Origin of the sequence: Shewanella sp. Isolate7 (assembly GCF_022398425.1) — a bacterium.
Classification (GTDB): Bacteria; Pseudomonadota; Gammaproteobacteria; order Enterobacterales; family Shewanellaceae; genus Shewanella.
This window is the reverse complement of sequence record NZ_JAKEVJ010000043.1, coordinates 1-57,671: the sequence shown is the minus strand read 5'-3', so window position 1 is coordinate 57,671 and position 57,671 is coordinate 1. Positions and strand designations below refer to the sequence as shown.

Sequence of the window (57,671 nt, the reverse complement as noted above, 5' to 3'; positions counted from 1 at the left end):
GCCGCTCAGCCAAAGCTGGACTCATCCACAAACAGAGGCCCATGGCGAGACACCATAGGCCCTGTTTCAGCATGAGATTTGTCATGAGGCTAGTTGCTTGGCCAGCGATAGGCACCGCTTAAGATATCGGCACGCTCGGACTGCCCCTGAGTGAACTCGACCATGCAGCTATCATCGGTATAATCCATGAAGTTGTAGATAGGATCGTCACCAACATCGCGCCTGCAGGTATCGCGTCCCGTTGGGCAGCCATAGGCCGCCGAACGCTCGGCCGCAGTATCGGCCACCTGATCTCCACCATTACAGCCCCCCTGGAAGGTATGATACAGGCCCAGCCAGTGACCGACCTCATGGGTGGCCGTATCGCCTTCGTTGTAGGGTGAGGCGGTACCACCAGGCAGAGACTGATTGAGGATCACCACGCCATCATCGCTAGGATTGCTGGCATAGTCTGTGGGAAAGGTCGCCCAGCCGAGCAGGCCACCACCAGGGTTAGAGATATAGATATTAAGCGTGTCGGCGCCACCCTGACGCAGGCTTTGCTTCATAGCACGCTCGGCACTGGTGCCCGGCCCAGCACTGTACCAGGCATCGTTTGTTGTTTTTGTCGTTCCCATTAAGGTAAAGCTGAACTTGGTGTCGAATCCACTGCCACCACCTGCTCCGGAGAAGGCGTTATTAAGCACGCTCATCTGATCATCTATCAGGTCAAATACATCACCGTCACCATTACTGCTCAGGATCAGGTGTACATAAACGGGAATATTGTGGCCAATTGCAGTGTACGGGTCTGTGGAACCACCACCATTACCGCCACCGCCGTTACCGTTGCCATTGCCGTTACCGACACCTTCAGGCTTCTTCAAAGCTTTCAGGTGTTCGTTTAACATGCGCACCTCGAGATCCGAGGGAGTACGGGTGCCGCAGCGCAAGAAGGCTGCATTGCTGTTGGCATGGTCGAAGGCCGGGGTCGAACTCGTCTTAGCCTGCTCCTGGCCCGCCAACGCCTGATCGACCAGGGCACTTGCCGACATCAGTAGCAAACCAGTTATTCTTATTACGCTTCTTCTCATGGGAGCCTCATCTTAAAATCTGATCCAAGTCACATCACTGAGTATAGAAAAAGCCGACGAACTTGCTAACGCAAAGGGCAATGCAGCCACCAGGCTTAAAAATTGACGCTTTCCTTTACATTCGACACAAAAGTAAATGATAACCATTCCCATTTAAAATCCTGCTTAGTTTGTATATCCTTTGTTGCGTTAATTTGGTTGGCGTGCCAAGTCCCCAGCGGCCTTGCACCGCTCCTCACTATTCCTCTTTTGCTAAGATGACGACAGATCATGAAACTTAAGCCTATTTCGCTCGCTATCTTCTGCGCCCTAAGCATGGCGACCATGCCAGGCCACGCAGAAGATCAAAATGCTCAAGCAGACAAAGACAACCAACAGAGTGATCAACAGATCGAGAAGCTCTAGGTTCGCGGCCGCTATGTGCAGGGCTACAATGCCCACTCGGTCGGCGGCGCCTCACGCCTAGACCTGGCCATTATCGATATTCCCCAGTCGGTATCTGTGATCACTGATGCCCAGCTGGACGACTTTCAGCTCAACGACATCAACAGCGCCCTGGACAGTGCCACCGGCATCAATGTCGAACGTATCGAGACAGACCGCACCTATTACACGGCTCGCGGCTTCGACATCACCAACTTCCAGATCGATGGCGTCGGCCTGCCGCTGACCTCTGGCAACAACCATACCGACGAAGATACCGCCATCTATGATCGCATCGAGGTGATCCGCGGTGCTAACGGCCTGATGACGGGCGTGGGCAACCCCTCGGCCACGGTCAACTTTATCCGCAAGCGTCCCACGGCCGACCATCAGCTCAAGCTCCAGGCGAGCTACGGCAGCTTCAACAACGCCAGAATCGAGGCCGACGCCAGCGGCCGCCTCAACGACACCTTTGCCGCCCGAGTGGTAGCGGTGAAACAGCAGAAAGACTCCTACCTCGACCGTTACGAGACAGACAAGAGCGTGCTCTATGCCTTTATCGAGGCTAACCTGAGCGACGACACCAGCCTGTCGGTCAGTCACAGCTACATCAACAACGATGCCACCGGCAATAACTGGGGCGCCCTGCCGCTCTACTACACAGACGGCAGCCCGACCCACTACGACAGATCCACCAACACCTCGGCCAACTGGTCTAACTGGCAAGTGATCAAGCACAATACCGTCGTGGAACTGAGCCATTACTTCGGTGATGACTGGCGCCTGCGTGCCACCTACTCCCACAAGAGCACAGACGAAGACACTGAGCTCTTCTACGTCTACGGTACCCCAGACAGAGAAACCGGCCTGGGCCTCACGGGTTACCGCAGCGAATATGATCTGGATGAGAGCCATGATCTGGTCGATATCTATGTCGACGGTGAAGTCAGCCTGTTTGGCCGCGATCACCAACTGGTGGCCGGGGTAAACTATGCCAAGGTGGACTATATCGACAGCTCGCTGTACGACTACACCACGGGTAATGGCTTCCCGGCCATGCCGGATCTCAACACCTGGGACGGCAACACGCCCAAACCCGTGTTTGCCGATAAGCCTCGTGGCAGCGATGTCGGTGCCAAGCAGCAGGCCGCCTATTTTACCGGTCGATTCAACCTGTTTGACGGCTTCCATTTCATCGCCGGTGGCCGCTTTAACAAGTGGCAGGCCGAAGGGATCTCCTATGCCAAGGTGCAAGATGTAGAAGACAGCCAATTCATTCCCTACCTGGGCGCCGTCTATCGCATCCCCCCAGAACTCGTGGCCTACGCCAGCTATACCGAGACCTTCAAGTCGCAAATCGAGAAAGATATCGACGACAACCTGCTGGCCCCAGTAACGGGTGAAAGCAAGGAGATAGGCCTTAAGAGCGAGCTGTTTGACGGCCGCCTGATCGCCAGCCTGGCCTACTTCGACGTTCAGCAGGTCAACCTGGCGGTGCCGGATCCCCGCACCGCCGCTCTGCCGCCAAGCGATCAACGCTACATAGGGGCCGATGGCATCAACAGCAAGGGCTATGAGTTAGAAGTAGCCGGTGAGGTGTTCGATGGCCTCAACCTGAGCCTGGGCTTCACCGACTTCGACATAGATGGCGATGACGAGAACGCCGCGAAGGTGGCTGCCTATACGCCGAGTCGCCTGCTCAAGTTTGCCGCCACCTATGATGTAGCCGCCATTGAGGGCCTCTCGGTGGGCACGAACATGCGTTGGCAGGATGATATCTACCGCAATCAGGGGGTGGTCGGCGAGGGATTCGACAATGCGGGCGAGGCGATCGTCACCCGCCAGGATGCCTACGCCATCGTCGATCTTATGGCCCGCTATCGGTTTAACGACAACCTTCAGTTGAGCCTCAACGCCAACAACGTGACCGACGAGAAATACCTCAACAGTCTCTATTGGGCCCAGGCCTTCTATGGCGCGCCGGCGAACTACAGCGCCACCCTGAGCTGGAAGATCTGATCTAAGTCCATCAACAAAAGGGCTTAAGAAAAGCGCACTAAAAAGGGCATGTCGCCTAAGCGATATGCCCTTTTTGTTGTTTAACTGATATACCCGCCGACTTAAACCAACTCGGCCAACATCTCATCGGAGTAAGTCACCAGCGGCTGTCTGTCGCGTACCCTAACCACATAGTCTGGGTTGGCGATAAAGGGACGACCTATCGCCAGCAGATCGAATCGGCCATCGGCAATGGCCTGTGCCCCTGTCTCGGCGCTGTAACTGCCTACCCCCACCAGGGTCTGGCTGTAATGGGCGCGCACATAGTCCGACACTCGCCCGTCGAGATAGTCGAATGTCAGAGCATCGTCGAAGATCCCCACGTGCAGGTAGGCTAACTGGCGCGACTCCAGCTGTTTTAAGAAGTAGTCGAACACGGCGCGATCTCGGCTATCACCCTGCATATTGACATAAGCACCCGGCGACACCCGCAGCGCGGTGCGATCCTGGCCGATACGCTCAATGATGGCATCCACCACGGCCAGCGGGAAGCGCGCCATATTCTCCGGCGTGCCGCCAAATTCATCATCGCGACGGTTACTGTCATGATGCAGGAACTGATCGATAAGGTAGGCATTGGCGCCATGGATCTCGACGCCGTCGAAACCGGCATCGATTGCATTGGCCGCCGCCTGGGAATAGTCGGCCACCAGCTGTGCTATCTCCTCACAGGTCAAGGCCTTAGGAATCTCATAGGCCAGCTCGCGCTGACGCGGTACCGTGCCTTCAATCTTTACCGCCGACGGCGCCACGATCTGTCCACCGAAGAAGTGAGAATGCGCCACCCGGCCCGTATGCCACAGCTGGGCGAAGATCTTGCCGCCCTTGGCATGTACCGCGCTGGTTACCTTCTGCCAGCCCTGGATCTGCTCTGGGGTAAACAGGCCCGGAGTATTGGGGTAGCCCTGACCGTCGGGGCGAATGATCACCGCCTCCGAGATGATAAGCCCGGCATCGGCACGGCGAGCATAGTAGTCAGCCATCGCTTGGGTTGGCACCAGATCATCGTCGGCCTGACAACGAGTAAGTGGCGCCATCAAAATCTTGTTGTTAAGGGTAATACTGGCGTTAAGCGCATAAGGCTGAAACAGATCGGCTGTCATAATCGGCTCTCTATCTTGAATGAGCATTCAAGATACTCCCAGGCGAAAAATGATTCAAGATCTTTTTTGAACGTACATTCAAAATTAAGTACAATCTCATTTACCACCCAAGCAAACAGCGACAAGAGCAAGATGCGCAACGCCGAATTTGATCGCCAACAGGTACTGAGACAGGCCATGAATGCCTTTATCGACAAGGGCTACGCCAAGACCAGTATGCAAGATCTCACCAAGGCCACAGGGTTACACCCTGGCTCCATCTACTGCGCCTTCGACAACAAGCGTGGCCTGTTGCTGGCGGTAATTGAACAGTATGGGCAAGACAGACGAGCCGAACTGGCCGCCTGCTTCGGCTCGCCCCTCCCCTTCCCTGAACAGCTCAAACAGTATCTGGCCGGCGTAGTCGATGAATGTCAGTGCCAAGGCACACCTAAGGCCTGCCTGCTGACTAAGGCGCTCAATGAGGTGGCACAACAGGATGAGGTGATTGAGAGTGCCATCAAGCAGCAGCTAGAAGACTGGCAGCAGCTGCTTGCGGCGCAATTTAGCTCGGCAGTCGATAAGGGAGAACTCCAGGGGGACCCTGAACACCTGGCTCGCTATTTCATCATGGGCGTCTATGGGCTGAGAACCTTTGCCCATACCAAGCCGGCGCCAGAGGTATTGCACGCCCTGGCGGCTCAGCTTCATCAGGATACCTGCCGACGCTAAGGCCTTAGCCAATTTGTGTAGAATCACTAGCCTGCACTGGCTCTGACCTATATTAAGCACCCTCAAACTGCTATAAAACAAACAGAGAAGGTCAACAGGCACTAGGCTATTTCACGACCATCACGGGGCACTTGGCCTTGTTGGCCAGCTCCTCGGCCACGCTCGGGTTCAGCAGGTGAGACAGCCCAGTATGACCATGACTGGCGACCACTATCATACCCACATCGTACTCTTCCGCATCGAGCAGTATCTGGCCCAACACGCCACCGGTCCGTACCTCGCTGTGCACCTTGAGATGGGGTGGCATCTTAATCTGCGCATCCCTGACAATCTCACCCAACTTACCGTTGGCATAGGCATGCAGATGCTGCTCCAGCTCATCCTGACTCTCAACCACTATCCCATAGTTATGGGCGCCGTAGGGTTCACTCACCACATGAACGATACGCAGATCCACGCCATATAGCGTCGCCATCTCGATGGCATAACTCAAGGCATGTGATGCCGTCTCGGAAAAATCCGTTGGGCATAATATTTGACGGGTACGCATATTCACCTCCTCAAATCAGGCGCTCGTCTCCCTCTGTCACAGACACGACAACCAGGCTGCACCCTCAGCCATCGGCCGAAGGCCAGCTTAGAAACCAGCACTATTTGACGACAAGCACTGGGCACTTGGCGCGGTTCGTCACCGCCTCTGCCACATTGGTATGCAGAAAATGAGACAAACCTTTACGGCCATGGCTGGCGATCACTACCATGCCGACATTACTCTCTTCGGCCTCGGCTAAGATCTCTGTGGTGGGATCGCCACGACGTATCATGGTCTCGATAGGTAACTTGCTATCGAGCTTGGCCAGCAAGGACTTCATCTTCTCGGCGGCGGCATCTTCCATCGACTGGGCAAGCTCTTCCGGCGTGATGGCGAGGATCTGAAAGTTCTCATCCCCCATCGGCTGCTCGGCCACATGGAGTAAGCGAAATCCCACCTGATACAGATTGGCCATCTCGATGGCGTAAGACAGGGCATGGGAAGCCGTTTCAGAAAAATCTGTCGGGCACAAAATTTGACCACTTCTCATCTGTTACTCCTTAAGGACCTATTACGCTTTCAGGTTTATTTTCTGTTCTCTCTAGACACATTTCGCCGACCACGCGAGCCATTTAGAGGCCCCTTCTAAGCAGCCCTTGTAGGACATTTCTCCTGCGTTATCACAGATTGGCGTAGCAAAATAACCTCACTGACTCCGCCTTTAATTAAACGCCTACAAACTACCTCAAAAACAAACAGGAAAGGCCAACAGGCCCCAACGCTATCGGCATTCTCTTTTTACTTAAGCATAGCGGATAAAATTGACACAGGCTTGACAGAAATCGCTTATATTGCAGGCCCTTCTCGTCATCTATTCCCGTTGGTAACAGGGCTTGGCAAGATGCTGTAAGCAGCCTCAGCTTCCACTGCATATGCCCCCCGCGATAAGCCATCAACACAGCCACTCGAGCGCGTCGCGTTTATCCTCGAAAAACCTGAACTCGCCCGGAGTGAACCAGTTAGCGACCCGGGTCGCCCACTGCTGCAGATCGCCAGCGCCTATGATGGCCACCCGCTTAAACTCCTTACCATGTTTCAATCCCAGCTTAAGGTCATCCCAGACGGCGTGCAGCGACAGGCCATCGAGCTCTGTGATATCGATGAGGGCCACGATTTCGGGCGCCTCTATACCCGCCAGGGCCGACTCCAGCAGGGGCGTCATCTGCTGATAATCTTCGTGGGTTAACTTGCCAACGGCCTTGAAGGCCAGGTAAAAATTCTCCTGACTGCGCTCTATGCCTATGGCGATACCATGCAGGTTTATGCTCATATCAAGCTCCTCTAATCCAGCCTAAAAGTGCCTTCTTCATTTTAGATTTCCAGCCCTTTCACCCGCTTGATCAAGATCACACTTTTCGCCGTCATCGAACAATATTTGACCCGAGCGATTTAACCCTCTAACATTGGACCGACTAATCAGTCGGTTTTTTTTGTAATTTCCCATCCTTCACCACCTCAGGAGGCTTGAAGGCAGATAAAGCAGAGGCGCCTAGCGCCCTAACGAGTAATAGCAATCACGGTCAGTATGTGATCAGAAACAGCGCAGCAAAAAACCTTGAGAACCAAGCAGGATTTTTAGGTAAGTAGTTATTCTGCAATCAAAAATACTCATACAGTTATCGAGTGTTTTAGCAAGCTAGCATGATCAATTATTTATTACGATTGGTATAAGGATAAGCACCATGAATATGCCCGCCAACCTCGATATCGGCCAAGGCCTCAACCAACTGCTGGCGAAACAGAAGGCCAGCTTCAGAGCCCAGGGCGCCCCCTCGCGGCAGGCGCGTGAGGCACAGCTTATCGCCCTCAAACAGGCGCTGCTAAGTCATCAAGAGGCAATAGTCTCGGCACTCAATGCCGACTATGGCCACAGATCAACTGATGACAGCCGTATCTCAGACATCATGCCCTGTGTCAACAACATCAACTACACGTTGAAGAAGCTTAAAGGCTGGATGAAGCCGAGCCGACGTCACGCCGGCATACTGCTGGCGCCCGCCAAGGTACAGGTGCAGTATCAGCCCCTGGGTGTGGTCGGCATCATAGTGCCGTGGAACTTTCCCGTGATGCTCTCCATCGGCCCCCTCATCACAGCGCTGGCCGCCGGTAACCGCACCATGCTCAAGCTGTCTGAATTCACCCCAGAGACCAACAAGGCACTCAAGCAGATGTTGGCCGAGATTTTCGACGAGACCCAGGTGGCCGTAGTCGAGGGTGAGGCCGAGGTCGCCGCCGCCTTCTCGGCGCAGCCCTTCGATCACCTGCTGTTTACCGGCTCCACTACGGTTGGCCGCCATGTGATGCGCGCCGCCGCCGACAACCTCACCCCGGTCACCCTGGAGCTCGGTGGCAAGTCACCGGTGATCATCGCCCCGGATATGCCGCTGGATACCGCCGTGGAGCGTATGATCTACGGCAAGTGCCTCAACGCCGGACAGATCTGTGTCGCCCCCGACTATGTGCTGCTCCCCAAGGGGCAGAGCGAGGCCTTCGTGCAGGCCTTCATCAGACGCTTCAAGCAGATGTATGGTGAGATAGGTCAGAACCCGGACTACGGCGCCATCATCAACCTACGCCAGTTCGACCGCCTGCAGGCGGTACTGCAAGATGCCATCGAACTCGGCGCCAGGGTCACCCCCACCAGCGGCGAAACCATGGCGCCCGGCAGCCGCAAACTGCCGGTGCAGCTGATAACCGGGGTAAACGAACAGATGCGGGTGATGCAGGAGGAGATCTTCGGCCCACTGCTGCCCATCATAGAATATGACAGCCTGGAGTCGGCTATAGAGTATGTAAACGATCGCCCTCGTCCGCTTGCGCTCTACATCATGAGCTTCGATACAGATACCCAAGAGCGACTACTCAACCAGACCCACTCGGGCGGTGTCTGCATCAACGATACCGTATTTCATGTGGCAGCGGACGATGCGCCATTTGGCGGCATAGGCCCTTCGGGCATGGGTCACTACCATGGCAGAGAGGGCTTCCTCACCTTTAGCCACGCCAAGACCATACTAAGCCGCGGCAAGCTGAACACGGGCAAGCTGGTGCACCCACCCTATGGCACAGCCATACAGCGTATGCTGATGAAGCTATTTTTACGCTAAGGGTCGCCGCAGATGACAGCCGGTAGCAAACGCACCAAGAAACAGGCCATCCTGGATACCGCCCTACAACTCTTCGTCAGTCAGGGCTTTCATGGCACCAGCACCGCCACCATAGCACGGGAGGCGGGGGTAGCAACTGGCACCCTGTTTCACCACTTCCCCTCAAAGGAGCAGCTGCTTGAGCAGCTGTTTCTCAGCGTCAAGCAGGAGTTTGCCGACGCGATACAATCTGCGGTAAATAAACGTGGCGATCTCAAGCAAGATGCCGAGCAACTCTGGATTGCCGCGCTCAGTTGGGCCATAGACAACCCGATGAAACAGGCCTTTTTTCAGCTCTATTCTATGTCGCCAACAGTCGAGCAGTCGGTACGCGATCAGGCGATGCACAGCATCTTAGGTTTCATCGGCGCGCTCATCCGCCAGGGCCAGGCGCAAGGCTTGCTGGCCGATTTCCCCCAGGATCTGATGCTGGACAACTGTCACGGCCAGTACCTGGCCGCCACCCGCTACTTCGCCGATCATCCCGAGCGCTGGCAGCAAGAGCATGAACGCAGCGCCAGCTTCGCCCTGTTTTGGAATGCGATGGCGGTGCGGTGAATCACTCCTGCCAATCGGCAAAGTGTGCTAACAGATGGTCAATAGCCATCCGCGCCCGCATCGGCAAGAAACGACGATTTTGATAGACAATCCAGCTGGTGATCCCCCGATTCCAGTATGAGGACAATACAGGTACCAGACTGCCCTTGGCTAGCGGCACAATAAAGCTACTCTTGGGCAGGTAGGCGATACCCAGGTGTTGCTCTGCCGCCGCAATCACGGCAGGCACATTATTACTGCGCCAACGTCCCTCGACCTTGATGCTCAGCTCGCCATCCCCTTGCTGGAACAGCCAGTGATCATTGTTCGAGATGATGCAGCTATGCAGTCTAAGATCCTGCGGCGTCTTGGGAATACCAAACTCAGCCAGATACTGAGGACTGGCCACGGCCATCATGTCTCGATTCGCCAGCTTACGCGCCACCAGCCCCGAATCTTTAAGCGCCCCAAAACGAATGGCGAAATCGATACCGTCTTCGACAAAATTGACCATACGACTATTGAAGTCCATCTCTATCGTCAACGCTGGATGCTGCCTTGCAAAGTCAATCAATACCGGCGCAATATACTGCTCAGCAAAGGCACCTGCGGCACTGACTCTCAGCGTACCGCTTAGCTGCAACTGCTGCTGGGTCACCTCCTCATTCGCTTGCCTAAGTCCCACCAACAGATTCTGACACTGACGATAATAGCCCTGCCCGGCCTGAGTCAGACTGACACTGCGCGTAGTACGCGCAAACAGGGCGCAGCCCAAACGCGCCTCGAGTCTTGCCACCTGACGACTGACATGACTGGTAGAAAGTCCCAGTTGACGAGCCGCCGCAGAGAAACCGTTAGACTCGGCAACCGCTATAAATTCGACAATACCCTCAAAGCTGTCCATGAATCACCATTATTGCTATATAACAATATTAATTTGCCATTAAGCAGGATTATCGCCACACAAGGGAAGGATTACAATGAGTCCACTTTCAGTAACAGAGACATTGCATCATGAAAAAAGTACTTATCTATTTGACAAACCACGCGACCCTAGGCGGTACCGATGAGGCCAACGGCACCTTTGCCCCTGAACTCACCCACGCCCTGCATGAGCTGTTAGCCGCAGGGTTGGATTATGACCTGGTTTCAATTAACGGCGGCAAGGCACCACTGTATGGCACAGATATCGAAGGCGATGAGATTAACGCCTCTATGCTGCAAGACGCCGCTTTCATCAGCCGGGTCAACAACACCATTCCAGCCTCACAGATCGACATCCAAGAATACGGCGCCATCTACTACCCCGGCGGATTTGGTCTATTGTCAGATTTAGCCCATAACCAAGAGGTTGCTCGTCTCAGTGCGGCGCACTACGAAAATGGCGGCGTCATAGGCGCGGTCTGTCATGGGCCTGCTGGCCTGCTCCCCATCACCTTGAGCACAGGCCAAAAGCTCATTGCCAATAAGTCTGTCACCGGCTTTACCCGCGAAGAAGAAGTCGACTACGGTACTATCGATAAAATCCCCTTCCTGCTCGAAGAAGCCCTCACCCGCAGTGCCAAGCGCTATAACAAGGTGCAACCCTGGAACGCTTTTGTCATCGAGGATGACAGGCTTATCACGGGACAAAACCCCGCCAGTGCAGGCGCAGTCGGTAAGGCCATTGCCGCGCACTTAGCCTAATCCCAGGCAGGCACTCATGGTCACAACGATGGCCATGAGTGTCGCCCAGCGCTCCACGGTTCACTCTTTTGATGTTAGTATCAGCAACTTAATTCATATTAGTTTGCCGGGATCATCATAAGGGAGCGCAATATGCCTGTAGAAATTCAGCGACGTCAGCTACTCAAAGCCTTGGCCGCAGCAGGCTTGTTAACTCAGTTATCGCCCCTGAATGGCTGGGCAAAAACCGCAGGGAAGCCCCTCTATATCGATGGCCTCTCTTTTCTGCCCGAAGATTTAGCCGATCTTCACGCCTCAAAGCTCGATGCCTATCTGTGTGATATCTCCGCCATCGAGGCCATAGAACAGGCCGACGGCACCACCAACTACAAGCGCACCTACAATGCCTGCGTCAAGAGCATCGGCGAGGCCTTAGAGCGGGTCAATGCCAACCCAGACAAGCTGATACTGGGGCGCAGCGCCAAAGATATTCAGACCGCCCACGAAAGCGGCCGCACCGCCGTCTTCTTCCAGATCCAGGGGGCTGACTGCGTCGAGCAGAGCATAGGGCAAGATCTCAACCAGGTGGATGAGTTTTACGAGCGCGGCCTACGGGTACTGCAGCTCACCCACCACTACGGTAACCTATTCAGCGGCGGCGCCCTGGACAACGATGGCAAGCAGGGGCTCGACCTGCCGCTGACACAGGCTGGCCATCAGCTGATCGATAAGCTCAACAGCAAGAAGATGCTGATCGATGTCAGCCACTCCAGCCCTCAATCGGCGCTCGACACGGCCAAGGCCAGCCGCGCCCCGATAGTACAGAGCCACGGCGCCGTGCGCGCCATCGTCAATCACGCCCGCTGCTCACCCGATGCGGTGATTAAGGCTATCGCCGACACCGGCGGCCTGTTCGGCGTCTTCATGATGACCTTCTGGCTCACCACCGATCACACACCCACCACTGAGCACTACCTGGCGCAGCTCAAGCATGTAGTCAAGGTAGGCGGCATAGATGCCGTGGCGATTGCCAACGACTATCCGCTGCGAGGTCATGAAAATCTGCTCAAGCTGGGCAACGACAACGGCGAAGGGGTGAAGCAATATGTCGAGTGGTGGCACAGCCTGCGCGCCCGCGGGGTACTTGGCTTCGACCACGAACCTCGGCACGTGGTGATCCCAGCACTTAACCATATCGAGCGCATGGAGCGCATCGACACCGCCCTATCCCACGCCGGATTTAGCAGCAGCGATCGCGCCAAGATCATGGAGGAGAATTGGCAAAGGGTGTTGACTGAGGTACTAGGCCAGTCCCTCTGACTCAGGCTGATTGCTCTGACCTAGGCTGGTTACTCTGACCTAGGCTGGTTAGCAGCCAGCCTAATGACGCTTTCTTAAAGTTTCCTTTTAGAACATCTACCCGATTTCGTATTTGAAAGGCATGCTTTAACCAAAACAGCATGGTGTATCAATTGCCTGCGGCAGGCTAATGTGCAAACACGCTTTTGGCACGCAGCAAGTCCATCCTTGGATGCTCTGCGAAATCATCCCTGATTTCGAAGGCCAAAAGCGTGTTTACACCGAGTTATTCCATCTCTTCGATTTGACCTTATTGAAAGCTTCAGCATTCTCGAGTGAGGACTATAGTTCTAATAGTGATATTCGTATTAGTATTTCGCTGATTAAAGCTAAGGAAGATGCGAATAAGTCCCTGATGTGAGATCATAGCTACATAGTAAATCACAGCCATTACCGCCCATGAGCCAACAGTTAACTTTTGCCGATAGTGAGTTTTCCAGCAAGCGCCGCCAGACCCGTAAAGAGATTTTCTTATCTCGGATGGACAACCTATTACCATGGACTCAACTGCTGGAAGTGATTGAGCCCTTTTATCCAAAAGCGGGCAATGGTCGTCGTCCGTATCCCCTGGAAACGATGGAAGATGCGAATAAGTCCCTGATGTGAGATCATAGCTACATAGTAAATCACAGCCATTACCGCCCATGAGCCAACAGTTAACTTTTGCCGATAGTGAGTTTTCCAGCAAGCGCCGCCAGACCCGTAAAGAGATTTTCTTATCTCGGATGGACAACCTATTACCATGGACTCAACTGCTGGAAGTGATTGAGCCCTTTTATCCAAAAGCGGGCAATGGTCGTCGTCCGTATCCCCTGGAAACGATGTTCCACATTCACTGTATGCAGCAATGGTACAGTCTGAGTGATGAGGCGATGGAAGATGTGCTTTACGAGATTGCTTCGATGCGTCAGTTTGYACAACTGTCACTGGATAAAGCCATTCCTGACCGCACTACCATTATGAATTTCCGGCACTTGCTGGAAAAACACAAACTCACTCGTAAGTTATTCCAAACGGTCAATCAATGGCTGTCGGATTGCGGTGTGATGATGACGCAAGGAACATTGGTAGATGCCACGATTATTCAAGCACCCAGCTCCACTAAAAATAAAAAGAATGAACGTGACCCGGACATGCATCCACTCGTAAGTTATTCCAAACGGTCAATCAATGGCTGTCGGATTGCGGTGTGATGATGACGCAAGGAACATTGGTAGATGCCACGATTATTCAAGCACCCAGCTCCACTAAAAATAAAAAGAATGAACGTGACCCGGACATGCATCAGACTAAAAAAGGCAATGAATGGCACTTCGGTATGAAAGCTCACATTGGCGTGGATGCAAAGAGTGGCCTCACCCATACGCTGGTGACWACCGCCGCCAATGAACATGACTTGAACCAGTTGAAAAATCTGTTGCATGGCGACGAGGAATTCATCTCTGGTGATGCTGGTTATCAAGGCGCRGAAAAACGCGAAGAGCTGAAAGATACTAATGTGGAATGGCTGATAGCAGAGCGTCCCGGCAAAGTTCGGGCGCTGAAGAAGCATCCCCGCAAGAATAAAACCGCCATCAACATCGAGTATTTAAAAGCCAGCATTCGGGCGAAGGTAGAACACCCGTTTCGGATCATCAAATGTCAGTTCGGCTTTATCAAAGCACGCTATAAAGGGCTGACGAAAAATGACTCACAGTTAGCCATGCTATTCACCTTGGCGAACCTGTTTAAAGTAGACCAGATGTTACGACGACAGCCAAGATCTGTCTGAAATCCGGGAACTGCCTGGAATTAGGTCGAAATTCGGCGTAAAACGGCAGTATGTTGGCCAAAATTGAACASTTAGCGTTCAAAAATCAGGCGGGCCGCTCAAAACCTCGCTCTATACCTAAATTGCAGGACTTGTTCGCAGTTTCCTTAATACTCATGGTTGTTGACATAAGTAGCCCTGCCTGGTGTATGCCCGTAAAAACAATTACATTTGTGTGGCAGGGTGTTGGCTGGTAATATCGTCGCTACATTTTTGCGTCACTGCTATTTTGAAACTCGCCATCCGCTCTGAGTATGACTCGTCTCATGACTAATACTTCATGACTAATGATTCATAACTAATAGCGATTTAGTGCTGAAATCTAAACATGAAGAGTGCAGTGACCAAATGATTAGCAGGCCCTTCGATTGGGCGACTAGGTTAGTTTTTTGAACGTGATTTTTCGTTTATTTACAGAGAGAACACTCAGTGCTGTCACGCGTTAAAACTCTATCGGCGAACCAGTTTACGCTGATCACCGCCTTATTTTATGTTTGTGTGTTTAACATTCCGCTATTCGGTATCGTCCAGCAGGGCATAACGAACCAGGCCGAGGTAAACTACCTCTTCATCGCCACCATACCCTTATTTCTTATCTTCGCGTTAAGTTTCATCTTTTCGCTTTTTACGGTTAAGTACCTGCTCAAGCCGTTTTTTATTATCGTTACGCTGATCTCCTCTAGCGTGTTTTTCGCCGCGCTGCAGTATGGCGTAGTGTTTGATTACGGCATGATCGAAAATACCGTGCAAACCAACAGTGCCGAGGCGTTAACCTATCTCAACTGGTCGTCGATTTTGAACTTTATCCTGACCGGACTGCTGCCGGCGCTGCTGATCTTTAAGGCCGATATTGTTTACAAGCCTTTCGTGAAAGAACTCCTGCATAAAGTCGCCTTCATGTTTGCCATGCTCGCCGGTATCGCGGTGATCGGCTTCTTTTACTATCAAAACTACGTATCCTTCGGTCGCAACAACGATCAGATGAAGCGCTACATAGTGCCCACCTATGCCATAGGTTCGATGATCAAGTATGTGAAGGTAAACTATTTCCAAGAGCCTTTGGTGTATAAGGTCCAGGGCCAAGACGCCAAGAACCTCACTATAGATGAGAACGGCAAGCCTAATTTAGTGGTGGTAGTGGTAGGCGAGACTGCCAGGGCACATAACTATGAATACTATGGCTATGATAAGCCGACCAACGCCCATACCAAGGCCTTTGATATGATCCCCTTTAGAAATACCGAGTCCTGTGGCACGGCCACCGCGGTGTCGCTGCCTTGTATGTTCTCAAGCATGGACAGAGAAGATTATGATGCGCGTCGGGCGCAGGCTCAGGATACAGTTATAGATGTCTTGGACCATGCCGGTGTTTCGCTGGATTGGCTGGATAATGACAGTGGATGTAAGGGAGTGTGCGATCGCGTTAAACACATCAATATCGAACTTAACAGCGATCCGGCGCTTTGTGACGGTCACTATTGCTACGATCAGGTGCTGCTTAACGAACTCGATAAACGCCTTGCGCAAGGGATAGCTCAAGATACGCTTATCGTGCTGCATATCATAGGTTCACATGGCCCGACCTATTATTTGCGTTATCCTGAGGCCCATCGCAAGTTTGTGCCCGATTGTCAGCGTAGCGACATTCAAAATTGTAGCGATGAAGAGCTGATGAATACCTATGACAACACCATCTTATATTCAGACTATATCATCGCCCAGGTGATCTCACGCCTGGAAGCTCAAGAGGATAATGCGGATACCGCCTTGCTGTACCTGTCGGACCACGGCGAGTCGCTAGGAGAGAGTGGCATGTACCTTCATGGCGCGCCCTATGCTATCGCGCCGGATGAGCAGATCAAGATCCCTATGCTGGCCTGGATCTCGCCGGACTTTGCTGTCGAGAACGGACTGGATAAGCAGTGTCTGCGCGATCTTGCGGGTAAGGGCGGTTTTTCACATGATAATCTCTTCTCAAGTCTATTAGGCTTGATGAACGTGTCGACCGAGGTCTACCGCAAGGAGATGGATATGTTTGCAACTTGCCGAACGAAAATAGTGGCTTTGCAACATAAAAACAACAAAAAGAGCTGATAAGGCTTAAGATTTTCGTTATTGTAGAGATTGCGCCTTCATTCATGGTGTTACGCAAATGAAGGCGCCTAATGTGCGCTAGTGTTTCTCTAATAATATCAATGGCGAAAATCTCTATGAATTTGGCTAAACAAATCACTGAAACCGAACTTTCCGCTAAAATTCTTCGTCATGCGGTTCCGCGCATGTCCGAACTCAATATTCCTGTGACCCCAGGTAACTATGCCGTTTGGTATGAGTATTTTCGCGGTGTCAATTTAGATCTCAAACGTGCCATCGACAGCCTAGTAGCGAGTCGTGCCGCTTTTACGGCCGAGGTTAATGCCGGTCTCTATAACAGCTTTATTCGAGAGCAATCGCCAGAGGTGATCGAGAATGTGCAGATTGAGACACAGATCCTGATCAATAACTTTATGACTCGCCTATCCGAGGTGACTGCCGGCACGGCGCAATTTAACTTAAGCCTGACCACTTTCCAGCAGAACATCAGCCAGGACCCAGATCCCCAGACGCTCGAGCGCCTGGTCGACACCCTGGCCGAAGAGGTGTCTCAGGTGGTTACCAGTAATCGCGAGATGGAAGCGAATCTGAAGACGATGAATCAGGAGGTCGCCGCCTTAAAGGCCGAGATGGAAGATCTTAATATCGCAGTGATGACAGATCAGCTGACCTCGCTGCGTAATCGCCGCGCCTTCGACGAAGAGGTACTGGCGCACATCCAGCAATTTAGACGTGAGCAGCGCCTTAGCAGCCTGCTGCTGGTCGACATCGATAATTTTAAGCAGTTCAACGATACCCATGGTCATCTGGTGGGCGATAAGGTACTGGCCTACATAGCCCTCGCATTAAAACAGGGGGTGAAGGGGGACGACTTTGTGGCGCGCTATGGCGGTGAGGAGTTTGTGATCTTGCTGCCTGATACCGACCACTCGGGAGCCATGGTGGTGGCTGAACAACTGCGTTCCCGTATTGCCGAGCGCCATCTGAGCATAGGCAAAGACAACAAGCTTTCCTTAGGGGCGATCACCGTCTCTATCGGCGTGTCGACACTGCGCCAGGACGATGACAGAGAGTCCTATATCGTGCGCGCCGACGAGGCATTATACAGAGCCAAGTCGTCCGGCCGAAATTGCGTAAAAGGTTAGCTTTGTTAACACCTTACGGTTAGCTAATCCCGGGAAACACTACTTAGTCCTGTTTCGGCTTGAGGGGCATGTCCATCTTGATCAGGTGCTCTTCCATGTCGAAGGTTACGCTAAAGCCCAATTTTTTGGCCAGGCTTGCCATGTTGCGGTTTTCAAACATGGTGAAGCCGGTCAGCAGCTCAGTGTCATTGGCCTTGTAGTAGGCGATCAATTTTTCCAGCAGCAGCTTACCTATACCGATCCCCTGATGGTCACTGCGTACCGCCATGGCAAACTCAGCCTCGGTATTATCCGGATCGATGGAGGCCCTGACCGCTCCCAGGGTAATATCGTCGCCGTCGGCTCCCTTGGTGGTGGCGATGAAGGCCATCTCCCGGGCATAGTCAATTTGGGTGAGTACCGCCATCTCTTCGTGGGTCATCTTAGAACGCACGCCAAAGTAGCGTTTATACCTGTCTTCGTCGGAGAGAGAGTTATCGAAGGCCAGGTGTTTGGGCTCATCCTCGGGCAGTATCGGTCTGAGCATGATCTTAAGACCATTCTTCAATACCGCGTGTTCCTCTAGTTCCTTAGGATAGGGGCAGATGGCTAAGCGATTTGGGGTGTCCTGGGCATTGGCGTTAAGTTGAATATTCACATCCAATAGGGTGATCTGCTCGCCGGCGCACAGCACTGGGTTGAGATCTAAGCCCGCAATCTCTGGGCAATCTATGATGAGATGCGAGATCTGAGTCAGCATGACACACAGGGCGTTCATGTCTAAGCCCAGAGGCAGGTGCCTGTCCTTTAGCTTATGGTTTTTCAGCGCCTGGATCACCATGTAGCGAGCCAGCGTCATGTTCAGTGGCGGCAATGCAACCGCCGCATCTGTGGTGGGTTGCCATTCGGAGCCACCTTCGCCGAGTAAGATCGCCGGACCAAACACAGGATCATGGGTAACGGCGACGCGGATCTCCTGTGTGCCGGCGGTTAGGGCCATCTTCTGTACGATAAGTCCCTGTATGTCGGCGTCCTGGTTGAGCGAGTGCACCCGGCCGACCATGGCATCGGCGGCCTGCAACACCTCCTGGTGGGAGGTGAGGTTGAGCGTGACGCCGTGCACGTCGGATTTATGGTGAATATCCGGCGATTGCACCTTGAGGGCGACGGGATAGCCTATCTGCTCGGCGATCTCGGCGGCGCGCTCAGCGCTGGCGGCAAAGTGTGTCTCTATGGTGTTTAACCCATAGGCTTTAAGTATGGCGCTAGCTTCGTGAGTCTCGATAACCTGCTTGTTTGCATCAATCGCCTGTTGCAGTAGCGAGCGGGCCAACTGCGCATCGGTTGGGATATTATCCGGTATAGATTGCGGCACTTCCTGCAGTAACTTTTGGTTACGCCTGTATTCGACCATGTGCATGAAGGCACCGACTGCGCCCTCTGGGGTGCGATAGGTGGGCACCCCGGCGCGATTAAAGAGTTTTCGCGCCTGATAGGCCGAATCTTCACCGCTCCAGTTGGTGAGCACATTGACCTTGTGACGCCTTGGATGTTTGGATACTAGCTCAACGATGCTGTTGGCTATCTCTATGCTATCTCCGAGAGCCGAGGGGGAGTGCAACACCAAGATGGCATCGGCGACATCGTCATTCATCAAGATGTCCAGGCTCTGGGTATAACGTTTCGCATCGGCATCGCCGCCGATATCCACTGGGTTTTGTCCCGACCAGGTATCGGGTAACAAGGCATTGAGCTTATCGAAGGTATCATCGTCCAGTGTAGCTGCCTTACCGCCGCCCAAGATGAGTTGATCTAACCCCAGCACGGCGGGGCCGCCGCCATTAGTGAGAATGGCGAGCCTCTCACCCTGCAACGGCGCTGAATGGGCCAGGGTTTCAACGGCGGCAAACAGCTCCACCAGATCGTTGACCCTCAGCATACCCGCGCGTCTAAACGCGGCCTCGTAGACGGCGTCGTTTCCCACCTCACCGCCGGTGTGGAGCTTAGCGGCCGTGGTGCCCTCAAGGCTGCGACCCGATTTGATCACTAATATGGGCTTATTGCGCGCGGCGGCGCGGGCGGCCGAGAGGAAATGACGTTTCTCGTTAACCGAGTCTATGTAAAGCATGATAGCCGTGGTGCGTGAGTCTCGACCGAGAAAGTCCAGCAGCTCGTCGAAATCGATGTCGGTGGCATCTCCCAGGGAGATAAAGGAGGAGAAACCAATCCCCTTATTGTTGGCCCAATCGAGCACTGTGGTGCAGATGGCGGCAGATTGTGACACGAAGGCGATTTTGCCGGGCAGGGCGCTGGTGTGTGCCAGGCTGGCATTGAGTCCCAAATTAGGCAACATCATCCCCAGGCTGTTAGGGCCGAGGATGCGCATGCCATAGCGTTTGGCATGGGCGCGTGTCAGGGTTAACAGGTTTTGGCCCTCTTCATCGAGTTGGTTGGCCATGCCCGAGGCATTGATGATCGCCACCTTACAACCAAATTGAGCGAGTCGTTCGACGATGGCGGGTACACGGCTGGCCGCAGTGCAGATGATGGCTAGATCTGGCTTAAGGGGCAGGGCTTCGATATTGGGATAGGCCAAGACGCCCATCACGGCTTCATATTTAGGCGTCACCGGCATGATAGGCCCAGAAAACCCGCTAGACAGTAGGTTACGCATCACCACATTACCGGCACGTTTGGCGCCATTGGAGGCACCTATGATGGCCACCGACTTAGGTTTAAATAGGGTGTGTAATGTACGCTGGCTCATTCCCGGCTCCTGTTGTCACTCGCCAAGGGACAGTGTAACTCAGTTGTACTTTTTTTCTCTAGGATTTTAGTAGGATAAGCCCCATCCAAACGTTAGCTCTAGGCCACTACACAGCTTGCAACACTTTGACATCAAGGGTTAACAACCTTGTCGACACTTTTAGGCTTTACTTGAGATGGGCTGATTTGGCGAGGCTGGTTTTTTGCGTCAATTTAGGCGTCGCCTCACTTAATCAGTAACATCCTGACGTCACAGTGCCGTTTTTCTTAACGGCTCAAGGAGTTCAACATGAAAACAGGGGCGTTTTTTCTATCGGTGTGGCCGTTACGGCGGTTGGCTTAGCCTTGAGTTCGCCGCAGGTTTTAAGCGAAACCTCGGCGGTCGCCACTCATACCAATCCTCACTATCAATTTGTGGCACAAGACAATAGTGTCGAGACCAAGATCTGTATTGCGGCGGGTAGCGACAACAGTTCGGCGCTAAAACGCAAATTGGTTAACTATGACCATAACATGCGCTTTGGTGTGAACAGTATTTCCTGTAATGGCCTGAGTCTGGCGCAGTTCTCTCATAAATATCAGGCGCAGCAAAGTTATCTCTTCCTCGAGCGTCACTCCTCTATCGCCAATAGGGTGAAGACCAAGGTGAGTATTATCGATCTTGCCGACAATCAAACTTTTACTGGGGGTGAACCGATTGTGGTAATGGTTAGTGCAAAGTAGGCTAGGTTGCGAGTGACTGAAACGGGGCAGAGCTGGTCAAAGACAGGGCTGAGTAGGCGACAGGCATAAAAAAAACCAGCTTGCGCTGGCTGTTCTCTATTTTACAAGATGGTACAACCGAGTGGATTCGAACCACCGACCCCCACCATGTCAAGGTGGTGCTCTAACCAACTGAGCTACGGTTGTACTGCTATCTCTTGTAAAATTGGTACAACCGAGTGGATTCGAACCACCGACCCCCACCATGTCAAGGTGGTGCTCTAACCAACTGAGCTACGGTTGTACTGTTTTACCGTTCACGACCAGTCGGCCAGCGAACGAGCGCTATATTACGAGGGATGTAAGGTGAGTTGCAAGCAAAAAATCGTAATTTTTCAATCAAGCGGTGATTTGATGTGCAACTTGATCTATTTAACGCCAAAGCGGCGGTAAATTCGGCAAAGCTTAAGACCAACGCATTAGCCAAGATGATGATTATAGAGTTAAACATCACCTTGGCGGTTTTTATAACGGCTATAAATCTGAGTGATTAACGGACTGCTCGACCAAGGCGAGTCGCTTTGGGTGCTTTTGAATATGCTTCAGCCTTAAGGCAAAAAGCAGCGCCGCACTGGTGAGGCCGGCAATCAAGCCAATCCAGAAACCGTGCGCCCCCATAGCTGGCACCAAGAGGTCGGTCTCTGCCAAGAGGTAACCCATTAGCATGCCGATGGCCCAATAGGAGACCAGGGTAATGTAGAAGGCGCTACGGGTATCGTGGTAACCCCGCAGGGCGCCTGCCGTGACAACTTGTACCGAATCAGACAACTGATACAGGGCGGCCAGGAACATCAGGCTACTCGCTAAGGCAACTACCTCTGGGTTTTGGTTATAGAGCAGCGCGATCTGAGTGCGAAACACCACAGTGAAAACCGCTGTGCAGGCTGCCAGACTAAAGGCGATAATCAGACCTACTTTAGTCACCAGTTTAGCGATTTCAGCCTTATCTTGTCCCAGATAGTAGCCAACCCGAATTGAGACCGCGATACCGATAGAGAGCGGCAGCATAAACACGATTGATGAGAAGTTGAGCGCTATCTGATGGCCAGCCACGACGTCGGCGCCCAAAGGTGCGAGCAAGAGCGCGATGATGGCAAAGAGGCTGACCTCGAAAAACAGTGCCATGGCGATGGGCATGCCGTGCTTGGTCATCTTCTTCATAGTGGCCAGATCTGGCAGGTGGAAAGCACTTAAGGGAGCTAAGGCTGCGAAGCGTTTATGGAGTTGCATATAGATGATCATGGTAATGAACATGGCCCAGAACACCAACGCCGTTGCAAGGCCACAGCCGGCACCACCCATCGCTGGCGCGCCTAAATGGCCATAGATGAAGATATAGTTGGCCGGAATGTTCACCGCCAAGCCAACGAAACCTATCACCATGGTTGGCAGCGTGTAGGAGATCCCTTCGCTGCAGCCACGCAACACCTGATACAGGACGAAGGCGGGCACGCCCCAGGCAAAGCCATGAAGATAACGGATGCTCAGTTCTGCAAGATCGGCAGATAAACCCATTAATTTAAAGATCTGTGGCGCAAAAAGCAGAAAGGCGATGACAACAGCGGCGCCGATTATGGCAATATAGGCAGCCTGATAGGCCATTGGCCGTATGGCGTTTTGATTATCGGCGCCATGGTGGCTGGCAAATACCGGGGTAAAGGCTACCAGCAAGCCCTGTACAAATAAGAGTGCCGGCAGCCAAAGACTGCCACCGATGGCCACCGCGGCCATATCCAAAGCGCTGACCCGTCCGGCCATGACGGTATCGATAAAACCCATCATGGTTTGGGTGACCTGAGCGATGAGCACAGGCAAAGCGAGATGGACGAGCTTTTTGGCTTGAAAGCCGAATTGATTCATGAAAACGCCTTAATGCAGAGAGTAAAAAATGTTTACAGGTATTGTTCAAGCCACATGTAAAGTGGTGGCTATTCATAAAAAAGATGGTCTTAATACAATCGAAATTGCGATGCCATTACACCTGAAGGAAAACTTGCAGCGGGGTGCAAGTGTCGCCAATAACGGTGTCTGTCTGACCGTTACCGAAATGGCTGATGATAGGGTGTTTTTCGATGTAATGGAAGAGACATTAAGGTTGACCAATTTGGCCAATCTGTCGGTAGGTAGCAAAGTCAATATCGAACGTTCATTGACCTATGGCAGTGAGATAGGCGGTCATGTGTTATCGGGTCACGTGCATACCCAGGCGAGGGTGGCCGAGGTGAGTCATACCTCCTCCCATTTCGACATCCGTCTCGAAGTCGAACCAAAATGGATGAACTACATCCTCTATAAGGGGTTCGTCGGCGTAAATGGTTGTAGTCTGACCGTGGGAGAGGTGAGTGAGTCAGGTTTTATGCTGCATCTCATTCCAGAAACCCTGGAGATCACCAACTTAGACGAAGCCAGTGTCGGCACCATGCTCAACATAGAGATAGACAGTCAGACTCAGGCCATAGTGGATACGGTAGAGCGGGTACTCGCCAAGCGCCTGGGCTAGGGCCTGTTGACCTTTTGAGAACAATTTTTGTTCTAATTGAGCACGTTCAAATCGCGGCATGAGGCTTGAAGTATAGTTATTCTATATAAAAGCCGAATAACAAAGCGTTGAACGTGCTCAAGACGAACCCTGTGGGCAGCGTCTGTATCATTTTTCTACTGTGTTATCGCTCATTGATGTAGTGCACTACATTGCAATCGCTCTGCCTTGTATAACAGCGATACAGAATGCTGCAAAAATGAACGCGAAAGATAAACAGGCCCTAGTGTATTTGCTTTAACACGCACATGCACTCAATCAGTTGTCTATGAGAGGCTATTGGTGCATGTCTGTCTTGATAGGCTAATAATATTGCTCATCGTCTGAGTCGACATAGACCTCAATTTTTTGCCGGGAATCATCGATATGGGTTCGAAAATGGATGGGATTACAGCAGACCCGGCAATCATCGTAGTAGTCCTGATCCCCACAACTGATATCTAGGTTGATATGTTGATGATGTCCACAGTGGGGACAACAGATCACTTTATCAAAAATTTTCATCCGTCGGCTCCTGTATATCCGGTTGCGCTGCGACCGCCATCGATGGCGATCACCTGACCATTAAGGTAAGGACTATCTAGGATGAAGCATACCGTATTGGCGATATCCTCGGGCCCGCCAGCTCTCTGCAAAGGGATCGCTTGGGTGACCTTGGCGATAGCGGTTTGATCGCTCTTGGACGGCCAGAGTATTGCACCGGGCGATATCCCATTGACCCTTATCTTAGGCGCTAACTCTTGTGCCAGGGCGCGGGTCGCCATTTGTAGTCCTGCCTTAGATATAGAGTATAGCCCATGGTGTTTTAAGGGGCGCTCGCCGTGAATATCGACTAGGTTGATGACGCAGCCTTGGTGGCGCGCCAGATTATCGCCAAGGGCCCTGGCTAACAGGTAGGGCGAGAGCAGATTAAGGTTTAACAGCCGCTGGCTAGACGACCAGTCACTCAGGTTATTGTCTGGCGTAAATAAAGAAGCGTTGTTAACTAAAACCCCAAGCGGGAGTCGATGGACGTTAATGTGCCGAATGAGTGTGTCTATACCCAGATCATCGGCGAGATCCGCCTTTACAGTCTGGCAGGAGTTAGCCCGAACAAGGTTTAGTTTCTCTGCAAGGGCAATGGCCTCGACCTCGGAGCCATTATAGTGCAGCACAATGTTAAACCCTTTCTCGTGCAGGGCTAATACGATCGCCTGACCGATACGTTTTGCGCCGCCAGTTACCAGTGCCCACTTGGTCATTGTCATTCCATTTGCTTAGTTGTGTTTAAACAGGATCTTGGATGACTTTTCTTCACATGGCAATAGTATGATCCCGTTAAGCAAAAGCATGGCCCCTTAAGGCGACAAGATGGCTAAGCATTTAAAATATCAAGGCGTTTAGGTTAGTTTTTATACCTAACGACTCTGACTTGCCAACAAGGCTTGCTCTGTGCCTTGCTGCGACAGCTCGGCGTGTAGCGCCTTGAGCTGTTTATCGAGCTCAAGTGCAATTTCGGCTTCCAGTTGACTGACATTGAGGGGTAATGGTGGCGTTTGCTTTATTATCTCTTGTTCTACAATCTGCTGTCCTACTGGCTGCCTTCCTAGGGTTTGCACTTCAGTGAGCGGCGCAGCAGTCTCTAGCATAGAGGCGCCCGGTGTACCGTCATTGGGATACAAAGGCTGATACAAGAGGGCGGTTAATAGAATAAGCTTCATCATGGTTGGGCTCCTTAGGGAATTAGCCTTAACGATATGGCGGCTAGAGTAGGGAGTGTCCATGACTGTTAAATGACATACAGATGGATAATTGGTGACAGATCCCATCGCGTGTGCTTCACATCGCATACTAGTTTCTAATTTAAGCCTTAGCAGCGGCCTTAAGCCTTGCGATTTACCTGATGCAGCCCTAGAATGACAGGCCTGCGCTGAAGTAGATCAAAACTCCGGTAATGTTTTGCGCTTCAGTTGCTTAAATTTTTCTCAATATGACCAAGTGGCCCTACGTAGGGGTCACCACTGGATAAGGATAATACATGCCTGTAATTACACTTCCCGATGGCAGCAAGCGCGAGTTTGCTAACGCCGTTTCTACCCTAGATGTCGCCGCGGACATAGGTCCTGGTCTCGCAAAAGCCTGTATCGCAGGCCGCGTCAATGGCGAGCTAAAAGATGCTTGCGATCTGATTGAGACAGATGCCGAACTGGCAATCATCACCGCAAAAGACGATGAAGGGTTAGAGATCTTACGTCACTCTTGTGCTCACCTGCTGGGTCACGCCATTAAGCAGATGTGGCCTGAGACCAAGATGGCCATCGGCCCGGTGATCGATAATGGTTTCTACTATGACGTTGATCTCGACCACAAGCTGACCGAGGAAGATGTAGCCGAGCTAGAAAAGCGCATGCTGGCATTGGCTAAGACAAACTATGACGTGGTGAAGCGCGTCGTGAGCTGGCAAGAAGCCCGCGATACCTTCGAGTCACGCGGTGAAAGCTACAAGATGGCTATCTTGGATGAGAACATCAGCAAAGACGATCAGCCAGCGCTCTATCATCACGAAGAATATACCGACATGTGTCGTGGCCCCCATGTGCCTAACATGAAGTTCTGTCATCATTTCAAATTGATGAGTGTCGCCGGCGCCTACTGGCGTGGTAACTCAGATAACAAGATGCTGCAGCGTATCTATGGTACGGCTTGGGCAGATAAGAAGGCCCTAAAGGCGCACCTGACTCGCCTTGAAGAAGCGGCTAAGCGCGACCATCGTAAGATAGGTAAGCAGCTTGACCTCTACCATATGCAGGAAGAAGCGCCAGGTATGGTGTTCTGGCACAACGATGGTTGGAGCCTGTTCCTCGAGCTTGAGAAATTCATTCGTCAGAAACTGGGTCAGTACACCTATCAAGAGGTGAAAGGCCCATTGATGATGGATCGTGTATTGTGGGAGCGCAGTGGTCACTGGGATAAGTATTCCGAGGCGATGTTCACGACTCACTCTGAAAACCGTGAGTATGCCGTTAAGCCGATGAACTGCCCGGGTCACGTGCAGATCTTTAACCAAGGCCTCAAGTCGTATCGCGACCTACCACTGCGTATGGCGGAGTTCGGTTGCTGTCACCGTAATGAGCCATCGGGTTCTCTCCATGGTTTGATGCGCGTTCGTGGTTTCACTCAGGACGATGCGCATATCTTCTGTACCGAAGAACAGGTGCAGCAAGAGGTTAGCGGCTGTATCAAGATGGTGTACGACACCTACGCGACCTTTGGCTTCCACGATATCGTGGTGAAACTCTCTACTCGTCCAGAGAAGCGTATCGGTGACGATGCCATGTGGGACAGGGCAGAGCAGGCGTTGATGGACGCACTCAAAGCCAACGATATCGAGTATGAGATCCTTCCGGGTGAAGGCGCCTTCTATGGTCCTAAGATCGAATTCACACTTCATGACTGCTTAGACAGAGCTTGGCAGTGCGGCACAGTGCAGCTTGACTATGCATTGCCAGGACGTCTTGGTGCGACCTATGTTGCCGAAGACAACAGCCGTCAGACACCTGTGATGATCCACCGTGCTATCTTGGGCTCACTGGAGCGCTTCCTGGGTATCCTGATTGAGGAATACGCAGGCAAGTTCCCAACCTGGTTGGCGCCAGTTCAGGCGGTCGTGATGAATATTACGGATAAACAGTCTGAATATGTTGACGAAGTGGTCAAATTATTTAAAAATCAGGGAATTCGTGCCTCGAAAGACTTGAGGAATGAAAAGATTGGCTTTAAAATACGCGAACACACCCTAAGGCGTGTTCCCTATCTATTGGTCGTGGGCGATCAAGAGATGGAAAATAGGGAAGTCGCGGTGCGAACCAGAGATGGTGTTGACCTAGGTAAGATCAAAATCGATCAATTTGCCGCCATGGTCAAAGAACAGATTTCGCTCCGTAGTCTAAATTTGTTGGAGGAATAGGTCATAAAGATCAAGAAAACAGACGTGCGTAAAGCAGCGGCGAATAGAATTAACGAGCTCATTGTTGGCGTTTCAGAAGTACGCCTTAATGGTTTAGACGGTGAAACTATCGGCATTGTAAGTCTGCGCGAAGCGCAAGAACTTGCAGATGAAGCTGGCGTAGATCTCGTAGAGATCAGCCCAAACGCAGAGCCGCCTGTATGTCGCATAATGGACTACGGAAAGTATCTTTTTGATAAGGCTAAGGCCCAAAAAGAACAAAAGAAGAAGCAGAAACAGATACAGGTGAAGGAAATAAAATTCCGTCCCGGTACTGACGAAAACGACTATCAGGTAAAACTACGCAACCTGAAGCGTTTTCTAGAAGACGGCGACAAGGCGAAAGTAACGCTGCGTTTCCGTGGTCGCGAGATGGCTCACCAGAGTCTTGGTATGAATCTTTTGAATCGTATTAAAGACGACCTGGCTGAGATAGCAATCGTGGAGGCTTTTCCAAAAATGGAAGGTCGCCAGGCTGTGATGGTGCTCGCGCCGAAAAAGAAATAGTAAGGCAAATTTAAAAGTAGCAGAGACCTCTCTGAGGGACTCTGCTCGCCTTGCGTTTTATTAATTTCCCAATGCGGAGTTTTAGCAATGCCTAAAATGAAAACAGACAAGGGTGTACAAAAGCGTTTTAAGAAAACCGCTAACGGTTTTAAGCGCAAGCAAGCCCATTTACGTCATATTTTGACCAAGAAGAGCACTAAGCGTAAACGTCACTTACGTGCTAAATGTTTAGTTGCGAAGTCTGATGTGCCAGCAATTGCACGTCAACTACCATACGCTTAATTAGAGGAGTAAAGAACAATGCCTAGAGTTAAGCGTGGTGTAACCGCTCGTGCTCGTCACAAGAAAGTACTAAAACTAGCTAAAGGTTATTACGGAGCTCGCTCACGTACTTACCGTGTTGCTAAGCAAGCAGTAACCAAAGCTGGTCAATATGCTTACCGTGACCGTCGTCAGAAGAAGCGTCAATTCCGTCAACTGTGGATTGCACGTATCAATGCGGCTTCTCGTCAAAATGGTCTGTCTTACAGCCGTTTCATCAACGGTCTGAAAAAGGCGTCTATCGAAATCGATCGTAAGATTTTGGCAGACATCGCTGTATTCGACAAAGTGGTTTTCGCCACTCTAGTTGAAAAGGCAAAAGAAGCTCTAGCTAAGTAATTAGTGAGCTTTGCTTTGAAAGGGACCTCAGGGTCCCTTTTTTTGTGCCCGATCATCGCAAATTTATTTATACCAATCGTAATAAACAATTGATCATTCTAACTTGTTAAAACGCTCGATAACTGTATTAGTCTTTTTAATTGTAGAATAACGACTTATCTAAAAATCCTGCTTTGTTCTCAAGCGTTTTCCCTGCGCTATTTCTGATCACATATTGACTGTGATTGGTATTACTCGATTATCAACACAAAAAAAGCAGGCGCTAGGCCTGCTTTTTTATGAAGGGTAACGCGCTTTATTGTGCGTCTAAGAAACGCTCCGCGTCTAGGGCCGCCATGCAGCCGGTACCGGCAGAGGTGATCGCCTGACGGTAATGTTGATCCATCACGTCGCCAGCGGCGAACACACCAGGAATACTGGTTTGGGTGGCGTTGCCTGCAAGACCGCTCTGCACCTTGATGTAGCCGTTGTTCATCTCCAGCTGGCCTTCAAACATCTGAGTGTTTGGCTTGTGGCCGATGGCGACGAATACGCCCATCACATCAAATTCGGTAATGCTTTCATCTTTGGTGCTCTTGATCTTCACACCGGTCACACCCATGTTGTCACCAACGACTTCACCTAAGGTACTGTCAAGGTGCAGTACTATGTTACCATTAGCAACCTTGTCCATCAGACGCTTCGTCAGGATCTTCTCAGAGCGGAAGCTGTCGCGGCGATGGATCAGGTGAACTTCTGATGCGATGTTGCTCAGATAGAGAGCTTCTTCAACGGCTGTGTTACCACCACCGATCACGGCAACTTTCTGGTTGCGGTAGAAGAATCCATCACAGGTAGCACAAGCCGATACGCCTTTACCCTTGAAGGCTTCTTCTGACTCAAGGCCCAGGTACATGGCCGATGCACCGGTAGAGATGATCAGTGCATCACAAGTGTACTCACCGCTGTCGCCTTTAAGTTGGAAAGGGCGCTCTTGCAGGTTCACTTCGTTGATGTGGTCGAAGATGATCTCTGTTTCGAATTTCTCGGCATGCTTCTGCATACGCTCCATCAAAGCCGGACCTGTTAGGTCGTCGGCGTCGCCTGGCCAGTTTTCGACTTCAGTTGTGGTCGTCAGCTGACCACCTTGCTGCATCCCCGTGATCAAAACAGGCTTTAGGTTTGCTCTGGCAGCATAAACAGCGGCGGTGTACCCAGCAGGGCCCGAACCCAAAATTAATAAGTTACAGTGTCTAGCTTGGCTCATCTTTTTCTCCGTGCCTTTAGCGAATTGCAGCGATTGTAGGGAATTTCCCCTAAGGGGTAAAGGCAATCTTTTAGATTGTCCTAATCGAAAAAGGGAGCCATTGGCTCCCTTTGTTTACACCCTTTGGTTGATTAAGCGAGTAGTACGCTTGGATCAACAAACTCGAAGTTGAGGGCTTCGGCAACTTCTTTACAGGTGACCTTGCCGTGCATTACGTTCAAGCCGTTTAGCAGGTGCTTGTCTTGACGCAGTGCTTCACGGTAGCCCATGTCGGCTAATTTGATGATGTAAGGCAGTGTCGCATTGTTGAGCGCGAAGGTAGAGGTACGTGCAACCGCGCCAGGCATGTTAGCCACGCAGTAGTGTACTACTTCATCAACGATATAAGTTGGGTCTTGGTGAGTGGTCGCATGAGAAGTCTCTACACAACCACCTTGGTCGATTGCGACGTCAACGATGGCGCTACCTGGCTTCATACGCTTGATGTGATCTTTAGTCACTAGCTTAGGCGCTGCGGCGCCAGGTACCAGTACGCCACCGATCACTAGGTCGGCTTCCAGCACGTGCTTCTCGATAGCGTCGGCTGTCGAGTAGATAGCCTTGACGCGGTTATCGAACTGAACGTTCAGACGACGTAGTGCATCGATGCTGCGATCTAGGATAACCACATCGGCACCCAGACCTACGGCCATCTGCGCTGCGTTGGTACCTACCATGCCGCCGCCGATGATGACAACTTTGGCCGGCTCAACGCCAGGAACGCCACCAAGTAGCATGCCACGGCCGCCCTTAGATTTTTCTAGTGCCATCGCACCGGCTTGGATCGACATGCGACCGGCAACTTCTGACATAGGGGCAAGTAGTGGCAGACCGCCACGGGCATCGGTAACGGTTTCATAGGCAATACACACGGCACCGCTCTTAATAAGATCTTCAGTTTGTGGCAGATCGGGGGCAAGATGAAGATAAGTGAACAGCAACTGATCTTCACGCAACATGGCACGCTCGACCGCTTGAGGTTCTTTAACCTTAACGATCATGTCTGCTTTAGCAAACACTTCAGCTGCAGTGTCTAAGATTGATGCGCCTACATCGACATAGTCCTGGTCGCTAAAACCGATCCCAACACCTGCATTCTTCTCTACAAATACTTCATGACCTTTTAGGGTCAATTCGCGGACACTTGACGGCACCATACCAACACGATATTCGTGGTTTTTGATTTCTTTAGGTACACCAATTATCATCTTCGAGCCTCAAATTGAATAAAAACCCATTTATTCTGGGTTGAATTGTTATTTTATAGGTCCTGAACGTGATTGTTTCAGGGAAATCTAGTATAGTATCACTTCGGCAGTTAATGCTGCTGAACTTTTGACATACGTAGCAGTAAATGTTGTTTTAGTGATAAAGCAAGGTTATAAATATGGTTAATAATAAAAAGAGTCCTATAAAAGACTTAGATCGGATCGATCGTAACATCCTTAACGAGTTGCAAATCGACGGCCGCATTTCCAATGTTGAGTTGTCAAAGCGTGTAGGGCTGAGCCCCACTCCCTGTTTAGAGAGAGTTAAAAGACTCGAAAAGCAAGGTTACATCAATGGATATACTGCGCTAGTAAATCCCCATTACCTTGGGGCTTCATTACTTGTGTTCGTAGAAATCACGCTAAATCGCGATACTGCAGAAGTATTTGATAAGTTTAATCGTGCCGTACAGCTGCTCGATGATATTCAAGAATGTCATCTGGTGTCTGGCGACTTCGACTATTTATTGAAGACCCGTGTTTCTGACATGTCTGCCTATCGTCGCTTGTTAGGTGAAACTCTACTTAAGTTGCCCGCTGTTTCTGATACTCGTACCTACGTTGTGATGGAAGAAGTCAAGCAGACCAATAGAGTTGCAATCAATGTAACGCTTGAGTCTTAAAAACGATTTAAGTCGTAAAAAAGGAGCCGTCAAGGCTCCTTTTTTTTCATCTCGAATAGTTTTTCACCAATGATAGGCTTTTACCTCGCTATTGTGCTGTATAGGCAGGTAAAACGCTGCATGGCGCGAATTATTTTGATATCTTAGGCTCACCTTTTTTGTTTTTGCTTTGTGGGTTGTCTTTTGTCTAAGGGAAATAGTGTCAAAACACTCAGCGGTCTGCAGCGTCTGCTCGAAGGCGGACTCATCTTCTGCTGCATGGTCGCCACCTATATTCTGCTATCACTGAGTAGCTTCCATTCGTCTGATCCGGGATGGAGTCAGTCTAATTTTGAAGGCGAGATTAAAAACGTTACCGGTGCTGTGGGCGCCTGGCTCGCCGATGTGCTTTTCTATTTCTTTGGTTACACGGCTTACCTTATTCCTATCATAGTGGCGGTGACCGGCTGGTTGCTGTTTAAACGTATTCACCGCCTGTTGGAGATAGATTATTTTTCCGTGGGTTTAAGGCTGATCGGCTTCCTACTGATCACTTTCAGCCTGGCATCTTTGGCCAGTATGAATGCTAATGATATTTACGAGTTCTCTGCGGGCGGCGTCTCGGGTGATGTGATTGCCGATGCCATGCTTCCCTATTTTAATCAGCTGGGTACCACACTGCTGCTACTCTGTTTCGTCGGAGCCGGCTTTACGCTCCTGACCGGGATCAGTTGGTTAACCGTGGTCGAAATGGTGGGCTTTGCCACCATCTGGTGTGTGAAGCAGCTTAAACATGTTCCCGAGAAATTCTCGAGTGCGCCCGAAACCGAAGACACCAAGGGCTTCATGTCGGTAGTAGACAGATTCAAGGATTCTCGCCGCCAGAAGGCGCTGGCCAGAGCCGAAGAGGACGCCTACGACGACGAGGATGACGACTATGATGAGGATGAGACTCTGGATGGCTCAACCTCTCGTGAGCGTATTAAAGAACCTGGTTTTAAGGAGCCTAGTTTTTCCGAACCTAATTTTAGCCTGCCAACACCAAGTTCCGCTGCGTTCGAGGCAAAAACACAAGCGGCTGAAATACAAGAGCCTAATTTGAGTTTCAGCGCCCAAGGTGACGATGAGGTGTCGATCGATTTTGATACCAAGCAGTCGACGGGGGCAGTCCTGCCCAAGAAGCTGAAAGTCGAGCAGGCTAAGATAGTCGATGGCATAGTCGTGCTACCCGGTGGGGAAGAGGCGCAGCCTAAGAAACCTGTGGCGCCATTGCCGGATATTTCACTGCTCGATGTGCCCAATCGTAAGACTAACCCTATCAGCCAGGAGGAACTTGACCAGGTTGCAAGGCTGGTCGAGGTTAAACTGGCCGATTTTAATATTGTGGCCAAGGTGGTGGGCGTCTTCCCGGGTCCTGTGGTTACCCGCTTCGAGCTAGAACTCGCACCTGGTGTGAAGGCCTCTAAGATCACTAACTTGTCTAAAGATTTGGCGCGCTCGCTGCTTGCCGAAAGTGTACGTGTGGTCGAGGTTATCCCGGGTAAGGCCTATGTAGGCCTAGAGATCCCTAACAAGTTCCGCGAAACCGTGTTCATGCGCGACGTGCTCGGTAGCGAAGCCTTCGAGCATAGCCAGTCTCATCTGAGCATGGTGCTGGGTCAGGATATCTCAGGCGAGCCTGTGGTCGTCGACCTTGGCAAGATGCCGCACCTCCTGGTGGCCGGTACCACAGGTTCGGGTAAGTCTGTTGGGGTTAACGTGATGATCACCAGCCTGCTGTATAAGTCAGGGCCGGACGATGTACGTTTTATCATGATCGACCCTAAGATGCTGGAACTTTCGGTGTACGAAGGGATCCCGCATCTGCTCTGTGAGGTGGTGACCGACATGAAAGAGGCCGCCAATTCGCTGCGCTGGTGCGTCGGTGAGATGGAGCGTCGTTATAAACTGATGTCGGCACTCGGGGTGCGTAACCTCAAGGGGTATAACGCCAAGATTAAAGATGCTAAGGAACGCGGTGAGGTGATCACCGATCCCCTATGGCGTTCGCAAGACAGCATGGAAGAGCATGCGCCTGAGCTGGATAAGCTGCCGTCAATCGTGGTGGTTGTCGACGAATTTGCCGACATGATGATGATCGTGGGTAAGAAGGTGGAAGAGTTGATCGCCCGTATCGCGCAGAAGGCGCGTGCGGCTGGTATTCACCTTATCTTGGCGACCCAGCGTCCGTCGGTCGATGTGATAACTGGTTTAATCAAGGCAAACATCCCAACTCGTATGGCGTTTCAGGTGTCTTCTCGTATCGACTCTCGCACCATTCTCGATCAACAGGGCGCCGAGACCCTGCTCGGTATGGGTGACATGCTCTATCTGCCGCCGGGAACCAGTGTGCCTATCCGTGTTCATGGTGCCTTTATCGATGACCATGAGGTGCATGCTGTGGTGGCCGACTGGCACAGTCGCGGCAAGCCACAATATATCGATGAGATCCTGCAAGGCTCTGCCGAGGGCGAGCAGGTGTTGTTGCCTGGAGAGGCCGCCGAGAGCGACGAAGAGATGGACTCACTCTACGATGAGGCGGTAGCTTTCGTTACCGAGACCCGTCGCGGCTCTATCTCCAGCGTGCAGCGTAAATTTAAGATTGGCTACAACCGGGCCGCTCGCATCATCGAACAGATGGAGATGCAAGGTGTCGTCAGTTCACAGGGACACAATGGTAACCGTGAGGTGCTTGCGCCGCCACCGCCGAAAGATTATTAAGCTCTCGTTAATCATTCTCGTGACACACTTGCGGGAGTAACCCTAGTTAATAGCGAGCGCTTTGAAATGAAAGGATTTGTAATGTTAAAACCCTTATCTCAATTAGTCTGTGCTCTGCCGCTGATGATGGCGGCATCCTGTTACGCCGACGATGCCACGGCATTAAAGGATGCGCTGGCGCAGCTCGATAACCTCAAGGCAAATTTTAGCCAGCAGGTGACAGACGTAAACAACAAAGTGATTCAGCAAGGTTCTGGTACCTTTGCCTTGGCGGTGCCAAATCAGTTTTACTGGCATCTGACTCAGCCAGATGAATCGCTTATCGTTGCCGATGGCCGGGACGTGTGGATCTATAATCCATTCGCCGAAGAGGTCTCTGTTTTAGATTTTAATCAGGCCATCGATGCCTCACCGATCGCGCTGCTGGTTCATCGCGACGAGGTGACCTGGCAGGACTATCGAGTAGAGCGCCAGGACGATTGCTACCAGATAGCGCCTAAGGCGGTCGATGCCAGTGTGACTGGAGTCGAAGTCTGTTTTAAGGAGAAGCAACTCGAGGTGATGAAGCTGACCGATCAGCAGGGTAACCTCAGCGTCTTCAATCTGTCAGCCCAGGCGCCACTGGCCGAGGACGATGCCAAGCTGTTTCAATTTACCGTCCCCGAAGGCGTAGATATTGACGATCAACGTCTTAAGTCATTGGATTAAGGCTATTTGTGTCTAGCTTAAGTTTCGATTTTGCGCCCGATTTTCGTCCGCTCGCCGCCAGGATGCGACCGGAAACCCTGGCACAATATATAGGCCAAGATCACCTGTTGGGTGAGGGCAAGCCCCTACGTCAGGCGCTAGAGGCGGGTAGAGCCCACTCCATGATGTTCTGGGGGCCGCCGGGCACAGGCAAGACCACGCTAGCCGAGTTGGTCGCCCATTATGCTAATGCCCATGTAGAGCGTATCTCTGCAGTTACCTCTGGGGTGAAAGAGATCCGCGCCGCCATCGAACATGCCAAAAGCGTGGCCCAGTCCCGCGGCCAGCGAACCTTGCTGTTCGTCGATGAGGTGCACAGATTCAACAAGAGTCAGCAAGATGCCTTCTTGCCCTTTATCGAAGATGGTACTGTCATTTTCATCGGCGCCACCACCGAAAATCCTTCGTTTGAGATCAATAACGCGCTGCTTTCTCGCGCCAGAGTCTATCTGATCAAGCGGTTGCAAGACGCCGAGATCATCAAGATAGTGCGTCAGGCGCTAGAAGATGACGCCCGTGGCTTGGGTAAGCGACAGCTAAGTATGCCAGATGAGGTCGCCGAGAAGCTGGCTAACCTGTGTGACGGCGATGCACGCAAGGCACTAAATCTTATCGAACTGATGAGCGACATGCTGCCAGATGGCGGCGAGTTTACTGCCCAGATGCTCATCGAGGTGGCGGGACAGCAGCTGGCCGGATTCGATAAGAATGGCGATCAGTATTACGACCTTATCTCCGCCGTGCATAAGTCAATTCGAGGCTCGGCGCCGGATGCGGCGCTGTACTGGTATTGCCGTATGCTCGAAGGAGGCTGCGACCCGCTTTATGTTGCTCGTCGCCTGTTGGCCATCGCCTCTGAAGACATAGGTAACGCAGATCCTGTTGCCATGTCGGTGGCGGTCAACGCCTGGGAGTGCTTTCATCGGGTCGGTCCGGCCGAAGGGGAGCGGGCGATCGCACAGGCCGTGGTCTATCTCGCCTGCGCGCCGAAGAGTAACGCCGTTTACACCGCCTTCAAGGCGGCGCGCCAGTTGGCAAGGGAAACCGGTAGCCAGCCAGTGCCGAACCATCTGCGTAATGCGCCGACTCAGTTGATGGCCGACATCGGCCTTGGCGAGGGGTATCGTTACGCCCACGATGAGCCCAATCATTATGCGAGCGGCGAGTGCTATTTCCCCGAGGCGCTGGCAGGTACACAGTTTTACCACCCCAGTGAGCATGGTTTCGAGAAGCGTATCAAGACCAAGCTCGCTACCTTGGCGGAAATGGACAGGGCAAGTGAGGTGAAACGCTATGAATAATCTCATTTTTGTGGCCTTGGGTGGCTCTATTGGCGCCGTATTTCGTTATCTTATTTCAATATTCATGATTCAGGTGTTTGGCTCTTCTTTTCCTTTTGGTACACTCATGGTCAATGTGATCGGCTCCTTCCTGATGGGCGTGATCTATGCTCTAGGAGAGGCGAGTCAGGTCAGTCCTGAAATCAAAGCATTAGTAGGTGTTGGGTTGTTAGGAGCACTTACGACGTTTTCAACTTTTTCGAACGAAACCCTGTTATTGATGCAGCAGGGCGCTTGGTTGAAAGCATTTACAAATATCGCTCTGAACCTATGTCTATGTTTATTCATGGTTTACTTAGGACAGCAGTTGGTTTTTTCTCGCATTTAACTATTAAGAAACTAAAACATGTTAGATCCCAAATTTTTACGTACTGAATTAGAAGCGACCGCCGAGCGTCTGGCCACCCGTGGTTTTATCCTGGATGTGGATCGTCTCAGCAAATTAGAGGAAAAGCGTAAGTCACTGCAGGTGGCAACAGAAGAGCTGCAAGCGTCCCGTAATGCGATCTCCAAATCTATCGGTCAGGCCAAGGCTAAGGGCGAAGATGTTGCCCCTATCATGGCGAAAGTGGGCGATCTCGGAGCCGAGTTAGACAGCAAGAAGGCCGAACTCAGCCAGCTACTCGAAGAGCTTAACGCCATCGCCATGAGCGTACCTAACTTGCCGGACGAGTCGGCACCTATTGGCGCAGATGAAAACGACAACGTCGAGATCCGCCGTTGGGGTGAGCCTAAGCAGTTTAATTTTGAAGTGAAAGATCACGTGGATCTGGGTGAGCAACACGCCGGCCTGGATTTCAAGAGCGCGGTTAAGATCACCGGCTCACGTTTTATCGTGATGAAGGGCCAAATTGCCCGTATGCACCGTGCCTTAACTCAGTTCATGCTGGATCTACACACCACAGAGCACGGCTACACCGAAACTTACGTGCCGCTTCTGGTTAACGAAGACAGCCTACTGGGCACGGGTCAGCTGCCTAAATTTGGTGAAGATCTTTTCCACACTAAGCCAGCCACCGAAGAAGGTCAGGGCCTTAGCCTGATCCCAACCGCCGAGGTGCCGCTGACAAACCTGGCTCGCGATACCATTATCGACGAAGATGAGCTGCCGATTAAGATGACGGCCCACACGGCGTGTTTCCGTAGTGAGGCCGGCTCATACGGCCGCGATACACGCGGTCTTATCCGTCAGCACCAGTTCGACAAGGTAGAGTTGGTGCAGTTGGTGAAGCCAGAAGAGTCTATGGCGGCGCTCGAGAGCCTGACACAACACGCGGAAACAGTGTTGCAACGCTTAGGCCTGCCATATCGCACCGTGGTACTTTGTACCGGCGACATGGGCTTTGGCGCGGCGAAGACCTTCGATATCGAGGTCTGGTTACCAGCGCAGAACACCTACCGCGAGATCTCATCTTGCAGCAACATGCAGGATTTCCAGGCGCGTCGCATGCAAGCACGCTACAAGGCTAAGTCAGCCAAGAAGCCAGCGCTGCTGCACACACTGAACGGTTCTGGCCTGGCGGTTGGACGTACCCTAGTGGCGGTAATGGAGAACTATCAAAATGCCGACGGCTCTATTACTGTGCCCGAAGCGCTACGTCCTTACATGGGCGGCCTGACCCAGATAGGCTAACGCGATAGAGAGATAGTGTGAAACATGGATAACGGTGGGCGCTATTTTCAGTGGCTGACCTATGTCGTCATTATCTGTATCTTCGCCGCAGTAATGTTAGCAACATTTGGGAAAGCGATTATGTTAGTGATGAAAAATCTCTAACCATAAAAAAACCTTCGCATTAGCGAAGGTTTTTTTTATCTTTTAGGCTAGTCTACAAGACAGGTTTTAAGTCGCTTGCTTAGATGCATTTTGCAGGCTTTGGCAGGCCAGCAATCTTGGTCGCCTGTTTGGCCGGACCGAGCGGGAAGAGGGTGTAGAGATATTTAGAGTTACCCTTTTCGGCGCCGAGTTTCTGGCCGATGGCCTTGACCAGCACACGAATGGCAGGGCTCGTCTTAAACTCCATATAAAATTCGCGCACGAAGTGCACCACTTCCCAATGGGCGGGGGTGAGGGTGATATCTTCTTCGGCGGCGATAATTACCGCCAGTTCTTCATTCCAGTCACCGACGTTTTTCAGGTAGCCCTGGGGATCGGTCGGGATCTGACTATCCCCATACATTATAAAATTTACCAAGTGATCACCTTAGCGTGAGTTAACGAGTATTGGACAAATTCGGCCTGACTTAGCTGCTGATATTGGCCTAACCTTGCCTGCAGGCCTCTGGCTTCAACATCTTGCTCGAGTAGGCAGACCTTAGTGTCATGCAGTGCTTGTTGCCATTTTCGCAGCAGCAGGGCGTTAACGCCATCGCCAATCAACAAGAGCGTGTCTTGTGGCTGAATATAGCGAAGGCAGGTGGCCAGGGCGTTATCTTGTATCGCCGAGTATTGAACGACATGCAGTATCATCAGTAGACAAAGACCTCATCGGCTTGGGTTAACAGCTCACCTATCTCTGCTGGCGTTTTGACATCGAGTGGAATTGCCAGTGCCGACTCATCGAGTTGATAGTCATCCATGCTCTGCTGGCAGGCATAGACGGATTCGATATCGTAAAGCGGCAAGGCCTTAAAGGCCGCGAGGAAGTCTTTGGCGCCTATGATTTCCGGCGCCTGCTGTGGGATCAGATTGAGCACGCCCTCATCGGCGAAGATAAGGCTGACCTCCTGCTCGAAACTGGCACTGAGCAGCGCAAAATCCAGTCCTTCCCGGCTCTTGGCGCTGCCATGGGGAGCGTGTCTGAAGATAATGGTGATCTTTTTCATCATTTTTCCAAAAAGCGAATGCTTAACATCTGGCGTTTAAAAACAGATCACACGATCGGCTTGCTCTATGCCGGTCACGAGTTCGCCCAGCCCACCCATCTGAAAGGGGGGCTCGAGATTCCAGTGTTGTAACTGATTTTCCGCCGATTCGGCCGCAGATAACACACCACGGCGCAGTGCGGCCGAGACGCAGTTCACCAAGGGTACCTTGTGCGTCTGTCCCAACTCTCGCCAGGCTTGATAGAGGGCAAATTCATCTGAGGCCGGCGACTGAAGATTATTGGTCGACAATACGCCGTCTTGATAGAAGAAGACCTTGAGCACTTCATGGCCGGCGTCGATGGCAGCTTGGGTAAACTGTAGTGCCTGATAGCTGCTACCCTGGCCGTATCCAGCCTGATTGACTTGAATGATGAGCTTACTCATTAACCTTTACTTATTGTCGTGACGCATAGGCGTCGATTCTGGGCGCTATTCTAGCGTTTTTTTGTCGCGATCCCAAACGTCTAGCGAATACGACTGAGGTTTGGGCGAATATCATCATGTACTTGGGCATAAAAAAGCCCGCCGATAGGGCGGGCCTTTTAAATGTCTAAACAGTTTAATCGTCGCTGCCGGCACCTAACAGATGCAGAATCGAGATAAACAGGTTCAAGAAATCCAGATACAGGGCGACAGTCGCGCGTATGTAGTTGGTTTCACCGCCATTTACGATGCGGCTGGTATCAAAAAGGATAAAGCCTGTCATCAACAGGGCGATACCTGCGTTGAGGGCCATGAATACCGCGCCGCTACCGATGAAGATGTTGGCGATACCGGCAACGATAGCAATGACCAAACCGGCGAGCAGGAAACCACGCATGAAAGAGAAGTCTTTCTTGGTGGTGATGGCATAGCCGCTTAGGGTCACGAACACTACGGCAGTCAAGCCTAAGGCCTGCATGATGAGCTGAGGGCCGTTGGCCATGCCAGCATAATGGTTAAGCATGTAGCCAAGCGAGGCACCTTCCATACCCGTAAAGGCAAACACCCAAAACAGCCCCGCGGCCGACTCGGCCTTTCTAAGGGTGACAAATAACAGGATGAAACCACCTATCGAGAGACCGATAGACATGAGAGGACTGATTTGCAACACCATTGCCAGCCCCGCACACAGCGCGGAGAAGCCCAGTGTCATCGAGAGTAGCAGATAGGTATTTTTAAGCAGCTTATTCACTTCTTGTGTCGAAGCATGGCTTGCATATAGTGTTTCTTGCGTCATCTTTATCTCCAGTGACTATCACTAACTTGATGGTTTATTTGAGTCAAATCGATTGCAAGAGTTCCATTTCATGAACCGGATTTAACTTGTTTTACAGGCTTATTATCATAACCGAGCCAAGGGGAGGGTGAAAGCCCATCTGCTTGATTGTCGGTTAATTAAACCAGTCACGCTGTAGTTTTTCACTATCACCCAGATAATCGAGCACCCAGGCCATGGCTGGTGACATGTTGGCGTCATTCCAGGCTAGGCAACAGGGGCTAGGCGCCTTGGGGCGTTCTAGCTCTTTCTCAATCAGAGCACCGGCCTGCACGAAGGGAGTGGCGAAGTGCTTTGGCATGTAGCCTATGCCAAGCCCTTCACGGAAACAGTTGATGGCACGGATCCAGTCGGGCACTACCAGACGGCGCTGGTTATCCAGCAGCCAGGTCATGCGTTTGGGGATCTCGCGCGAGGTGTCTTCCAGACAGATTGAGGGATAGGTGCGCAGCTCATCGTCGAGCAAGGGGCGATCTATGGCGGCCAAGGGATGATGCTTACTCACCAGGAAGGTCCATTCGATATCTCCCATATCCTTAAAGCGATAGTCGCCACCTACAGGTATAGCTGTAGTTGCTCCGATGGCGATGTCACTGCGACCGGTGGCAATGGCCTCCCATACGCCGTTAAAGACCTCGATACGTATGATGAGTTCGACATTATCGAAATGGCGATAGAAATCGGCGATCAGGTTACTTATCTTATCGGCGCGCACTATGTTATCCAGCGCGATGGAGAGCGTGGGTTGCCAGCCGTTGGCGACTCGCTTGGTATCCTCCTTCAGTGACGCCAAGTGGGTCAGCATGGAGCGCACCTGTTTAACGAAGTGTTCGCCAGCCGGGGTGAGACTCACGCTTCTGTGATGGCGCTCAAACAGAATAACCCCCAACTCCTCTTCGACCTGTTTAACGGCATAACTCACGGCAGAAGGCACCTTGTGTAACTTGTTGGCCGCGGCGGTAAAACTACCGACCCGTGCCACCATATCAATTAATTGCATCGACTGTTCTGAAAGCATCTCGAAAAGCTCCTAAATTGCCGTGAGAATATTTGAAGGCTGTAAGCAAAAATAAACGTTTCACAAGCAATAGGCAAGTCTCTAGACTCACCGACTCCTTTGTTTAGTTATAGTGAATCTTCTATTTTTATGAATAAAATCGCTAATTTTTCTTTTCTTATCTATTTGGCACTATTGAGCATGTTGGGCTTTATTGCGACTGACATGTATTTACCTGCTTTCAAAGCAATTGAAACAAGTTTGGATGCAAGCGCTACCCAGGTCGCCAGCTCACTGACTTTCTTTCTCGCCGGTCTGGCGTTGGGCCAGCTATTGTACGGGCCCTTAGTGCAGGCGATAGGCAAACGATTGAGTCTGATATTGGGGCTTGTTTTGTTCGGCGCCGCCAGCCTGGCGATCGCCAATAGCGACTCGATTGCCATGTTTAATGTGGCGCGTTTCTTTCAGGCCCTGGGCGCCTGTAGTGCATCGGTTATCTGGCAGGCGATAGTGATCGACCGCTACAAGGCCAGCGAGGCGCAACAGGTGTTTAGCAACATCATGCCGCTCGTGGCACTCTCGCCAGCCCTGGCTCCTATCTTGGGTGCCTATCTATTAGAGTGGCAGCAGTGGCACAGCATCTTCTTTATCCTGGGCGGCTTAAGCCTGTTGCTTATCCTAGCAACCCTTGCCTGGGTCGAAAAAGAAGTCCAACGAGTTAAAGGTGACGCCTCAGGGAGCAAGGGGGAAACCTGCCAGGGCAAGGCTCTGTCTGAACTAGATGAGAAAGTGGGCCAAGGCCAAGACGTCGCTCGGGTGAGTTATTTGACCATGCTGGCCAGCCCAAGATATCTAGGTAATGTCTTGGTATTTGGTGCCTGCTCGGCGGCTTTCTTTTCTTATCTAACCCTCTGGCCCATAGTGATGGAGCAGCATGGTTATGCGGCCAAGGCGATAGGCCTGAGCTTCATTCCGCAAACCGTGATGTTTATCGTCGGGGGCTACCTGAGTAAGCTGTTTATTCGTCGCTATGGCGCCGAGGTGACGCTCACCTGGATCCTGCTGCTGTTTGGGGCTTGTGTCGCCGGGATCGCCCTGGTTACCCTATGTTATCCTTCGAGTACCATCTGGCCGCTATTGAGTATCTTCTCTGTGATGGCGGCGGCCAACGGTGCCTGTTATCCCATAGTGGTCAATACGGCGCTGCAGGTCTTTAAGCAGGCTTCGGCTAAGGCGGCAGGGCTACAGAACTTTTTGCAGATAAGTATCGCCTTCGGCGCGTCCTCATTGGTTGCCCTATGGGCAAATGCTGGCGAGAAGGCAATAGGCGTAGGCATAGTGGTCAGTGCAATAGGTGTCTTGATAGGGTATCAGGTCAGAGGCTATGACAACTGGCGCGGCGTGTTCAGTGCCATCTCGACCCCGGATCCGGCAAAAATCGCGCTACATCAGGAGGAAGATTCGACAAAGTGAGCGTAAGTTCGCCAAATAGATCTTTTAGGGATATTTTCCCTTTACAAGTGAAATAGAGCGCTATATTATTCGCGGCGTTCGGAGAGATGGCAGAGTGGTCGAATGCACCGGTCTTGAAAACCGGCACGGGTTTATAGCCCGTCTAGGGTTCAAATCCCTATCTCTCCGCCACATTAACAAAGCCCGCTAATGAGCGGGCTTTTCGCTATCTAGATTAAAGCATTCGAGTAATGGCCGGGTTCCTAACGTTTAAGCCCGCTATCTCTCAGTCACATTAAGAGAAAAGGCTTCCCGAAATGGAAGCCTTTTTTCGTCTTAGCCTCTATAAGAACTAATTAGTTATCAGGTAAACACAGGTAAATTGAACCCAAGCTTCCTAACATTTACATCTGGCTATTTTGCTTAAAGCATTCGAGTAATGGCCGGGTTCCTAACGTTTTTAAGCCCGCTATCTCTCAGTCACATTAAGAAAAAAGGCTTCCACCTCTGGAAGCCTTTTGCGTTTGTAATTGTCGGTAGCTCGCTTATTGCTCTGCTATTACCTCTTGATTCACCTTGACGCCAGCGAGTCGGTTGTAAATCTTACTCAACCATGCCTTGGTGTCTTCGATGGCGACATAGAGACAAGGGATGAGCACCAGGGTCACGACTGTGGCAAACAATACGCCGAAGGCCAGTGATACCGCCATCGGGATCACCATCTGCGCCTGCATGCTGGTCTCACTCATAATCGGCACCAGGCCGATAAAGGTGGTAAGCGAGGTGAGTAGAATCGCCCTAAAACGACGACAACCCGCCTCAATCACGGCAACCTTCATGCTGACTCTAGCCAGGCGGGCTCGGTTGATGTAATCAACCATCACCAGGGAATCGTTAACCACCACACCTGCTGCGGCGATGATGCCAAAGAGGGAGAGGGCGCTAAGATCTATCCCTAACAACATGTGGCCAAGCACAGAGCCAATGATGCCGAAGGGGATGACAGACATGATCATCATAGGCTGCACATAGGACTTCAAGGGCACGGCCAACAGGCTGTAGATCACCAGTAGCGAGATGATGAAATTACGCATCTGAGTATTGGCGCTGTCAAGCTGCTCCTGAATGTTGCCGGCAACTTCACTCTTCACCCTTGGGTACTGACGCAGCAGTTCGGGGATAAAGTTATCGCGAATGTCCTGGGCTAACTTGAAGGGTTCTGCCTGTGAGGCATCTACCGAGGCCCATACGTTGATGGTGCGGTTGCCATTTTCACGTCTGATGCCACTCACCCCTTGGGTGACCTGGATCTCGGCGACCTCTGAGAGCGGGATCTCTGCACCCTGTGGCGTGAGGATCATCACCTCTGTCACATGGGCGATGGAGTTACGCTGCTCCTCGGGATAACGCAGCATCACCTTGATCTCCTCGCCGTTGCGCAAAATACGCTGGGCCTCAAGGCCATAGAAGCTGGCACTCACCTGAGAAGCCACATCGGCGAGGGTGAGTCCGACGCTGTTGGCCAGCGGCTTAAGGCTGAACTGCACCTCTTTGGCACTGGATTGACGGCTGTCGTTAACATCGCCTACGCCCTGTAGGCTATTGAGCTTGGCCTTGAGTGCCTTGGCCGCCGCGACCAGCTGTGTTTCGTCCTTGCCTTCGAGGCGGAAGCTGATGTCGCCATCGTCGCGGCCGCCGCCGAAGAGGTTGTCCCTAATATTGAACGACTTTACCCCTGGGATCTGCGGCATGGCCATACGCCAACGCTCGGCAAGGGCGAAGGTATCGATAGGGCGCAGCTCGGGATCCACCAGCTTGGTCATCACCTGGGCACGGGTTCTGCCTTGAAGATCCACCTGCATATCGGCGATCATCCGCTGGCCAAACTCCTGCTCGAGCTGATCGTCTACTTTGTGCAGTGCCTGCTCGATCGCCAATGCTGCGGAGAGGGTCGAATGCTCAGATGAGTCCAGGTTCATCTCGACACTGATCCTCGGAAAGTCATGGGGGATCTTAGGTTGCCCCACATAGCGAAGCACGCCACCCGAATAGAGGCCGGCACATACCAAGATGAGACTGACGAACAGGGTGATGATCATGTATCTGTATTTTACCGACAGCGTAAGTGAAGGTTGATACAGACGATAGATCACAAACTGAAGTCCGGCGTCCACCTTGCCCTGCAGGTAGTTCACACCGATACGCAGCAAATTGATGGGATTCTTCGAGCCTGGCTTAATCTCGGTTTTCTGTTTCATCTTGGCTAAGTGCGCCGGAAGGATGAGTTTGGACTCTACCAGAGAAAACAACAGACACAGGATCACCACATAACCGATAGACTGACCGAAGGCCGATGAGGGGCCGTCATCCATGGTGATAGGTAAGAAGGCAGCGATGGTGGTTAACACCCCGAAGGTCGCGGGCATAGCCACTTTCTTTACGCCGCGGATCACATTGTCCAGGGTTTGCCCCTTCTCTTCACATTCGGTATGGGCGCTCTCGCCCATGACGATGGCATCGTCGACCACTATCCCCAGTACCAGGATGAAGGCAAACAGGCTGATCACGTTGATGGTGACATCTATCATGGCCGTCGGCATCAGCAGCAGTGTGCCTAAGAAGCAGACAGGTAGCCCCATCATGACCCAGAAAGCCAGGCGAACCCGCAGGAAGAGGGCGAGCATGATAAACACCAGAATGGCGCCGCTCTTCATGCTGTCGAGCATGAGATCCAATCGCCCCTGAAGGTAATAAGTCATATCGACCCAGGTCTCTAGATTGAGCCCTTGGGGCAGGGTGGCCTGCTTATCTTCGACGTATTGGTTAACCACCTTAGCCACATCCGTCATGCTCTGGTCGTTTGAGGCGCCCACGAAGAAGGTGACCGAGTTCTTGCCGTTAAACTTGGAGTATTGGATCCCCTCTTCGAAACCGTCTATCACATTGGCGACATCGCCAAGCATTAGCTTAGTGCCGTCCTCTAAGGTGATCAGCGGCAGGTTTTCAAACTCATAACCCACATAGGCCTGATTTTGCACCCTCAGGCTGATGTAGCCATTCTCAGCCTTGATTTGACCGGCTGACATGTTGCGTGAATAGCCACGCACGGCTTTGGCCACATCGTTAAAGGAGAGGGTGTATTCGCGAAGCTTATCTTTGCTAACCTCGATGGACATCTCATAGTCCAATCCGCCATAAAACTCGGTGATGTTTACCAGCGGCAGTTGCATCAGCTCATCATGGATCTTCTCGCCAAACTCCTTAAGCTGCTTGGGAGGCAGATCGCCATAGAGGCTGATATAGAACACCTCTTGTCTATTTTTAATGCGCTCGACGCGGGGGCGCTCCATGCCATCAGGAAAACTCGAGATCGAATCGATTTCCGACTTGATTTCATCCAGCACAACCTGAGGGTCGTAGGAATCTTCGATACGGAAGTAGCCCGATGCCGAGTTACGGTTTGAATAGGTGATCACCCGTTTCAGACCTTGTATACGCTCAAGGGCCTCTTCGACCTTAATGGTGATCCCTTCTTCAACCTCTTGCGGCGCCGCGCCAGGATAGAAGGCGCTGAACTCGACCCAGTTAGTCTCGGTCTGAGGGAAGAACTGTTTACGTATGGTGCTGGCAGTTAACAGTCCGCCGATAATGATGATGATCATCAACAGGTTTGCCGCCACACTGTTGCGGGCAAACCAGGCGATCAAGCCTTTATTTGGATCTGGCATTCGCCCTTACTCCTTGTCTTCCATTGCAAGTTGTTGGACGACCGCTTCTTCTTCAGCAGGCTCCTGCTTGTCAGAGGCAAGGGCGAGTTTCATCCCTTCAATGGGATAGTCCAGCGCCGAGGTAATGAGGCGCATGCCATCCTCTAAGCCTTCACCTATCACCACTTGAGTGCCTTGTTGGCGCAAAATATCGACCGATCTGAATGCCAGGGTATTTTCTGGCGTCATAATGGCGACCTTATCGTTAACCACCAGGTGTCTGGCGATGGTCGTGACATTCTGTGCCTGAGAACCATGGATGCTCGCGGTGATATAACTGCCATATCTGAGGGGCTGTTTGTTGTCTTTTAGACCGTAGGGGTCGATAACCTCTGCCACCAGATAGGTCATACGGCTGCGATTGTCTATCACCCCCTCGCTGCGCACGATCTGACCACGCCAGGTTTTTTGTTCTCCGGCAAAGTTTCCGCTGACAATGACCTGAGCGCCCAGGCCCTTGTTATCCAGATACCGGATCTCCTTATCGGGTAGGGGCAGGCGGATCTCGGCCTTCTCTGTGCTAAGCAGCTTACCCAGTTGGGTACCGGTAGAGACGTAAGAGCCCAGGCCGATATGACGGCTCTCTATTAAGGCGTCGTAAGGCGCCTTGATCACCGTGCGCTCTAGATTACGGGTGGCTCGCTTGAGGCCTGCCTCGGATGAGTTAAGACGGGCAACTTCTTGTGCCAACTGAGGTTTACGCAGGCTCAGTTCCGTTGGCGTGCCGTTTTCGATCCGTTTCCATTCTTCGGCGGCTACCTTGCCATAGGCCTTCTCTTGCACCAGAGTCGCCTTGGCGCTGGCCACTGTAGCCTTGGCGTCGATGAGAGCCGCCTCGTAATCACTGGGATCTATCTTTGCTAGGATCTGGCCTTTCTTGACTAAGCCACCGCGAACGAAGGCATCGCTCAGGTAGACGATTTCACCTGAGACCTGTGAGACGAGCTCGGTCTCATATTTGGCGTTGACGATGCCGTAGGAGTTAACGGTAAAAGTCATGGGTTCCTTGTCGATTATGTCGACTGCCACGACGGGAGTATTGTCAGCGACGGGTTTCTCTTGTGGTGGTTTTTTCATCGACGCTAGCACGGCAAAGGTGCCGATACCGACGGCTAGCACGACGATAGGTAATACGATCTGTTTTGCAGTAGCCACAAACACTTCCTCTTGTTGGAGCTATGATGTTAATTCTATTGATAAAAACAATATCTTACTTTGGCGAAAGACTTCTTGTAGGGTAAATGTTATCGAAATGGGGGATTTGTTAAAGCGGTTAAATGTAAACAGGTATGTAATTTGCCTTGTTAAACTTTGCGTTGTAAAGCACTAGGGGGGGGATGGCGTATAGCTTTGTTTCGAGCAACCCTGAGCACAATAAAGTATGCCGGTGCAAACACCCAAGGCTAACGCCAGATACTTAGAGGCGAAAAAATAGGCACAAAACAGGCAAGAAAGAGACAAGAAAGAGACAAGAAAGCAGCGATAGCAACCGGTAACGAAAACCGATATTAAAAACCGATATTAAAAACCAAGCATTAGAAAGAGAGTGTGATGCCGCGTTATTGGCTAACTTAGATAGCACATTTGGGTACTCACCCGTTTGCGTATATCGAGCACTCTCTTAGGGAAGGTGCGAACAAGTCGTCGCACAGCTCTGGCTTTGATAGCAGCGACAGTTCAAGGCATTCAACTGAGGGCATGCCGAGGCCTGCTGAAGTTGAATAACGCCGAAATGGTGTTGCTATCAAAGCCCCGCAGGGCGAGGCTTACTGCGGTATTTGCTGCGTTACAGTTCTTGCGAAGGACTAGGGCCATTCGCTGCAAACTGTGCCTTGCATCTATCCACTTTAAGCACACGCAGAGCAAGCACGACAGCTCTGGCTTTGATAGCAGCGACAGTTCAAGGCATTCAACTGAGGGCATGCCGAGGCCTGCTGAAGTTGAATAACGCCGAAATGGTGTTGCTATCAAAGCCCCGCAGGGCGAGGCTTACTGCGGTATTTGCTGCGTTACAGTTCTTGCGAAGGACTAGGGCCATTCGCTGCAAACTGTGCCTTGCATCTATCCACTTTAAGCACACGCAGAGCAAGCACGGGACTTATTCGCACCTTCCTTAGTATGATTGTAGCGCTATTAGAGGCGATTTGCCCCGTGTTTTCGCGCCTCAGCTTAACCTTTTTCATGCCGACATATTGCCTTTCAAGCATAGAGAAATCTTTCTAAAAATGCGCTTAAAAGAGTTCCCTAGAAAGTCTTTAAATAAGCGCTTTGAGCGCCTGCTCCGTCATATTGTGGCTAAAGCCAGTTCGCTTGTGATGCTGTGGCTGCCAGCCGGCAAGAAAACGTTCAAAGTCGGCCCAGGCAAAAGGGAGCAGGGCTTGCCATTCCTCTATCAGTTCGTCGATTTCATTGGCCGCCCATTTAGCGGATAGCTGCATGCTAAGCGTTTGAAAATAGTGGTTACAAGCGGTGTCATAATGGGTAGAAAGCTGCCCCTCGTCGAGGCAACTGCCCAATAGATAGATGAAATCTTTAACGCCAACACCGCTGCCGACATATTGAAAATCTAACGCAGCCACACCATCGACTTCCATAGCGTCGCTATCGCGGTGAAAACAGAAGTTAGCCACCTTGGCATCGCCATGTACTAAGGTCTGAAATCTGGCCTGATTGAGTCTGGCATCGATAGCTGCTGCGGCCTGTTTCAGTGAAGATGCAGCCATTACCGCAAGCTCGTCGGGGCGAGTCTCAAGGTGCCAGTAGGTGCCGATTGGCCAAAGGCCCGCAAATGGGGTTTCTCCCGGTGAATTTTCGTAGACAAACAGGGCATGAAATCTCGCCAGCCAGTCGATGGTGGCATACAGCTGAGACTCGGTAAGCGTCATATGACGCATGTTGAATCCCAGCGCGTCGAGATCGCTCATTATCAGCAACATCTCCTGGGTCTCACTGTCTTGATGAGCCGCTAAAAGAGTGGGGAGATTCAGTAGGTCTTGGCAACGGTTGGCGTAGTGCCGATACCAATTTAGCTCGACTTGATAGGAGCGCATCTTACGCCGATGAGAGAGTTTAGAATCCCATTGATGGGGATGGGTGCTTTGTCTTGGCGGCGCGATGTGCTTGACAATGACGGTTTGAGAACTTCCTTTTCCATCTAGCTGATAACGGGCTATCTCGCCATAGCCACTCCAGAGCGTCTGCAACTTGCCTAGCTTTGTGGCCTTTTGACTGGAGAGTGTTTGGCAAAGCATTTGCTCAATATTCAAGATAGGTGGTTCCTTGGGTGAGAGTGGGCTATAAAAGCACAATTGGGATCATCCAATTTTGCCTTATTGTCGCAGACAATAAAAACCGAGGAAAGACTGCAATAGTCTTGCTGCTATTGTCCTGTTGCTATTGAGAATGAAAATAACGACTGGAATTAATATGGTAAGCCTAAGCCTAAGCCTAAGCCTAAGTTTATGCCTAATATTAAGGCTTAAGGCCTATACATTGGCCCCAATACGCTAGGATGCAGGCAAAAGTTTACGCCTTAGGTTATGATTCTGATTGTTAATGGTTGATATCTAATGATGGCGTAAGGAGTTGTTATGACTAACCATGTGGTGATCACCGGAGCAAATCGTGGGATAGGCTTAGGCTTTGTCAGGTATTATCTGGCTAAAGGTGATCGTGTCACCGCCTGTTGCCGACGGCCTGGCGAGGCGAGCGCGTTAATTCAGCTCGCAGAAATCCACGCCAACCTTAATATTATTCAGCTGGACGTGACAGATGAGGCGTCGCTGCGCGCCTTGCCGCAACACCTCAACGATGCTGCTATCGACATCTTGATCAACAACGCCGGCTATTATGGACCTAAGGGGATTGGCTTCGGTAAGTTAAGGGCTGAAGAATGGCAAAAGGTATTAGCAGTCAATACGATAGCGCCCATTATGATCACTCAAACCTGTTACCCCATGTTGCGCAAGGCGAATAACGCTAAGGTGATCTGTATCTCCTCTAAGATGGGAAGCATGGCCGATAATCAGAGTGGTGGCAGCTATCTCTACCGCTCATCAAAGGCGGGCCTCAACGCCGCGCTTAAGAGTCTGGCTATCGATTTGCGTAGCGAAGCGATCTTCTGCGTCGCGTTTCATCCAGGTTGGGTACAGACAGACATGGGTGGGCCCAATGCCTTGATCACGGTTACTGAGGCGGTAGAACAGATGGCTGCCTGTATCGATAGATTAGATGCGAGCCAGTCCGGGCAATTTTTAAACTTTGATGGCAAGGTGATCCCCTGGTAGCTGGCTAAGCCGGGTTTTGCCTCGGGGGCTATTCACACCGACACGTATCGACATGCCAGGCGTAAAAAGTCATGGGCGCCTGCTAGCGCCCAAGCAGTAAATCAGCTCCTTGTATGTTGGCACCAATGTTGAAATTAATGTCGACACTAATATTGATACTAGGTAGCAGGAAAGGCGGGTGAAATACACTTTCTTACGGTAAAGCGATAATGGTATTTTGCCGTGTCGTCGGGTACCACCTCGAGAATTTCATAGTCGTTGAGTTCGACGACGTTGGCATCTTCTTGCTTTTCACAGCGCGATCGGTTGTCTGACTCAAAATGATAGGCAAACTGGGCGATTAATTCGCGTATCTCTCCTTGATAGGCGTGACGTATTGAGGCGTATTCTCTTGCAAGGGATGTGGTGCTGTCTTGCTGCTGGTCTGCTTGAATATCAGTGGTATTCTCTTCTTCACTAACGTTCCGACGACCCGCTGTTGCGGTGTTTGGTACTTTATTCGGCTCTTTAGCCAGTTCTGTATTAGCTGCTTTATTCGCTTCCTTATCTAACTCAACGTCTGATTCAACGTCTGATTCGGCGTTTGCGAGTCCGCCTTCCACTTCAGGTTCAACAGGTTCAACTGAGAGGAATTGCGGGTTAATCTCCTTGTCGGCAACAGCATCATCAAGGCTAATTGTCGCTAACTTGTCCTGTTCATGGTTTAGATCTCCCTTTACCGTCTGCTCTATGGCTTTTATGTCACTCAGGGCAGACTCCACTCTCTCCTCGACGTCTCCAATGAGTAGGATCAAATGGTAGAGTAGGACGAAAGAGAGGATGAACCTGACCATCAGCGTCGTAAATCGATAGTGGCTGTTACCCGTAAGGGAAAAGAGTTTGATCCCAATGGGCTTCAATACTAGGGCGATCAGCAGGTAGAAGGGCATCAAGATCTGTGCAAACAAGAGTCCCACCGCGCTAATACCCAATATCCAGGCTGGCAGAAGCAGCAAGATGGCAAAGTTATGGGTGTAGTTAAAGTGGGTCGCCGGCACACCTACAACCTCGTTGACAATAGCGCTGGCCATCGCCAGCGCGTAGTTGGCCACTATGGCGTAAAAGAGTAGCAATACAGCCTTACCCGCGAGAGAGTGCCAGACACGCTCGAACACTGGCCAAAATTCAAGGGTGAGGGCAATGGTGGTGATGATGGCCACTAAGCCTAAATGTTCGCTCATTAGCAAAAGCGCGGCCAATAGATAGAGCCTTTGAGGCAATGTTAGCCGTTGCCACTTATTTCTAAGGCCTTGCATGAATCTTTGCGGGTCTGAAGAGGCCTGTTTTAATTTGTTTTCCAGCGCAGGTTGTGAGAAATCTATATTCACCCAATGACTCCATTATTATTTGGGGTTGTTCAAGAAATATGCGCTTAGTCGCATCCATACTCTATCTAAGGGTTTTTATGTTACCTTGAGGTTGATTTAAGGTAAATATGCGAGTAGAGCGATGAAAAACCAGGTAGAAATTAGCCCCCTAATGCAGGACGATTTTGAGACGGTTATCGCGCTAGGCAATCTGGTACACGGCGATGGCTACCTCGATGAGCAGATGCTGAGTGATATGCAGGATAAGGCCTATAAATCGGGGATCAATGCTAACTTTGTCGCCTATCGAGGGGGAGAGTTAGTGGGATTTAGGCTCACCTATGCACCGGGAAATTGGTCACTGGATCGCTGGTGTTCGCCCACGCTCTGGCCAGTTGCTGCCGAAGATTGCTGTTATTTCAAGTGCAATACCGTTTCCGAGGAGGCGAGAGGACTCGGCATAGGTAAAGCCCTATTGCAAAGTTCAATAGAGGCCTGCAAGGCTCAGGGGGCATTGGCCGGAGTCAGTCACCTGTGGAAACAGAGTCCGGATAATTCCGCCGTGGGCTACTTTACCAATGCGGGCGGCAAGCTTATCAAGGAACATCCTGAGCGCTGGAACAATAATCCTGATCATCCCGACTATGTTTGCGTCTTGTGTGGCAGCGAATGTCACTGCGTTGCCTGCGAGATGATCCTCATTTTCTAAGTTGAGGTGATAACTAGTCATAACCTCTTTAAGCGTCATCACTTTATATCTGCCAGATACTATCGATGAAAAACTATCGGCGAGAAACTTTAAGCAAAAACTTTAAGCAAAAACTTTAGGCGAAAAACATTAGTCGAGAAACCCTATGTCTTACGATCCCTTACTCAACGACTTTCCAGACCGCCAACCCTGGCCAGACTCCTACTGGGCCACAACAGTTACGCGGCCCGAGTCCTTGCCCGCGCTTAACGGCCGGAGACAGACAGATGTGGCCATTGTGGGGGGAGGCTTTACCGGTTTGCTGACGGCCTATTATCTTGCCAGCGAATTTAATATCGAGGCCAGGGTACTTGAGGCAAACCAGGTAGGCTTCGGCGCCAGTGGACGCAACGCGGGTTTCGTGCTCAAAGGTTCAGGTCGTATGGGCTATAGCCAGATGGCCAAGAAGTGGGGCATGGAAACTACCAGAGGGATCTATGATGAATTTTCACAGGCGGTGCGCCGCGTCGAGCAGTTGATAAAACAACATGATATCGCCTGTGATCCCCAACCCAAGGGCTATCTTAAGATTGCGCATAATGCCAAGGCATACGGCACGCTAAAAGCGGCGGCCAATTTCATCGCCGAGCACCTGGGGGATGATGCCGAGTTTCTCACACCATCCGAGCTAAAAGCGGCCTATATGGACAATCATCAAGCCTATGGGGCCCTGCGCCTCAATGATGGTTTTGGCGTGAATCCCTTAAAACTTTGTTTAGGCTACAAACGTGTGGTGCAGTCTCTCAGTGTGCCCTTGCATGAAGAGAGCTGTGTGAGAGCCTGGCTGAAAGAGGGCGCGCACCACAGGTTGGTCACCGACAAGGGCGAGCTTATCGCTAGGCGGGTCGTCAGCGCCGGTAATGCTTATACACCTAAGCATTTTAATGCGGCGGTCGATAGTCGATATCTGCCCATACTGAGTAACATCATAGTGACGGCGCCCTTGAGTGAGGCGCAGCTTGCGGCAACGGGTCTTAAGACACATCAGGTGGTGATGGATACCCGCCGCCTTAAGTATTACTACCGCTTGCTGGGTGACAATAGATTACTGTTTGGTGGCCGCGGCGCGATAAGCGGTAAGGATGCCAGAGATCCTCGCTATGGCGAACGTTTAAAAAGCGCGATGGCAGATTGCTTTCCGGCATTGACCGATATCGCTATCGACCATAACTGGACGGGATGGATTGCCGCCGCCTTGGATGATATGCCTCATGTCTATAGTAAGGGCGATATGGGATACAGTCTGGGGTACTGCGGCGCCGGAGTCGCCTTCTCGGCGCAGGCGGCCTATCGTCTGGCACAGCATATTGCCGGAGAACGCCTGCCTGATCTGCCGCTCTATCGAACACCTCTGCCTAAGTTTCCCTTCGCGCGCCTAAGACGATTGGGACAAAGTGCTTATTATCAATATGCTTGGCTAAGGGATAGGTACAGTTAGCGGCGAATTTTTGTTACCATGGCCTAATCACACGCAAAGCCGATGAGATGTTCTATACTTTGCTACTGTCGTTTTTTTAATCAGGAAAATACTCATCGATAAAGGTTACCCGCTATGAAACATGTTGTAGATAAGATGCTCGATAAACATCAGAAACTGGTGCATTCAGAGGGCGTGAAAATTTTATCCCATACCCAGAGAGAGATTGATGAATGGGTACAACATACGGTAACCATAGAAGGCTGTGATGCCCCCTTTAAGTTTCGCCGCACCAAAAAATACCGCAGCTTGCAGGGGCACAAGGTGAATATGACCTATTACCCAGAAACGGAAACCGTAGCAGGTTTCGATTTTGAGGTGATGAAAGTAGTGCGCATCAAACGTTTTTAGAGCGCATCGTGAGGTTAGCTGAATACAGTGATGTTTAGATGGCTTGACCTTGAAGATTGCCAGATACAAAAAAGGAGCCTAACGGCTCCTTTTTTATGAATGTGACATTACTTAGATGACTTGGCTTACTTCGCAGTCATCAGGGCAACCGCGTTGTCTAGCATACGGTTACTGAAGCCCCATTCGTTGTCGTACCAGGCCATAACCTTAACCAGACGGCCGTTTACACGGGTTTGTGTAGCGTCGAAGTTAGAAGAGTATGGGTTGTGGTTGAAGTCGATAGACACCAATGGCTCTTTGTTGACCGAAAGCACTTCACTCATTGGTGCAACGCTTGCCGCCTTCTCGATGATGGCGTTGATCTCTTCTACTGTGGTGTCGCGTGCGGCAACGAATGAGAGATCCACCAGCGATACGTTAACCGTCGGTACACGTACTGCCATACCGTCGAACTTACCAGCCAGCTCAGGAACCACTAGACCAACGGCTGCGGCAGCACCAGTCTTTGTTGGGATCATAGACATGGCTGCGGCACGTGCGCGGCGCAGGTCAGTGTGGTAAACGTCTGACAGACGCTGATCGTTGGTGTAAGCGTGAATAGTGGTCATCAGACCCGACTCGATACCAATCTCGTCGTTTAGCGGCTTAGTGAAAGGCGCCAGACAGTTAGTGGTACAAGAAGCGTTAGAGATAACTGTCATGTCAGAGGTGATCACATCGTTGTTTACGCCGTAAACAACTGTTGCGTCAACATTCTTACCCGGTGCAGAGATGATCACTTTCTTAGCGCCAGCATTTAGGTGAGGCTGAACGGCTTCTTTAGAAGTGAAGATACCGGTACATTCGAAAACCACGTCGACTTCAAGCTCGGCCCAAGGCAGTTTCGCTGGGTCACGCTCAGAGAAAGTTTTGATCTTGTCTTCGTTGACGTAGATAGCCTCATCGTCATGCTCAACTTTTGCATTGAAGCGACCATGTACAGAGTCGTACTTGGTTAGGTGAGCGTTGATTGAGGCGTCGCCCAGATCGTTGATCGCAACGATTTGGATGGGGTACTGCTTTTCGCTCTCATATAGTGCGCGAAGTACGTTTCTACCGATACGGCCATAGCCGTTAATTGCTACGCGGATAGTCATCTCATATCCCTCAGGTAAATGTATAAAAATATCTGGTAGTAAAATTACCAAATTGACAGCTATCGTCAAGCAATATCGGGTTTAATTGGCTAGTTAGCTTAACAAATTTGCTGTTTTCTTTACAAAGATCAGATTTTTTACAAAAAACGGCCGGATTTCTGTAAAAAAAATACTAGTGGCAAACATTTTGCCAGCATTAAAAAAGCCCAATTAAGATGAGGTATTTAACTGAGCACGGATCTCACTAGAAGCGTAGTCACCGTTTTTAAGATGTTCCACTAAGGTGTCGGCTTGTTCATCTAAAAATTGCGCCAGTTGTTGGTTGCCCTTGATTAAGGCGTTCATTTTGGCATCGGAAGCCGTATTGCGCGTCATCAATACGTTGGCTTTTGAGAAGAGGTAGGTTTTTTCCAGATCGTTTTGCTGGTGGTAGATACTGGCAAGACCCAACAACCAATCGGGGTTAAAGTTGTCAGGGTCGCTCTGATCTAACAGTTGCAGGTAGAGAACCTTTGCCTTGTTGAGATTCGACTTTTGATAATAGGAGGCGAGACTCGCCAGGATCTCGATATCCTCTATCAAACCTGCCTGTTGTGCCTTGACGACTCGGGACAGTGCCGCCTGATCATTTAAGCGTATCCAGTGATAGTAGGAGAGATAGAGATCCGGGTTGTCCTTGGTGGTGTCTCGCAACTGCTGCAGGTTCTGCGCGCTGATGCCGAAGGCTCTCACTCTATCGTTGGTGCGTTCGGGGTGCATGATGTGCTGCACTCCGGCGGCGAGTTCGATGCATTTACTGTAATTTTCGAGATTGATCAGATGCTGGTAGATCTGTTTGCCAGAGGGCGAGGGGGTGTTTTTAAGGGCAAAACGCTTGCGGATAAGGTCTGCTCGCTCATATCTACACCAGCTATCGCGATGTAAATCGTCACAAAGCTCAGGATTATTTTTACAAATCGTGGCGGTATTAGCAGCATTATCGCAGCCAAACAGGCCGAAAATCGCCAAAAGAGACAATAATGGTGTAATGATTACAAAATTTAATCTCAAAAGTGCGTCCCTTTTAGAT

General features: G+C 51.3%; 51 protein-coding genes, 3 tRNA genes and 3 pseudogenes (1 of these 57 running past the window's edge). 29 read left to right on the top strand and 28 right to left on the bottom strand.

Annotated features, from left to right (window positions below; translation table 11 throughout):
* A protein-coding gene (locus L1D47_RS12370) for a hypothetical protein (protein ID WP_239885195.1) crosses the window boundary here: on the bottom strand, window positions 1-85 show its 5' end (the start). The gene continues 305 nt to the left of window position 1, outside the view; 85 of the gene's 390 nt are visible here — the first part of the coding sequence; it begins with the start codon at window positions 83-85; the stop codon falls past the left edge of the window.
* Window positions 86-89: 4 nt separating this feature from the next.
* Window positions 90-1,073 (bottom strand): zinc metalloprotease, encoded by a 984-nt coding sequence (locus L1D47_RS12365; RefSeq protein WP_239885193.1) that lies wholly within the window; start codon window positions 1,071-1,073, stop codon window positions 90-92.
* Between the two features lie 270 nt (window positions 1,074-1,343).
* On the opposite strand from L1D47_RS12365, the pseudogene L1D47_RS12360 reads away from it, so the two are divergent.
* Window positions 1,344-3,515 (top strand): annotated as a pseudogene (locus L1D47_RS12360) (TonB-dependent siderophore receptor).
* 101 nt (window positions 3,516-3,616) lie between these two features.
* On the opposite strand, the gene L1D47_RS12355 reads toward L1D47_RS12360, so the two are convergent.
* Complete coding sequence (locus tag L1D47_RS12355; RefSeq protein ID WP_239885192.1) at window positions 3,617-4,657, bottom strand: alkene reductase; 1,041 nt, start codon at window positions 4,655-4,657, stop codon at window positions 3,617-3,619.
* A gap of 132 nt (window positions 4,658-4,789) precedes the next feature.
* On the opposite strand from L1D47_RS12355, the gene L1D47_RS12350 reads away from it, so the two are divergent.
* Window positions 4,790-5,368, top strand: a complete 579-nt coding sequence (locus L1D47_RS12350) for a TetR/AcrR family transcriptional regulator (RefSeq protein WP_239885190.1) — start codon at window positions 4,790-4,792, stop codon at window positions 5,366-5,368.
* Window positions 5,369-5,474: 106 nt separating this feature from the next.
* On the opposite strand, the gene L1D47_RS12345 is transcribed toward L1D47_RS12350, so the two are convergent.
* From L1D47_RS12345 to L1D47_RS12335, 3 genes are all read right to left on the bottom strand, one after another.
* Window positions 5,475-5,918 (bottom strand): universal stress protein, encoded by a 444-nt coding sequence (locus L1D47_RS12345; RefSeq protein WP_041508557.1) that lies wholly within the window; start codon window positions 5,916-5,918, stop codon window positions 5,475-5,477.
* Between the two features lie 100 nt (window positions 5,919-6,018).
* The gene (locus L1D47_RS12340; protein ID WP_239885188.1) at window positions 6,019-6,450 is read right to left on the bottom strand and encodes a universal stress protein; all 432 of its coding nucleotides are present in this window, start codon (window positions 6,448-6,450) and stop codon (window positions 6,019-6,021) included.
* A gap of 402 nt (window positions 6,451-6,852) precedes the next feature.
* Complete coding sequence (locus L1D47_RS12335; protein ID WP_041508555.1) at window positions 6,853-7,230, bottom strand: STAS/SEC14 domain-containing protein; 378 nt, start codon at window positions 7,228-7,230, stop codon at window positions 6,853-6,855.
* Between the two features lie 412 nt (window positions 7,231-7,642).
* Here L1D47_RS12335 and L1D47_RS12330 point away from each other — a divergent pair, with 412 nt between their 5' ends.
* Together L1D47_RS12330 and L1D47_RS12325 are read left to right on the top strand one after the other, a co-directional pair.
* Window positions 7,643-9,067 carry a coniferyl aldehyde dehydrogenase gene (locus L1D47_RS12330; protein ID WP_239885186.1) on the top strand — a complete coding sequence of 475 codons (1,425 nt, stop codon included), beginning with the start codon at window positions 7,643-7,645 and terminating at the stop codon, window positions 9,065-9,067.
* Between the two features lie 12 nt (window positions 9,068-9,079).
* Complete coding sequence (locus tag L1D47_RS12325; RefSeq protein WP_239885184.1) at window positions 9,080-9,664, top strand: TetR/AcrR family transcriptional regulator; 585 nt, start codon at window positions 9,080-9,082, stop codon at window positions 9,662-9,664.
* Between the two features lies 1 nt (window position 9,665).
* Here L1D47_RS12325 and L1D47_RS12320 read toward each other — a convergent pair whose 3' ends face one another.
* Window positions 9,666-10,547 (bottom strand): LysR family transcriptional regulator, encoded by an 882-nt coding sequence (locus L1D47_RS12320; protein WP_041508553.1) that lies wholly within the window; start codon window positions 10,545-10,547, stop codon window positions 9,666-9,668.
* Between the two features lie 110 nt (window positions 10,548-10,657).
* On the opposite strand from L1D47_RS12320, the gene L1D47_RS12315 reads away from it, so the two are divergent.
* From L1D47_RS12315 to L1D47_RS12285, 7 genes and pseudogenes are all read left to right on the top strand, one after another.
* Window positions 10,658-11,329 (top strand): type 1 glutamine amidotransferase domain-containing protein, encoded by a 672-nt coding sequence (locus L1D47_RS12315; protein ID WP_239885182.1) that lies wholly within the window; start codon window positions 10,658-10,660, stop codon window positions 11,327-11,329.
* Between the two features lie 132 nt (window positions 11,330-11,461).
* Complete coding sequence (locus L1D47_RS12310) at window positions 11,462-12,628, top strand: membrane dipeptidase (protein WP_239885180.1); 1,167 nt, start codon at window positions 11,462-11,464, stop codon at window positions 12,626-12,628.
* Window positions 12,629-13,066: 438 nt separating this feature from the next.
* A pseudogene (locus L1D47_RS12305) lies at window positions 13,067-13,246 on the top strand (IS5/IS1182 family transposase); the annotation flags it as partial.
* 65 nt (window positions 13,247-13,311) lie between these two features.
* Window positions 13,312-13,860 carry an IS5 family transposase gene (locus L1D47_RS12300; protein WP_345778768.1) on the top strand — a complete coding sequence of 183 codons (549 nt, stop codon included), beginning with the start codon at window positions 13,312-13,314 and terminating at the stop codon, window positions 13,858-13,860.
* Window positions 13,815-14,438: pseudogene (locus L1D47_RS12295) on the top strand (IS5-like element ISVch9 family transposase); the annotation flags it as partial. The gene L1D47_RS12300 and the pseudogene L1D47_RS12295, both read left to right, overlap by 46 nt.
* 468 nt (window positions 14,439-14,906) lie before the next feature.
* The gene (locus tag L1D47_RS12290) at window positions 14,907-16,571 is read left to right on the top strand and encodes a phosphoethanolamine--lipid A transferase (protein ID WP_239885177.1); all 1,665 of its coding nucleotides are present in this window, start codon (window positions 14,907-14,909) and stop codon (window positions 16,569-16,571) included.
* A 116-nt stretch (window positions 16,572-16,687) separates the two neighbouring features.
* A complete protein-coding gene (locus L1D47_RS12285) occupies window positions 16,688-17,716 on the top strand; it encodes a GGDEF domain-containing protein (RefSeq protein ID WP_239885175.1) in 1,029 nt (342 codons plus the stop codon).
* Between the two features lie 43 nt (window positions 17,717-17,759).
* On the opposite strand, the gene L1D47_RS12280 is transcribed toward L1D47_RS12285, so the two are convergent.
* The gene (locus L1D47_RS12280) at window positions 17,760-20,462 is read right to left on the bottom strand and encodes a bifunctional acetate--CoA ligase family protein/GNAT family N-acetyltransferase (RefSeq protein ID WP_239885174.1); all 2,703 of its coding nucleotides are present in this window, start codon (window positions 20,460-20,462) and stop codon (window positions 17,760-17,762) included.
* Window positions 20,463-20,806: 344 nt separating this feature from the next.
* On the opposite strand from L1D47_RS12280, the gene L1D47_RS12275 reads away from it, so the two are divergent.
* On the top strand, window positions 20,807-21,184 hold the full coding sequence (locus L1D47_RS12275) for a DUF3718 domain-containing protein (RefSeq protein WP_239885172.1): 378 nt from the start codon (window positions 20,807-20,809) through the stop codon (window positions 21,182-21,184).
* Between the two features lie 109 nt (window positions 21,185-21,293).
* Here L1D47_RS12275 and L1D47_RS12270 read toward each other — a convergent pair.
* From L1D47_RS12270 to L1D47_RS12260, 3 genes are all read right to left on the bottom strand, one after another.
* Window positions 21,294-21,370 (bottom strand) — tRNA-Val (locus tag L1D47_RS12270).
* 20 nt (window positions 21,371-21,390) lie between these two features.
* Window positions 21,391-21,467, bottom strand: a tRNA-Val gene (locus L1D47_RS12265).
* Between the two features lie 230 nt (window positions 21,468-21,697).
* Window positions 21,698-23,083: an MATE family efflux transporter gene (locus tag L1D47_RS12260; RefSeq protein WP_239885170.1), complete on the bottom strand. Its 1,386-nt coding sequence runs from the start codon at window positions 23,081-23,083 to the stop codon at window positions 21,698-21,700.
* Window positions 23,084-23,111: 28 nt separating this feature from the next.
* On the opposite strand from L1D47_RS12260, the gene L1D47_RS12255 reads away from it, so the two are divergent.
* Window positions 23,112-23,723, top strand: a complete 612-nt coding sequence (locus tag L1D47_RS12255) for a riboflavin synthase subunit alpha (RefSeq protein ID WP_239885168.1) — start codon at window positions 23,112-23,114, stop codon at window positions 23,721-23,723.
* A 342-nt stretch (window positions 23,724-24,065) separates the two neighbouring features.
* On the opposite strand, the gene L1D47_RS12250 is transcribed toward L1D47_RS12255, so the two are convergent.
* The 3 genes from L1D47_RS12250 to L1D47_RS12240 form a co-directional block, all read right to left on the bottom strand.
* Window positions 24,066-24,266, bottom strand: coding sequence for a CPXCG motif-containing cysteine-rich protein (locus L1D47_RS12250; protein WP_011865833.1), 201 nt, complete (start codon window positions 24,264-24,266; stop codon window positions 24,066-24,068).
* Window positions 24,263-25,003, bottom strand: coding sequence for an SDR family oxidoreductase (locus tag L1D47_RS12245; RefSeq protein ID WP_345778767.1), 741 nt, complete (start codon window positions 25,001-25,003; stop codon window positions 24,263-24,265). Before L1D47_RS12245 ends, L1D47_RS12250 begins: the two co-directional genes overlap by 4 nt.
* Before the next feature lie 156 nt (window positions 25,004-25,159).
* A complete protein-coding gene (locus tag L1D47_RS12240) occupies window positions 25,160-25,465 on the bottom strand; it encodes a hypothetical protein (protein WP_239885163.1) in 306 nt (101 codons plus the stop codon).
* Between the two features lie 314 nt (window positions 25,466-25,779).
* Here L1D47_RS12240 and thrS point away from each other — a divergent pair, with 314 nt between their 5' ends.
* The 4 genes from thrS to rplT all read left to right on the top strand — a co-directional run bounded on the left by thrS (window position 25,780) and on the right by rplT (window position 28,914).
* Complete coding sequence (thrS, locus tag L1D47_RS12235; protein WP_239885161.1) at window positions 25,780-27,708, top strand: threonine--tRNA ligase; 1,929 nt, start codon at window positions 25,780-25,782, stop codon at window positions 27,706-27,708.
* 3 nt (window positions 27,709-27,711) lie between these two features.
* A complete protein-coding gene (infC, locus tag L1D47_RS12230; protein ID WP_041511221.1) occupies window positions 27,712-28,254 on the top strand; it encodes a translation initiation factor IF-3 in 543 nt (180 codons plus the stop codon).
* Between the two features lie 87 nt (window positions 28,255-28,341).
* A complete protein-coding gene (gene rpmI / locus L1D47_RS12225) occupies window positions 28,342-28,536 on the top strand; it encodes a 50S ribosomal protein L35 (protein WP_011865828.1) in 195 nt (64 codons plus the stop codon).
* Window positions 28,537-28,554: 18 nt separating this feature from the next.
* The gene (gene rplT, locus L1D47_RS12220) at window positions 28,555-28,914 is read left to right on the top strand and encodes a 50S ribosomal protein L20 (RefSeq protein ID WP_011865827.1); all 360 of its coding nucleotides are present in this window, start codon (window positions 28,555-28,557) and stop codon (window positions 28,912-28,914) included.
* 295 nt (window positions 28,915-29,209) lie between these two features.
* Here the strand turns inward: rplT and trxB are convergent, their stop codons facing one another.
* Window positions 29,210-30,160: a thioredoxin-disulfide reductase gene (gene trxB, locus L1D47_RS12215; RefSeq protein WP_239885159.1), complete on the bottom strand. Its 951-nt coding sequence runs from the start codon at window positions 30,158-30,160 to the stop codon at window positions 29,210-29,212.
* Between the two features lie 131 nt (window positions 30,161-30,291).
* Window positions 30,292-31,407 (bottom strand): alanine dehydrogenase, encoded by a 1,116-nt coding sequence (gene ald / locus L1D47_RS12210; RefSeq protein ID WP_041511223.1) that lies wholly within the window; start codon window positions 31,405-31,407, stop codon window positions 30,292-30,294.
* 179 nt (window positions 31,408-31,586) lie between these two features.
* Here ald and lrp point away from each other — a divergent pair, with 179 nt between their 5' ends.
* From lrp to serS, 6 genes are all read left to right on the top strand, one after another.
* Window positions 31,587-32,090 (top strand): leucine-responsive transcriptional regulator Lrp, encoded by a 504-nt coding sequence (gene lrp, locus L1D47_RS12205; protein ID WP_011865823.1) that lies wholly within the window; start codon window positions 31,587-31,589, stop codon window positions 32,088-32,090.
* A 183-nt stretch (window positions 32,091-32,273) separates the two neighbouring features.
* Entirely contained in the window at window positions 32,274-34,829 is a 2,556-nt protein-coding gene (locus L1D47_RS12200) for a DNA translocase FtsK 4TM domain-containing protein (RefSeq protein WP_239885158.1), read from the top strand.
* An 81-nt stretch (window positions 34,830-34,910) separates the two neighbouring features.
* Window positions 34,911-35,537 carry an outer membrane lipoprotein chaperone LolA gene (lolA, locus tag L1D47_RS12195; protein WP_239885156.1) on the top strand — a complete coding sequence of 209 codons (627 nt, stop codon included), beginning with the start codon at window positions 34,911-34,913 and terminating at the stop codon, window positions 35,535-35,537.
* Between the two features lie 8 nt (window positions 35,538-35,545).
* Window positions 35,546-36,877, top strand: coding sequence for a replication-associated recombination protein A (locus L1D47_RS12190; protein WP_239885153.1), 1,332 nt, complete (start codon window positions 35,546-35,548; stop codon window positions 36,875-36,877).
* Complete coding sequence (crcB, locus tag L1D47_RS12185) at window positions 36,870-37,244, top strand: fluoride efflux transporter CrcB (RefSeq protein ID WP_011865819.1); 375 nt, start codon at window positions 36,870-36,872, stop codon at window positions 37,242-37,244. The genes L1D47_RS12190 and crcB overlap by 8 nt, the downstream gene beginning before the upstream one ends.
* A gap of 18 nt (window positions 37,245-37,262) precedes the next feature.
* The gene (serS, locus tag L1D47_RS12180; protein ID WP_239885151.1) at window positions 37,263-38,549 is read left to right on the top strand and encodes a serine--tRNA ligase; all 1,287 of its coding nucleotides are present in this window, start codon (window positions 37,263-37,265) and stop codon (window positions 38,547-38,549) included.
* A 223-nt stretch (window positions 38,550-38,772) separates the two neighbouring features.
* On the opposite strand, the gene L1D47_RS12175 is transcribed toward serS, so the two are convergent.
* From L1D47_RS12175 to punR, 6 genes are all read right to left on the bottom strand, one after another.
* The gene (locus L1D47_RS12175; RefSeq protein ID WP_239885150.1) at window positions 38,773-39,111 is read right to left on the bottom strand and encodes a TusE/DsrC/DsvC family sulfur relay protein; all 339 of its coding nucleotides are present in this window, start codon (window positions 39,109-39,111) and stop codon (window positions 38,773-38,775) included.
* Window positions 39,105-39,386 carry a sulfurtransferase complex subunit TusB gene (gene tusB, locus L1D47_RS12170; protein ID WP_239885148.1) on the bottom strand — a complete coding sequence of 94 codons (282 nt, stop codon included), beginning with the start codon at window positions 39,384-39,386 and terminating at the stop codon, window positions 39,105-39,107. The genes L1D47_RS12175 and tusB overlap by 7 nt, the downstream gene beginning before the upstream one ends.
* The gene (tusC, locus tag L1D47_RS12165) at window positions 39,386-39,742 is read right to left on the bottom strand and encodes a sulfurtransferase complex subunit TusC (RefSeq protein WP_239885146.1); all 357 of its coding nucleotides are present in this window, start codon (window positions 39,740-39,742) and stop codon (window positions 39,386-39,388) included. The genes tusB and tusC overlap by 1 nt, the downstream gene beginning before the upstream one ends.
* A gap of 36 nt (window positions 39,743-39,778) precedes the next feature.
* Window positions 39,779-40,168, bottom strand: a complete 390-nt coding sequence (gene tusD, locus L1D47_RS12160) for a sulfurtransferase complex subunit TusD (protein WP_239885144.1) — start codon at window positions 40,166-40,168, stop codon at window positions 39,779-39,781.
* A 175-nt stretch (window positions 40,169-40,343) separates the two neighbouring features.
* The gene (locus L1D47_RS12155; protein ID WP_239850563.1) at window positions 40,344-41,003 is read right to left on the bottom strand and encodes a Bax inhibitor-1/YccA family protein; all 660 of its coding nucleotides are present in this window, start codon (window positions 41,001-41,003) and stop codon (window positions 40,344-40,346) included.
* A 154-nt stretch (window positions 41,004-41,157) separates the two neighbouring features.
* Window positions 41,158-42,060, bottom strand: coding sequence for a DNA-binding transcriptional activator PunR (gene punR, locus L1D47_RS12150; RefSeq protein WP_239885142.1), 903 nt, complete (start codon window positions 42,058-42,060; stop codon window positions 41,158-41,160).
* A gap of 129 nt (window positions 42,061-42,189) precedes the next feature.
* Here punR and L1D47_RS12145 point away from each other — a divergent pair, with 129 nt between their 5' ends.
* A complete protein-coding gene (locus L1D47_RS12145) occupies window positions 42,190-43,512 on the top strand; it encodes an MFS transporter (protein WP_239885140.1) in 1,323 nt (440 codons plus the stop codon).
* Between the two features lie 80 nt (window positions 43,513-43,592).
* Window positions 43,593-43,683: transfer RNA gene (locus tag L1D47_RS12140), tRNA-Ser, on the top strand.
* A 353-nt stretch (window positions 43,684-44,036) separates the two neighbouring features.
* Here L1D47_RS12140 and L1D47_RS12135 read toward each other — a convergent pair.
* The 3 genes from L1D47_RS12135 to L1D47_RS12125 all read right to left on the bottom strand — a co-directional run bounded on the left by L1D47_RS12135 (window position 44,037) and on the right by L1D47_RS12125 (window position 50,524).
* The gene (locus tag L1D47_RS12135; protein WP_239885138.1) at window positions 44,037-47,219 is read right to left on the bottom strand and encodes an efflux RND transporter permease subunit; all 3,183 of its coding nucleotides are present in this window, start codon (window positions 47,217-47,219) and stop codon (window positions 44,037-44,039) included.
* 6 nt (window positions 47,220-47,225) lie between these two features.
* Window positions 47,226-48,413, bottom strand: coding sequence for an efflux RND transporter periplasmic adaptor subunit (locus L1D47_RS12130; protein WP_239885136.1), 1,188 nt, complete (start codon window positions 48,411-48,413; stop codon window positions 47,226-47,228).
* Between the two features lie 1,100 nt (window positions 48,414-49,513).
* A complete protein-coding gene (locus tag L1D47_RS12125; protein ID WP_239885135.1) occupies window positions 49,514-50,524 on the bottom strand; it encodes an ecdysteroid 22-kinase family protein in 1,011 nt (336 codons plus the stop codon).
* Between the two features lie 324 nt (window positions 50,525-50,848).
* Here L1D47_RS12125 and L1D47_RS12120 point away from each other — a divergent pair, with 324 nt between their 5' ends.
* The gene (locus tag L1D47_RS12120) at window positions 50,849-51,544 is read left to right on the top strand and encodes an SDR family oxidoreductase (protein ID WP_239885132.1); all 696 of its coding nucleotides are present in this window, start codon (window positions 50,849-50,851) and stop codon (window positions 51,542-51,544) included.
* A gap of 158 nt (window positions 51,545-51,702) precedes the next feature.
* Here L1D47_RS12120 and L1D47_RS12115 read toward each other — a convergent pair whose 3' ends face one another.
* Window positions 51,703-52,764: a hypothetical protein gene (locus tag L1D47_RS12115; RefSeq protein WP_239885130.1), complete on the bottom strand. Its 1,062-nt coding sequence runs from the start codon at window positions 52,762-52,764 to the stop codon at window positions 51,703-51,705.
* Between the two features lie 268 nt (window positions 52,765-53,032).
* Between L1D47_RS12115 and L1D47_RS12110 the strand changes: the two genes are divergently transcribed.
* The 3 genes from L1D47_RS12110 to L1D47_RS12100 all read left to right on the top strand — a co-directional run bounded on the left by L1D47_RS12110 (window position 53,033) and on the right by L1D47_RS12100 (window position 55,466).
* Window positions 53,033-53,599, top strand: a complete 567-nt coding sequence (locus L1D47_RS12110; protein WP_239885129.1) for a GNAT family N-acetyltransferase — start codon at window positions 53,033-53,035, stop codon at window positions 53,597-53,599.
* A gap of 145 nt (window positions 53,600-53,744) precedes the next feature.
* Entirely contained in the window at window positions 53,745-55,076 is a 1,332-nt protein-coding gene (locus L1D47_RS12105; RefSeq protein ID WP_239885127.1) for an FAD-binding oxidoreductase, read from the top strand.
* A 114-nt stretch (window positions 55,077-55,190) separates the two neighbouring features.
* Window positions 55,191-55,466: a hypothetical protein gene (locus L1D47_RS12100; RefSeq protein WP_011865802.1), complete on the top strand. Its 276-nt coding sequence runs from the start codon at window positions 55,191-55,193 to the stop codon at window positions 55,464-55,466.
* Between the two features lie 125 nt (window positions 55,467-55,591).
* Here the strand turns inward: L1D47_RS12100 and gap are convergent, their stop codons facing one another.
* Window positions 55,592-56,602 (bottom strand): type I glyceraldehyde-3-phosphate dehydrogenase, encoded by a 1,011-nt coding sequence (gap, locus tag L1D47_RS12095; protein ID WP_239885125.1) that lies wholly within the window; start codon window positions 56,600-56,602, stop codon window positions 55,592-55,594.
* A gap of 210 nt (window positions 56,603-56,812) precedes the next feature.
* Window positions 56,813-57,652 carry a DUF2989 domain-containing protein gene (locus tag L1D47_RS12090; protein WP_239885123.1) on the bottom strand — a complete coding sequence of 280 codons (840 nt, stop codon included), beginning with the start codon at window positions 57,650-57,652 and terminating at the stop codon, window positions 56,813-56,815.
* Window positions 57,653-57,671: the final 19 nt, after the last annotated feature.

Excerpts from the sequence above, each read along its gene's own strand:
- crcB (WP_011865819.1), top strand. The coding sequence starts at position 36,870 with ATGAATAATCTCATTTTTGTGGCCTTGGGTGGCTCTATTGGCGCCGTA.
- L1D47_RS12135 (WP_239885138.1), bottom strand. The coding sequence starts at position 47,219 with ATGCCAGATCCAAATAAAGGCTTGATCGCCTGGTTTGCCCGCAACAGT.
- L1D47_RS12285 (WP_239885175.1), top strand. The coding sequence starts at position 16,688 with ATGAATTTGGCTAAACAAATCACTGAAACCGAACTTTCCGCTAAAATT.
- L1D47_RS12110 (WP_239885129.1), top strand. The coding sequence starts at position 53,033 with ATGAAAAACCAGGTAGAAATTAGCCCCCTAATGCAGGACGATTTTGAG.
- L1D47_RS12255 (WP_239885168.1), top strand. The coding sequence starts at position 23,112 with ATGTTTACAGGTATTGTTCAAGCCACATGTAAAGTGGTGGCTATTCAT.
- L1D47_RS12100 (WP_011865802.1), top strand. The coding sequence starts at position 55,191 with ATGAAACATGTTGTAGATAAGATGCTCGATAAACATCAGAAACTGGTG.
- L1D47_RS12320 (WP_041508553.1), bottom strand. The coding sequence starts at position 10,547 with ATGGACAGCTTTGAGGGTATTGTCGAATTTATAGCGGTTGCCGAGTCT.
- L1D47_RS12355 (WP_239885192.1), bottom strand. The coding sequence starts at position 4,657 with ATGACAGCCGATCTGTTTCAGCCTTATGCGCTTAACGCCAGTATTACC.
- tusD (WP_239885144.1), bottom strand. The coding sequence starts at position 40,168 with ATGAGTAAGCTCATCATTCAAGTCAATCAGGCTGGATACGGCCAGGGT.
- L1D47_RS12245 (WP_345778767.1), bottom strand. The coding sequence starts at position 25,003 with ATGACCAAGTGGGCACTGGTAACTGGCGGCGCAAAACGTATCGGTCAG.
- ald (WP_041511223.1), bottom strand. The coding sequence starts at position 31,407 with ATGATAATTGGTGTACCTAAAGAAATCAAAAACCACGAATATCGTGTT.
- L1D47_RS12240 (WP_239885163.1), bottom strand. The coding sequence starts at position 25,465 with ATGATGAAGCTTATTCTATTAACCGCCCTCTTGTATCAGCCTTTGTAT.
- L1D47_RS12335 (WP_041508555.1), bottom strand. The coding sequence starts at position 7,230 with ATGAGCATAAACCTGCATGGTATCGCCATAGGCATAGAGCGCAGTCAG.
- L1D47_RS12330 (WP_239885186.1), top strand. The coding sequence starts at position 7,643 with ATGAATATGCCCGCCAACCTCGATATCGGCCAAGGCCTCAACCAACTG.
- L1D47_RS12325 (WP_239885184.1), top strand. The coding sequence starts at position 9,080 with ATGACAGCCGGTAGCAAACGCACCAAGAAACAGGCCATCCTGGATACC.
- L1D47_RS12120 (WP_239885132.1), top strand. The coding sequence starts at position 50,849 with ATGACTAACCATGTGGTGATCACCGGAGCAAATCGTGGGATAGGCTTA.
- L1D47_RS12260 (WP_239885170.1), bottom strand. The coding sequence starts at position 23,083 with ATGAATCAATTCGGCTTTCAAGCCAAAAAGCTCGTCCATCTCGCTTTG.
- punR (WP_239885142.1), bottom strand. The coding sequence starts at position 42,060 with ATGCTTTCAGAACAGTCGATGCAATTAATTGATATGGTGGCACGGGTC.
- L1D47_RS12315 (WP_239885182.1), top strand. The coding sequence starts at position 10,658 with ATGAAAAAAGTACTTATCTATTTGACAAACCACGCGACCCTAGGCGGT.
- tusC (WP_239885146.1), bottom strand. The coding sequence starts at position 39,742 with ATGAAAAAGATCACCATTATCTTCAGACACGCTCCCCATGGCAGCGCC.
- thrS (WP_239885161.1), top strand. The coding sequence starts at position 25,780 with ATGCCTGTAATTACACTTCCCGATGGCAGCAAGCGCGAGTTTGCTAAC.
- L1D47_RS12350 (WP_239885190.1), top strand. The coding sequence starts at position 4,790 with ATGCGCAACGCCGAATTTGATCGCCAACAGGTACTGAGACAGGCCATG.
- gap (WP_239885125.1), bottom strand. The coding sequence starts at position 56,602 with ATGACTATCCGCGTAGCAATTAACGGCTATGGCCGTATCGGTAGAAAC.
- lrp (WP_011865823.1), top strand. The coding sequence starts at position 31,587 with ATGGTTAATAATAAAAAGAGTCCTATAAAAGACTTAGATCGGATCGAT.
- L1D47_RS12115 (WP_239885130.1), bottom strand. The coding sequence starts at position 52,764 with ATGAGCGAACATTTAGGCTTAGTGGCCATCATCACCACCATTGCCCTC.
- L1D47_RS12310 (WP_239885180.1), top strand. The coding sequence starts at position 11,462 with ATGCCTGTAGAAATTCAGCGACGTCAGCTACTCAAAGCCTTGGCCGCA.
- rpmI (WP_011865828.1), top strand. The coding sequence starts at position 28,342 with ATGCCTAAAATGAAAACAGACAAGGGTGTACAAAAGCGTTTTAAGAAA.
- L1D47_RS12280 (WP_239885174.1), bottom strand. The coding sequence starts at position 20,462 with ATGAGCCAGCGTACATTACACACCCTATTTAAACCTAAGTCGGTGGCC.
- L1D47_RS12145 (WP_239885140.1), top strand. The coding sequence starts at position 42,190 with ATGAATAAAATCGCTAATTTTTCTTTTCTTATCTATTTGGCACTATTG.
- L1D47_RS12340 (WP_239885188.1), bottom strand. The coding sequence starts at position 6,450 with ATGAGAAGTGGTCAAATTTTGTGCCCGACAGATTTTTCTGAAACGGCT.
- L1D47_RS12155 (WP_239850563.1), bottom strand. The coding sequence starts at position 41,003 with ATGACGCAAGAAACACTATATGCAAGCCATGCTTCGACACAAGAAGTG.
- L1D47_RS12345 (WP_041508557.1), bottom strand. The coding sequence starts at position 5,918 with ATGCGTACCCGTCAAATATTATGCCCAACGGATTTTTCCGAGACGGCA.
- lolA (WP_239885156.1), top strand. The coding sequence starts at position 34,911 with ATGTTAAAACCCTTATCTCAATTAGTCTGTGCTCTGCCGCTGATGATG.
- tusB (WP_239885148.1), bottom strand. The coding sequence starts at position 39,386 with ATGATACTGCATGTCGTTCAATACTCGGCGATACAAGATAACGCCCTG.
- L1D47_RS12250 (WP_011865833.1), bottom strand. The coding sequence starts at position 24,266 with ATGAAAATTTTTGATAAAGTGATCTGTTGTCCCCACTGTGGACATCAT.
- serS (WP_239885151.1), top strand. The coding sequence starts at position 37,263 with ATGTTAGATCCCAAATTTTTACGTACTGAATTAGAAGCGACCGCCGAG.
- rplT (WP_011865827.1), top strand. The coding sequence starts at position 28,555 with ATGCCTAGAGTTAAGCGTGGTGTAACCGCTCGTGCTCGTCACAAGAAA.
- trxB (WP_239885159.1), bottom strand. The coding sequence starts at position 30,160 with ATGAGCCAAGCTAGACACTGTAACTTATTAATTTTGGGTTCGGGCCCT.
- L1D47_RS12365 (WP_239885193.1), bottom strand. The coding sequence starts at position 1,073 with ATGAGAAGAAGCGTAATAAGAATAACTGGTTTGCTACTGATGTCGGCA.
- L1D47_RS12105 (WP_239885127.1), top strand. The coding sequence starts at position 53,745 with ATGTCTTACGATCCCTTACTCAACGACTTTCCAGACCGCCAACCCTGG.